Annotated in this window: 45 protein-coding genes (1 of these 45 cut by a window edge); 23 read left to right on the forward strand and 22 right to left on the reverse strand. The window is 60.9% G+C overall.

Annotated features, from left to right (window positions below; translation table 11 throughout):
* Positions 1-290: 290 nt before the first annotated feature.
* A complete protein-coding gene (locus tag NF685_RS07860; RefSeq protein ID WP_023978976.1) occupies positions 291-464 on the forward strand; it encodes a DUF1328 domain-containing protein in 174 nt (57 codons plus the stop codon).
* A gap of 97 nt (positions 465-561) precedes the next feature.
* Here the strand turns inward: NF685_RS07860 and NF685_RS07865 are convergent, their stop codons facing one another.
* The 4 genes from NF685_RS07865 to NF685_RS07880 are packed head-to-tail and all read right to left on the reverse strand — an operon-like array spanning position 562 to position 9880.
* Positions 562-2100, reverse strand: a complete 1539-nt coding sequence (locus tag NF685_RS07865) for an efflux transporter outer membrane subunit (RefSeq protein WP_222546867.1) — start codon at positions 2098-2100, stop codon at positions 562-564.
* Positions 2097-5375, reverse strand: a complete 3279-nt coding sequence (locus NF685_RS07870) for an efflux RND transporter permease subunit (protein WP_252849205.1) — start codon at positions 5373-5375, stop codon at positions 2097-2099. Before NF685_RS07870 ends, NF685_RS07865 begins: the two co-directional genes overlap by 4 nt.
* The gene (locus tag NF685_RS07875; protein WP_252849206.1) at positions 5372-8551 is read right to left on the reverse strand and encodes an efflux RND transporter permease subunit; all 3180 of its coding nucleotides are present in this window, start codon (positions 8549-8551) and stop codon (positions 5372-5374) included. The genes NF685_RS07870 and NF685_RS07875 overlap by 4 nt, the downstream gene beginning before the upstream one ends.
* Positions 8552-8560: 9 nt before the next feature.
* On the reverse strand, positions 8561-9880 hold the full coding sequence (locus NF685_RS07880) for an efflux RND transporter periplasmic adaptor subunit (RefSeq protein WP_252849207.1): 1320 nt from the start codon (positions 9878-9880) through the stop codon (positions 8561-8563).
* Between the two features lie 265 nt (positions 9881-10145).
* On the opposite strand from NF685_RS07880, the gene NF685_RS07885 reads away from it, so the two are divergent.
* The 4 genes from NF685_RS07885 (at position 10146) to NF685_RS07900 (ending at position 14859) form a co-directional block, all read left to right on the forward strand.
* Positions 10146-10439: a CsbD family protein gene (locus tag NF685_RS07885; RefSeq protein ID WP_222546872.1), complete on the forward strand. Its 294-nt coding sequence runs from the start codon at positions 10146-10148 to the stop codon at positions 10437-10439.
* Between the two features lie 195 nt (positions 10440-10634).
* Positions 10635-11276: a ribonuclease HII gene (locus NF685_RS07890; RefSeq protein ID WP_252849208.1), complete on the forward strand. Its 642-nt coding sequence runs from the start codon at positions 10635-10637 to the stop codon at positions 11274-11276.
* Complete coding sequence (locus NF685_RS07895; protein ID WP_373317793.1) at positions 11276-12364, forward strand: site-specific DNA-methyltransferase; 1089 nt, start codon at positions 11276-11278, stop codon at positions 12362-12364. Before NF685_RS07890 ends, NF685_RS07895 begins: the two co-directional genes overlap by 1 nt.
* Before the next feature lie 314 nt (positions 12365-12678).
* Entirely contained in the window at positions 12679-14859 is a 2181-nt protein-coding gene (locus NF685_RS07900; RefSeq protein WP_252849209.1) for a beta-glucosidase family protein, read from the forward strand.
* Positions 14860-15057: 198 nt separating this feature from the next.
* Here the strand turns inward: NF685_RS07900 and NF685_RS07905 are convergent, their stop codons facing one another.
* From NF685_RS07905 to NF685_RS07925, 5 genes are all read right to left on the reverse strand, one after another.
* Positions 15058-15648, reverse strand: a complete 591-nt coding sequence (locus NF685_RS07905) for an ankyrin repeat domain-containing protein (protein WP_252849251.1) — start codon at positions 15646-15648, stop codon at positions 15058-15060.
* 87 nt (positions 15649-15735) lie between these two features.
* Positions 15736-17796: a VWA domain-containing protein gene (locus tag NF685_RS07910; protein ID WP_252849210.1), complete on the reverse strand. Its 2061-nt coding sequence runs from the start codon at positions 17794-17796 to the stop codon at positions 15736-15738.
* Complete coding sequence (locus tag NF685_RS07915; protein WP_252849211.1) at positions 17793-20540, reverse strand: DUF4159 domain-containing protein; 2748 nt, start codon at positions 20538-20540, stop codon at positions 17793-17795. Before NF685_RS07915 ends, NF685_RS07910 begins: the two co-directional genes overlap by 4 nt.
* On the reverse strand, positions 20537-21484 hold the full coding sequence (locus NF685_RS07920) for a DUF58 domain-containing protein (protein ID WP_252849212.1): 948 nt from the start codon (positions 21482-21484) through the stop codon (positions 20537-20539). Before NF685_RS07920 ends, NF685_RS07915 begins: the two co-directional genes overlap by 4 nt.
* A gap of 2 nt (positions 21485-21486) precedes the next feature.
* Complete coding sequence (locus tag NF685_RS07925; RefSeq protein WP_252849213.1) at positions 21487-22500, reverse strand: AAA family ATPase; 1014 nt, start codon at positions 22498-22500, stop codon at positions 21487-21489.
* 174 nt (positions 22501-22674) lie between these two features.
* Here NF685_RS07925 and NF685_RS07930 point away from each other — a divergent pair, with 174 nt between their 5' ends.
* The 3 genes from NF685_RS07930 (at position 22675) to NF685_RS07940 (ending at position 26524) form a co-directional block, all read left to right on the forward strand.
* Entirely contained in the window at positions 22675-23277 is a 603-nt protein-coding gene (locus tag NF685_RS07930) for a DUF1285 domain-containing protein (RefSeq protein ID WP_252849214.1), read from the forward strand.
* A 37-nt stretch (positions 23278-23314) separates the two neighbouring features.
* On the forward strand, positions 23315-24652 hold the full coding sequence (locus tag NF685_RS07935) for a CCA tRNA nucleotidyltransferase (protein WP_252849215.1): 1338 nt from the start codon (positions 23315-23317) through the stop codon (positions 24650-24652).
* Between the two features lie 81 nt (positions 24653-24733).
* Entirely contained in the window at positions 24734-26524 is a 1791-nt protein-coding gene (locus NF685_RS07940; protein WP_252849252.1) for an ABC transporter ATP-binding protein, read from the forward strand.
* Positions 26525-26649: 125 nt separating this feature from the next.
* Here NF685_RS07940 and NF685_RS07945 read toward each other — a convergent pair whose 3' ends face one another.
* The 6 genes from NF685_RS07945 to NF685_RS07970 all read right to left on the reverse strand — a co-directional run bounded on the left by NF685_RS07945 (position 26650) and on the right by NF685_RS07970 (position 33819).
* The gene (locus NF685_RS07945; RefSeq protein WP_222546883.1) at positions 26650-27135 is read right to left on the reverse strand and encodes an RNA pyrophosphohydrolase; all 486 of its coding nucleotides are present in this window, start codon (positions 27133-27135) and stop codon (positions 26650-26652) included.
* Between the two features lie 61 nt (positions 27136-27196).
* On the reverse strand, positions 27197-28684 hold the full coding sequence (locus NF685_RS07950) for a S41 family peptidase (RefSeq protein ID WP_222546884.1): 1488 nt from the start codon (positions 28682-28684) through the stop codon (positions 27197-27199).
* A 192-nt stretch (positions 28685-28876) separates the two neighbouring features.
* Positions 28877-30121, reverse strand: coding sequence for a murein hydrolase activator EnvC family protein (locus NF685_RS07955; RefSeq protein WP_252849216.1), 1245 nt, complete (start codon positions 30119-30121; stop codon positions 28877-28879).
* Between the two features lie 169 nt (positions 30122-30290).
* Entirely contained in the window at positions 30291-31793 is a 1503-nt protein-coding gene (gpmI, locus tag NF685_RS07960; RefSeq protein WP_252849253.1) for a 2,3-bisphosphoglycerate-independent phosphoglycerate mutase, read from the reverse strand.
* Positions 31794-32065: 272 nt separating this feature from the next.
* Positions 32066-32938 carry an NHL repeat-containing protein gene (locus tag NF685_RS07965; RefSeq protein ID WP_252849217.1) on the reverse strand — a complete coding sequence of 291 codons (873 nt, stop codon included), beginning with the start codon at positions 32936-32938 and terminating at the stop codon, positions 32066-32068.
* On the reverse strand, positions 32935-33819 hold the full coding sequence (locus tag NF685_RS07970; protein WP_252849218.1) for a 3-hydroxyacyl-CoA dehydrogenase family protein: 885 nt from the start codon (positions 33817-33819) through the stop codon (positions 32935-32937). The genes NF685_RS07965 and NF685_RS07970 overlap by 4 nt, the downstream gene beginning before the upstream one ends.
* 132 nt (positions 33820-33951) lie before the next feature.
* On the opposite strand from NF685_RS07970, the gene NF685_RS07975 reads away from it, so the two are divergent.
* The 4 genes from NF685_RS07975 to NF685_RS07990 all read left to right on the forward strand — a co-directional run bounded on the left by NF685_RS07975 (position 33952) and on the right by NF685_RS07990 (position 36336).
* Complete coding sequence (locus tag NF685_RS07975) at positions 33952-34887, forward strand: LysR family transcriptional regulator (protein ID WP_252849219.1); 936 nt, start codon at positions 33952-33954, stop codon at positions 34885-34887.
* A 157-nt stretch (positions 34888-35044) separates the two neighbouring features.
* Positions 35045-35431, forward strand: a complete 387-nt coding sequence (gene msrB / locus NF685_RS07980) for a peptide-methionine (R)-S-oxide reductase MsrB (RefSeq protein ID WP_252849220.1) — start codon at positions 35045-35047, stop codon at positions 35429-35431.
* A 33-nt stretch (positions 35432-35464) separates the two neighbouring features.
* On the forward strand, positions 35465-36106 hold the full coding sequence (gene upp / locus NF685_RS07985) for a uracil phosphoribosyltransferase (protein ID WP_252849221.1): 642 nt from the start codon (positions 35465-35467) through the stop codon (positions 36104-36106).
* A gap of 2 nt (positions 36107-36108) precedes the next feature.
* Positions 36109-36336: a hypothetical protein gene (locus tag NF685_RS07990; RefSeq protein WP_252849222.1), complete on the forward strand. Its 228-nt coding sequence runs from the start codon at positions 36109-36111 to the stop codon at positions 36334-36336.
* A 202-nt stretch (positions 36337-36538) separates the two neighbouring features.
* On the opposite strand, the gene NF685_RS07995 is transcribed toward NF685_RS07990, so the two are convergent.
* Positions 36539-39256: a M16 family metallopeptidase gene (locus NF685_RS07995; RefSeq protein ID WP_252849223.1), complete on the reverse strand. Its 2718-nt coding sequence runs from the start codon at positions 39254-39256 to the stop codon at positions 36539-36541.
* Between the two features lie 193 nt (positions 39257-39449).
* Between NF685_RS07995 and NF685_RS08000 the strand changes: the two genes are divergently transcribed.
* Positions 39450-39974, forward strand: coding sequence for a hypothetical protein (locus NF685_RS08000; protein ID WP_252849224.1), 525 nt, complete (start codon positions 39450-39452; stop codon positions 39972-39974).
* A 148-nt stretch (positions 39975-40122) separates the two neighbouring features.
* Here NF685_RS08000 and NF685_RS08005 read toward each other — a convergent pair whose 3' ends face one another.
* From NF685_RS08005 to NF685_RS08020, 4 genes are all read right to left on the reverse strand, one after another.
* Positions 40123-40653 carry a hypothetical protein gene (locus tag NF685_RS08005; protein ID WP_222546894.1) on the reverse strand — a complete coding sequence of 177 codons (531 nt, stop codon included), beginning with the start codon at positions 40651-40653 and terminating at the stop codon, positions 40123-40125.
* On the reverse strand, positions 40653-41663 hold the full coding sequence (locus NF685_RS08010; protein WP_252849225.1) for an L-threonylcarbamoyladenylate synthase: 1011 nt from the start codon (positions 41661-41663) through the stop codon (positions 40653-40655). The genes NF685_RS08005 and NF685_RS08010 overlap by 1 nt, the downstream gene beginning before the upstream one ends.
* Positions 41660-42466: a 3'(2'),5'-bisphosphate nucleotidase CysQ family protein gene (locus tag NF685_RS08015; RefSeq protein WP_252849226.1), complete on the reverse strand. Its 807-nt coding sequence runs from the start codon at positions 42464-42466 to the stop codon at positions 41660-41662. Before NF685_RS08015 ends, NF685_RS08010 begins: the two co-directional genes overlap by 4 nt.
* A 223-nt stretch (positions 42467-42689) precedes the next feature.
* Complete coding sequence (locus NF685_RS08020; protein ID WP_252849227.1) at positions 42690-43394, reverse strand: NUDIX hydrolase; 705 nt, start codon at positions 43392-43394, stop codon at positions 42690-42692.
* Between the two features lie 114 nt (positions 43395-43508).
* Here NF685_RS08020 and NF685_RS08025 point away from each other — a divergent pair, with 114 nt between their 5' ends.
* The 6 genes from NF685_RS08025 (at position 43509) to NF685_RS08050 (ending at position 51093) form a co-directional block, all read left to right on the forward strand.
* Positions 43509-43991, forward strand: coding sequence for an NADH-quinone oxidoreductase subunit B family protein (locus NF685_RS08025; protein WP_222546898.1), 483 nt, complete (start codon positions 43509-43511; stop codon positions 43989-43991).
* On the forward strand, positions 43988-44887 hold the full coding sequence (locus NF685_RS08030; RefSeq protein ID WP_222546899.1) for an NUDIX hydrolase: 900 nt from the start codon (positions 43988-43990) through the stop codon (positions 44885-44887). The genes NF685_RS08025 and NF685_RS08030 overlap by 4 nt, the downstream gene beginning before the upstream one ends.
* A 176-nt stretch (positions 44888-45063) precedes the next feature.
* The gene (gene nadA, locus NF685_RS08035) at positions 45064-46056 is read left to right on the forward strand and encodes a quinolinate synthase NadA (RefSeq protein WP_252849254.1); all 993 of its coding nucleotides are present in this window, start codon (positions 45064-45066) and stop codon (positions 46054-46056) included.
* A gap of 11 nt (positions 46057-46067) precedes the next feature.
* Positions 46068-47597 carry an L-aspartate oxidase gene (locus NF685_RS08040; protein ID WP_252849228.1) on the forward strand — a complete coding sequence of 510 codons (1530 nt, stop codon included), beginning with the start codon at positions 46068-46070 and terminating at the stop codon, positions 47595-47597.
* Positions 47594-48454: a carboxylating nicotinate-nucleotide diphosphorylase gene (gene nadC, locus NF685_RS08045; RefSeq protein ID WP_252849229.1), complete on the forward strand. Its 861-nt coding sequence runs from the start codon at positions 47594-47596 to the stop codon at positions 48452-48454. The genes NF685_RS08040 and nadC overlap by 4 nt, the downstream gene beginning before the upstream one ends.
* Positions 48455-48753: 299 nt before the next feature.
* Positions 48754-51093: a TonB-dependent receptor gene (locus tag NF685_RS08050; protein ID WP_252849230.1), complete on the forward strand. Its 2340-nt coding sequence runs from the start codon at positions 48754-48756 to the stop codon at positions 51091-51093.
* Between the two features lie 103 nt (positions 51094-51196).
* On the opposite strand, the gene NF685_RS08055 is transcribed toward NF685_RS08050, so the two are convergent.
* Positions 51197-52258, reverse strand: coding sequence for a redoxin family protein (locus tag NF685_RS08055; protein WP_252849231.1), 1062 nt, complete (start codon positions 52256-52258; stop codon positions 51197-51199).
* A 49-nt stretch (positions 52259-52307) separates the two neighbouring features.
* Positions 52308-53792: a mannitol dehydrogenase family protein gene (locus NF685_RS08060; protein ID WP_252849232.1), complete on the reverse strand. Its 1485-nt coding sequence runs from the start codon at positions 53790-53792 to the stop codon at positions 52308-52310.
* Positions 53793-54039: 247 nt separating this feature from the next.
* On the opposite strand from NF685_RS08060, the gene NF685_RS08065 reads away from it, so the two are divergent.
* The 4 genes from NF685_RS08065 to NF685_RS08080 form a co-directional block, all read left to right on the forward strand.
* The gene (locus NF685_RS08065; protein WP_252849255.1) at positions 54040-55344 is read left to right on the forward strand and encodes a TIGR03862 family flavoprotein; all 1305 of its coding nucleotides are present in this window, start codon (positions 54040-54042) and stop codon (positions 55342-55344) included.
* Between the two features lie 47 nt (positions 55345-55391).
* Positions 55392-56822 (forward strand): ATP-binding protein, encoded by a 1431-nt coding sequence (locus NF685_RS08070; RefSeq protein ID WP_222546904.1) that lies wholly within the window; start codon positions 55392-55394, stop codon positions 56820-56822.
* A 248-nt stretch (positions 56823-57070) separates the two neighbouring features.
* Positions 57071-57286 carry a hypothetical protein gene (locus tag NF685_RS08075; protein ID WP_222546905.1) on the forward strand — a complete coding sequence of 72 codons (216 nt, stop codon included), beginning with the start codon at positions 57071-57073 and terminating at the stop codon, positions 57284-57286.
* A 26-nt stretch (positions 57287-57312) separates the two neighbouring features.
* A protein-coding gene (locus NF685_RS08080) for a potassium transporter Kup (RefSeq protein WP_252849233.1) crosses the window boundary here: on the forward strand, positions 57313-57671 show its start. The gene runs 1513 nt beyond the window's last position; only the first 359 of its 1872 coding nucleotides appear in the window; its start codon is at positions 57313-57315; the stop codon falls past the right edge of the window.

The raw sequence follows: 57671 nt of genomic DNA on the forward strand, positions 1-57671 counted from the left end.
TCATCACCCGCACGTTGTCTCTCGATAAACGATGCTATTGCGCGGGGGCGAGGGTTTTGAGGCCAAGTGAGGGGAGGGTGACCGTAGTCTCGCCTGTTGGCAATGCGAGCACGGACGCTATTCCCGCCGGCTGAACCGATTTAGACGGCAGAACTGTGATGCGAGGAATTTGCTATCGTGCTCTTGTTTCCTCATGCATCGTGAGCGGCTGTCTGTCACCAGAGTGACAGCAGGATGAACTTTCATTGCGACATCGCGTTGAGCCCGGACAGAACTAAAAGGGTCTCGCCATGCTAAAGCTCGCCATATTCTTCCTGATCATATCCCTGATTGCAGGACTCTTCGGATTTACCGGTATCTCGGCGGCTTCGGCGGGTATCGCCAAGATCCTGTTCTTCCTGTTCATTGCTCTGTTCGTCCTGTTTCTCGTCATCGCAGTCTTCGTCGGCAAGGCCGTGACCTGACGCTCAGGCAGATACGGAATCAAAAAGGGGAGGGCCCTGCGGCTCTCCCCTTTTTTGTTGCCTTCCGGGTTAACATGTCCCGGCATGCACCACGGTCCTATTGCCTGGTCTTCGACATGAACTCGGGCAGGAGTGGGTTGTTGGTTTGCAGCGAGGCCTTGCTTGGCAGCTGCGAGACGTCCCAGCCGCCGCCAAGAGCCACCACCAGATCGACATGGGCAATGGCCTGGCTCTGGTGAATGCCTAGAGCCTGAACCTCGTAGTTCAGGGCGTTCTGCTGGCTGGTCAGAACCGTCGTATAGGTCTGGGTGCCCGCCATATATTCGTTCAGAGAAACGCGTACCGCCTCCTGAGCCGATTTCACGGCAACATCCTGCTGGGCGAGCTGCTGCTCCAGAATGCGCAGATTGGACATGTTGTCCTCTACGCCTTGCAGCGCCGTAAGTACGGTCTGTCGGTAGGTTGCGACAGAGGCGTCGTAATCGGCCCGCGCTTCGCGTACTGCGGCGGTACGGGCACCGCCATTGAACAGGGTCTCGGTCGATGACGCGCCAAGCGACCAGAAGCGTGTGGCAGCCTGAATCAGTGTCTGGAGCGGATTGCCGCTATAGCCGTAGCTCGCACTGACCGAAATCTCGGGATAGAACGCGGCGATGTAATAGCCGATCTCGGCGTTATAGCCTTCCATGTTGCGTTCGGCTGCGGCGACGTCAGGACGGCGCTGCAGCAGGACCGACGGGATGGCCGTCGGTATGGCTGGCAAGGTCAGGGCCAGGGACCCCACAGGGATGGTGAGATCGGCCGGTGCACGTCCGATCAGCACGGCAATGGCATGTTCGTACTGGGCGCGTGTAATGCTGGCCTGTGTGGCCTGTGCCTCGGTCTGCTGAAGCTGATAACGGGCCTGCCAGAGCGAACTGGGATCCGTCACGCCGGCATCGACCTGGTTCTGCACGATGCTCAGTGCCTGACGGAAATAGCCGACATTATCCTCATAGAGCTTCTTCAGGCTGTCCTGATAGCGCAGGTTGAAATAGGCATTGGCGAGCTGGGACTGATATGAAAGCTGCGCATTGGCCAGATCGGCGGCGCTTGCCTGGGTGGCCGTCACCTGCTGCTGGATCTGGCGACGTATGCGCCCCCACACATCGAGCGTCCATGAAGCCGAAGGACCGGTATTCCAGGTGTTGACTGTGGTGGTACTCGAGTAGTTGACCACAGATCCCGAGCTGGCGCTGCGTGATCCACTGCCCTGAGCGTTACGACTGAAGCTGAACGTGCCCGAAAGCGTCGGGAAAAGCTGGGCGCGTATGGAATCGATCGTGGCTTCGGCCTTGCGGAACTGTGCCTCGTATTGCTTGACGTTCTGGTTCGAGATCGCAACCTGCGATTCAAGCCAGTTCAGCTGCGGATCGTTATAGACTTCCCACCAGGCCCCCTTGGGCGCTTCGGCAAGCTGCGGCTGGGCCACAGCCCAGCCCGGCGGTGGCTTGGGGGCCTCCTTGAAGCGGGCCGAGATTACCGCGTGAGGACGATGGTAGTTCGGCCCCACCATGAAGCATCCCGAGAGCATGGGCATGCTGCAGGCGGCGAGAAAGCAGAGACGTCTGGCGGAGCGGGACGGAGAGGAAATCATCCTTGGATCTGATCCTGATGGGGCCGGCGGAAGAACATGAAAACGGAGTGGAAAAAGCGTGACATCCTGCGTCCCATTGCATCGAGCGTCAGGAACACGGCGGGCGTGCTGTAAAGGGTGAGGGCCTGACTGACCACCAGACCGCCAAGAATGGAAATGCCCAGAGGGCGGCGCAGCTCAGCACCATAACCATTGGAAATGATAAGCGGAACAGCCCCGAGAGCCGCAGCCAGCGATGTCATGATGATCGGGCGAAAACGCAATGCGCTGGCCTGGCGTATGGCCTCTTCGGGCGTTGCACCGTCACGCTGGGCCTGCATGGCAAAATCGATCAGCATGATGGCGTTTTTCTTGACGATGCCGATCAGCAGTATGACGCCGATCATGGCGATGAGCGAAAATTCCTCACCGAAAATCTGCAGGGCGAGAATGGCGCCGACACCGGCAGAAGGCAGGGTAGAGAGGATGGTCAGCGGGTGAACGAGGCTCTCATAAAGGATGCCCAGCACGATATAGACCGCGGCAAGGGCTGCCAGGATCAGAAGCGGCTCGTCATTGACCGATTTCTGGAACAGGGCCGCATTGCCTGCAAATCCGCCCTGTATGTCGCTGGGGACATGCAGCTTGACCAGAGCAGCGTTGATTGCGGTAACCGCATCGCCAAGCGAGACGCCGGGTTTCAGATTGAAGGAAATGGTCGTGGCAACAGACTGGCCCTGATGGTTGACGCTGAGCGCCGTCGTGCCGGGAACGATATGTGACGTGAGCGAAAGCGGCACCATGGTCTCGGCGCTGGTGGTGACTGCCGCGCCGGACGAGGCATTGCTGCCACCTGCAAGGCTGTTCGCCATCTGGTTCTGGTAATTGGCGTCCGCCGTCGAGACGCTCGTGGAGGTCGTGCCAGTCGTCACGACACGGATACGGTTGGTGGCGACACTGCCTGCGGCCGTACCGCCGGCGGTACTGACCCAGACCTGCTGAAGCGTGGTCGGGTCTTTCCAGAAGCGCGGCGCGGCTTCCATGATCACGCGATACTGGTTGATGGGTTTGTAGATCACCGAAGCGGCACGCTGACCGTAGGCATCGAACAGGATGTTCGATACGAGCTGCGGTGTGATCTGAAAACGTGAGGACAGGTCGCGGTTGATTTTCACGTCAAGCGCTGCACCGCCCTCGCTGAGATCGGAAGAAACATCCATCAGGCCGGGAATTTTCTGAAAGGCTTCCACCACTTTGGGCGTGAGGGTGAAAAGCTCGTCGGCATCGGGGCCCTGAAGCGCATATTGGTATGAGGCATTGCCGCCACGCGCACCGGCACGCACGGCGCCGGGCGCCATGAAGAAAATCTCCGCCCCGACCATATGGCTGAATTTCCGCCCAAGGCGCTCGATTGTCTGGGTTACGGTGTCGTCGCGTGCCGATTTGTCCTTGAGCGACGCGAAGAGATTGGCCTGGTTCGCCTGACGTCCGCCCAGAAAGCCGACAATCGCCGCAACGTCGCGATCTTTCGAGACTGTCCTGGCTACGTCATAGGTCTTCTGGCTCATCTGGGTGAAGGATGAAGACTGATCGCCGATGATGTGGCCCATCATCATGCCCGTATCTTCATCGGGAAAGAATCCCTTGGGCATTTTGACGAAAAGCGCCCCGGCAATGACCAGCGTGAGCGGCAGGCTGAGCAGCATGAGCCAGCGATGGCGCAAAGACCAGTCCAGCGAGGCCACATAGCCATTCGTTATGCGCGTGATCTCGCGATCGACGATTATGGCAATGCGTGCGCGTTTGTGCACCGCCTTCGCAGGGCGGAGGAGCATCGCGCAGATCATGGGGGTGAGCGAAAGAGACAGGATCATCGAGATCACCAGCGTGATCGAGATGGTCATGGCAAATTCGTGAAACAGCCGTCCCGCAATGCCGCCCAGAAGTATGATCGGCACGAAAACAGCAATCAGGGACAGGGTGATAGAGACCACGGTAAACGCGACCTCGCCCGATCCGATCAGTGCAGCCTTGAGCGGGGACAGACCCTCTTCCAGATAGCGTGTGATGTTTTCCAGCACGACAATGGCGTCATCGACAACGAAGCCGGTCGAGATGGTCAGCGCCATGAGCGACATGTTGTCGAGCTGATAGCCAAGAAGCTTCATCACCGCGAACGTGGCGATAATGGAAGTGGGCACCACAATGGCGGGCACGAGTATGGCTGGCGCCGATTGCAGGAACACCAGCACGACAAGCACGACCAGAACCACGGCGAGAATGAGGGTAAGCTTGGTGTCGTCCAGTGCGGCGCGTATGGTCGTGGAGCGGTCGACGGCGATATGCAGATCGATATCGGGGGGCAGGGCCGCGCGTATGAGCGGCAGGCGCGCCTTGATTTCATCCGTGGTCTTGACCACGTTTGCGCCCGCCTGGGCAAAAACCAGCCCGACTACGGCGCGCTGGCCGTTATAGACCCCGAGCGTACGCAGGTTTTCCACACTGTCATTGATTTCGGCCACGCTCGACAGGCGCACCGGGCGACCGTTGCGATAGGCGACAATCAGATCGCGATAGGCCTGGGCCTTTTCGGCCTGGTCGTTCGTGTCCAGCGTGAAGCGGTAGCCGCCCTGATCGATAAACCCCTTGGGTGTATGGGCATTGGCCGAGGCAAGTGCTGCACGTACGTCTTCGAAGCCGATACCGAATTTGTAAAGCAGGAGCGGATTGACCTCGACACGGACGGCAGGCAGCGCACCGCCGCCGACTTCCACCTCGCCCACGCCCTGAACCTGACTGAGCTGCTGCTGCAGGACGTTCGTCGCCTCGTCGTACAGCATGGCCGGTGTCTTGGTCGGCGACGTCAGCGCCATGACCAGAATGGGCGCACCGTTCGGATTGGCCTTCTGATAACTGGGATTGGTGCGCAGCGTGGTAGGCAGATCGGCGCGGGCCGCCTGAAGCGCGGCTTCGACATCGCGTGCAGCGCCGTTGATATCGCGCGACAGATCGAACTGCAGGATGATGCGCGCCTGGTTGACCATGGATTGCGAGGTCATTTCGGTCAGGCCGGCAATGGCGCCCAGATGCCGCTCCAGAGGGGCTGCAATGGTGCTGGCAATCTCGGTGGGTGATCCGCCCGATTGCTGGGCCTGCACCATGATGACCGGCATATCCACATTGGGCAGATCGGCCACGGGCAGCATGGTATAGGCCAGAAGTCCGGCGATCAGCATTGCTGCGGTCAGAAGCGATGTGGCGACCGGCCGCAGAATGAAGGGGCGTGTGATGTTCACTCGCCACCCTGTTCGGCAAGGCGTTCAGACATCGAACGCAGCCCGAAGCGGCGACGTGTGGCAGCCGCAATACGATCCATGAGCAGATAGATGACAGGGGTGGTGAACAGGGTAAGCAACTGGGAAAGCAGCAGGCCGCCCACAATGGACACGCCCAGAGGACGACGCAGCTCCGAGCCAACGCCGTGGCCGAGCATCAGCGGCAGAGCCCCGAAGAAGGCTGCAAGGGTGGTCATCAGGATCGGGCGAAAACGCAGCAGCGCTGCACGGCGTATGGCATCGAAAGGAGAAAGCCCATCCAGACGTTCTGCCTCAAGCGCGAAGTCGATCATCATGATGGCGTTTTTCTTTACGATGCCGATCAGCAGCACGATGCCGATAATGCCCATGACATCCAGATCCATGCCGCAAAGCGAAAGCGCAAGCAGCGCACCGATGGCGGCAGAGGGCAGGGTGGAGAGAATGGTGATCGGGTGGATGAAGCTCTCATAGAGCACACCCAGCACGATATAGACGGCCACGAGCGCCGCGATCACCAGATAGAGTTCATTGCTGAGCGAGGACCGGAACGCAGCAGCCGTACCCTGGAACGCCGTCTGGAACGCGGGCGGCAGACCGATGCTCGATGCGGCATGGTCGATGGCGTTCGTTGCGGCACCGAGGGAATAGCCATCGGCCACGTTGAACGACACGGTGGTCGCCGGGAACTGGCCGAAATGCGTGATCAGCAGCGGGGCGAGCCCCTTGGTAATTGTCGTCACCTGATGCAGGGGCACAAGGCCGGAGGTGGGCAGGCGCGTCGGGCCGGTCGAGCTCTGTCCGGCTTCGCTGGAAATACCGGGCAGATAGAGCTGGTTCAGGCTTGCCAGATCGTGCTGGAAGCGTGGCTCGGTTTCCAGGATCACGCGATACTGGTTGGACTGTGTGTAGATGGTCGAGATCTGGCGCTGGCCGTAGCTGTCATAAAGCAGGTTATCGATGGTCTGCGGCGTGATGGAGTAGCGCGCGCCATTGGTGCGATCGAGATCGACATGGGCAACCAGCCCTTCGGCCTGAAGATCGGACGTGACATCAGAGAGGGCGGGTTCCTGCTGCAGGGCAGTAAGCAGCTTGGGCACCCAGGTCTTGAACGTGTCGTAATCGGGGTTTTCGAGCAGGAACTGGTACTGTGTGGCCGAGACCGTTGAATCGAGCGACAGATCCTGCACGGGCTGAAGGAACAGTCGCGCACCGGGTGTCGAGCTTCCCCGCTCTGCAAGCCGCCTGAGAATGGCGGAGAGGCTGCTCGTGCGTTGTTCCAGAGGTTTGAGATTGATCAGCATACGCCCGACATTGAGCGTCATGTTCTGCCCGTCGATACCGACGAAGCTGGACACGCTGGCCACATCGGGGTCTTCGAGCACGGCGGCGATAACCGCCTCCTGATGCTTTTTCATGCTGTCGAACGAGATGGCCTGCGCCATTTCGGTAATGCCCTGCACCAAACCCGTATCCTGTCGGGGGAAGAACCCTTTGGGGATGATCACGGCCAGGAACACGGTCAGCACGAAGGTGCCCAGTGCGACGAGCAGGGTTGCGGTCTGATGACGCAGCACGAAATCGAGCCAGCGTGCATAGGTCGCGATCATGCGGTCGATGGCCTTGCCGACGCGGGCCGCCACACGCTGGAAACGCGTGGTGGCGTGTTCGTCATGCACGCGTTCGCTCAGCAGGCGGGCACACATCATGGGCACCAGCGTGATGGAGACAATGGCCGAAATCACGATGGTAATGGCCAGCGTCATGGCAAATTCGTGGAAGAGACGACCGACCACATCGCTCATGAACAGCAGCGGGATCAGCACGGCAATCAGCGAGACCGTCAGCGAGATGATAGTAAAGCCGATCTCCTGCGAGCCCTTGACGGCTGCCGTGTAGCGGTCTTCGCCCATTTCGATATAGCGCGCGATATTCTCGATCACCACGATGGCGTCATCGACCACGAAGCCCGTCGCAATGGTGAGGGCCATGAGCGAGAGGTTGTCGAGCGAGAAATCGAGCAGATACATCACCGCCAGCGTGCCAATGAGCGAGAGCGGCACGCTCAGGCTCGGTATGATGGTGGCAGGCACATTGAACAGGAACACGAAGATCACGGCCACCACGAGCAGCATGGCCATGGCAAGCTCGAACTCCACATCGGCCACCGAGGCGCGAATGGTGGTGGTGCGATCGGTGAGTGGGGTGATCTCGATGCCGGGCGGAAGGGTCTTGCGTAGCTGAGGCAGCACGGCCAGCACGTTATCGACCACCGAAATCACATTGGCGCCGGGCTGGCGCTGGACGTTCAGGATCAGTGCGGGCGTCTTGTCCGACCAGGCGGCAAGCTGGTCGTTTTCAGGCCCCTGTACCACGGTGCCGACATCGCGCAGGCGGATCGGGCCGTTGTTCTGATAGGCAATGATCTGGTTCATCAGCTGGTCGACGGAGGAAATCTGTCCGTCGATACGCAGGGTGGTCGAACGATGCGGCCCGTCGAATGTGCCGGTGGGGGAGTTGATATTGACCGTGCCGATGGTGGTACGCACCGTATCGATGGCGATACCGTAGGAGGTCAGTTTGGGGATGTTGATCCGAACGCGTATGGCCTTGCGGTTGCCGCCCGACAGGGTGACTAGCCCCACGCCCGAAATCTGGCTGACACGCTGCTGCAGGCGCGTATTCACGAAATCCTGCACCTCGGTCAGAGGCAGGGTGCGTGAGGTGATACCCAGGGTGAGCACAGGCGTATCGGCCGGATTGACCTTGGCATAGATCGGCGGCGCCGGAAGATCGGTGGGCAGAAGCGAGTTTGACTGGTTGATGGCTGCCTGAACTTCCTGCTCGGCAATATCCATCGACATATCGAGCCCGAAGCGCAGCGTGATGACCGAAGCGCCGCCCGATGACTGCGATGTCATCTGGTCGAGGCCGGGCATCTGGCCGAGCTGCGTTTCGAGCGGTGCTGTGACCGAGGTCGCCATCACGTCCGGGCCTGCGCCCGGATAGAAGGTCGAAACCGTGATCGTCGGATACTCCACCTGGGGCAGGGCCGAGATCGGCAGGAAGTGATAGCCGAGCAGACCGGTCAGCATGATCGCCAGCATCAGAAGCGATGTGGCGACCGGACGATCGATGAAGAGACGAGAAGGATTCATGGGCGGGGCTTACTGCGCTGGCTTGGCGGCAGGGGCGGGCGGTGCAGCGGGCGTGTTGGAGGCATCGCCCTTGTTCCCGTTATCCGATGCGTTATCGGCTGGGATGCTCACCTTGGCGCCGGGACGCAGATGATTGGTGCCGTCCGTCACCACGCGCTCGCCCAGCTTGAGCCCGGTCTTGATGACCGTCACGTCATGGCTGGCAATGCCGGTCGTGACGTTGCGCACCTCGACCGTATTGTCATCCTTCACGACATAGACGAACTGGCCATCGGGGCCTGTCTGGAGCGCGTTGGACGAGAGCAGGATCACATCATGCAGCGTATCGACAAGCAGGCGCGCATTGACGAACTGGTTCGGGAACAGATGTTCGTCTTCGTTGCTGAAAATCGCACGCATGCGCACTGTGCCGGTTGCGGTATCGATCTGGCTGTCCAGCGCCTTGACTGTGCCTGAAGCGATCTTGTTCAGGTTTGCGCTGTCCCAGGCCTCGACAGGAAGCTGGCCGACCGCGCGCAGCCGATCCACTACCTGCGGCAGCTGATCCTGCGGCAGGGTAAAGATGACCGAGATCGGCTGCATCTGCGTCAGGATTGTCAGGCCGCCCGACTGCCCCGCTGTGAAGTAATTGCCCATGTCAACGGCGCGAATACCCACGCGACCGTCTACCGGAGCGATGATATGGCAGTAATAAAGGTTCAGGCGTGCGTTATCGACATTGGCCTGGTCGAGTTTCACCGTGCCTTCAAGCTGCTGGACCTTGTATTGCGCATCGATGGCCGTCATGGCGGCGATCGAGTTCTGCTTGATCAGCTTGTCGTAGCGGCCTGCGTTGATCCTGGCATCGGCCAGCTGGGCCTGATCCTGTTTAAGCGTGCCCAGCTGCTGTTCGAGCGCGACCTGATAGGGGCGCGGGTCGATCAGGACGAGCTCGTCACCTGCCTTGACGTGCTGCCCTTCCTTGAAGGCAACGTTCATGATGTAGCCGCTCACACGCGCCTGAACGGTCACGTTGGTGATCGGCACGACCGTGCCGAGCTCTGTCAGGATCTCAGGCATATCGCCGGTTTTGACAACGGCCACCGCGACAGGCGTCGCATCGCTGTTGCGCTGCGCGCCTGTGCCATTGTGGTGACTGCCATGGCCGCCATGGCGCGTGGCGGAGTGCGGACGCAGGAAGGCGACAGCAAGAAGCAGAACGATCACACCGCCGATAATGAAGGCCAGACGCCTCTTGCGGCGCGGCTTGCCCGGCGGGGGCGAGGCAGAAGCGTGGGGCGCAGCATGGCGCGCAGGCTGGGTCCGGTCGGGGCCCGTCTGGTCAGTCATTTCTTCTCGTCTTCCATCACCCAAAACCAGAGGGGGTCACATGCGCCGTCTGGTGTCTGAGACATACGTTATTTGAGGCCGTCCTGTCATGACGTCAGCTAAATTCTAGTTCAATGACGAAACAATTCACAATAACCCACGTTACATCCCGCTGGTTTCGCGCTCATGAATTATGCGGAAATGTCGAGGAAACCGTTTTGCTTATGCGCCGTTCGTCCTATCGTCACGGATGTTTTCAAGTCCGTTTGGTGAAAGGATTATGACAATGACCGATGCAGTAGAAAAAAAGGGCGAGGGCCTGCTCGATGAAGCCAAGGGCCGTCTCAAGGACGCTGCTGGCGGTCTGACGGGTGATTCCAAGCTTCAGGCAGAGGGCAAGATCGATCAGCTCTCCGGCATGGCCCAGCAGGAATTCGCCGATCTGTATGACGATGCAGAGACGACGCTCGAAAAGGCTACAGCCTTCGTTCAGGATCGTCCGCTGATCTCGCTCAGTGTTGCGATCCTCGTCGGTACTATTCTCGGTGCGCTGTTCTTCGGTCGCTCCAAAAAGAAGTAAGACCAGTACAGAACGAGAACTGGAGGGGGATCACAGCGATGTGGTCCCCTTTCTTCGTATTGACATCATAAAAAAGTTTATTGGACGTGTCGCAGGGCTTTACAGCGCGATTCGGGTGATTCAAAAGCGATTCGTACGACTGTGCGACTCGGGCAGTCTGTTCTGTTTTCACTGCCAGGGAATTTGCAACCGCGTATGCCTGACTATTCTCTCGAATCTGCCAATGGGGCACCGGAAAAGAGGGTGGTCGGTCTCGATGAGGTGGGCCGCGGCCCACTTGCCGGGCCCGTTATCGCGGCAGCGCTGGTGTTTCTCACCCCGCCCGATGAGGCCCTGTCTTCCCTGATCGACGATTCAAAGCGTCTGACCGTGAAAAAACGCGAGGCGGCCTATGCAGCGCTGATGGCTGCGCCCTCAGTGCGTATCGGGCTCGGTGCGGCATCGGTCGCTGAAATCGAAAAGCTCAATATCGGCAAGGCGTGTCATCTCGCGATGCAGCGCGCTTTGCATCATCTTGACGTCGAGCCCGATCTGGCTCTTGTCGATGGCAATCGCCTGTTTGCCATGCCGTGTCCGGCAATTGCCATCGTGGGCGGCGATAGAAAGAGCCTGTCGATCGCGGGTGCCTCGATCATTGCCAAGGTCAAACGCGACCGGCTGATGACACGGCTTTCCGAGCGTCACGTTTCCTATGGCTGGGAAAAGAATGCCGGGTACGGCACGGCCCTGCATATGGCCGGTCTGACAAAGGCCGGGGTTACCCCCCATCATCGACGCGATTTTGCCCCCATACGCGCCCGTCTGTCAGGCGCACACCATTCGGCCGGAGCCATATGATGCAGGATTTTCCCCTCGATCAGATCCTGTGTGGTGAATGCATCGATACGATGCGTGGACTGCCCGATGCGAGCATCGACTGCATTTTTGCCGACCCGCCATACAATCTTCAGCTTCGTGGCGAGCTGCGTCGGCCGGATGAAAGCGTGGTCGATGGTGTCGACGATGCATGGGACAAATTTGCCGATTACGCGACCTATGACAGTTTTACCCGCGAATGGCTGGCGGAGGCGCGTCGCCTTCTGACGAAGGACGGCACGATCTGGGTGATCGGGTCCTATCACAATGTATTCCGCCTTGGCGCCATCATGCAGGATCTGGGGTTCTGGATCCTCAACGATATTGTCTGGCGCAAGGCAAACCCGATGCCCAATTTCCGTGGTCGTCGCTTTACCAACGCGCATGAAACGCTGATCTGGGCTGCACGCGGTCCTGAGAGCAAATATCGCTTCAACTATCAGGCGATGAAGGCACTCAACGACGACATGCAGATGCGCAGCGACTGGTATCTGCCGCTCTGCACCGGCAATGAGCGTCTGCGCAATGCCCATGGTCTCAAGCTTCACCCGACGCAGAAACCCGAGAGCCTGCTGCATCGCGTACTTATCGCCTCGACCGTGGTCGATGATATCGTGCTCGACCCGTTCTCCGGGAGCGGTACGACAGCGGCTATGGCCAAGCGTCTGGGCCGTCGTTTCATCGGGATCGAGCGCCATCCCGATTATATCGAGGCGGCGCGTGCGCGCGTTGCTGCGGAGACACGTCTCTCCGACGATCAGCTCGCCATCACCCCGGCAAAGCGCGAAATGCCACGCGTGCCCTTCGGCAGCTTCGTCGAGCAGGGCGCCCTGCCAGCGGGCACCGTCTTGTTCGATCGTCAGCGCCGTGTCAGCGCGACAGTCATGCCCGATGGCAGCCTTGTTTCGGGCTCTCATCGCGGCTCCATTCACAAGATGGGCGCGATCCTGACGAACGCGCCATCCTGCAACGGCTGGACGTTCTGGTATTTCGAGCGCGAGGGCGAAGTCCTGCAGATCGACATCCTGCGTACCGAACAGGCTCAGGCCCCGTTGCGCAACGTGGGCTGAAGGCAGTTCGCCCGCCCCCCTGTATTCTGCCGGACAGGTCCGGTTTCTGTCGCTGCCCTGATCGGTAGTCGAACGATCCGGGAGCCAGTACAAAGTCATATCGGCAGGGCCACGCTCTGGGCTTCTGGGTCATGACAGTCAATTGACAAAGTATTTCGCGCTTCTGTGATGAAGCACTTGCGCAGGTTCTGCGCGTTCCGTCTGCAAGCTCGCAGGCGAATGCTTCATTGCGGCCGGTTTATCCCCGGCAGGACCGCATATCGTATCGTTCTACCGGCGAGTGTCCGCTGATTTTCGCAAGGCAGATACCGATCATGGACAAGACTGACGCCTACAAGAATATCCCCTGGCTCGACCCTGCGCGTGATCCGGACGATCGCGCAAGGGAGGCCACGCAGGCGATGACACGCGAGCAGAAACTGTCATGGGTGTCGGGCCCGATGGCAATACCGGCGCAGGGGAAGGAGAAGCCCGAAGGTGCGATCGGTTCGGCCGGATATTTCCCGGCTATGCCGGAGCTTGGAATTCCTGCCCAGCAGCAAAGCGATGCGAGTCTTGGAATAGGTAATCTCGCCAATGTCCGACCCGGCGACACGGCGACGGCACTGCCATCATCCCTGATGCTGGGCGCGTCTTTCGATCCGGAACTGGCGCGCGAAACAGGACGTGTCGTCGGACGGGAGGCGCATGCAAAAGGGTTCAACGTGGTTCTGGGGGGCGGGGCCAATCTTCTGCGCGAGCCACGCGGTGGGCGCATTTTCGAATATATCTCTGAAGATCCGCTTCTGACCGGACATATTGCAGGCGGTTCGGTTGCCGGCATCCAGTCGCAGAATGTCGTCTCGACGATCAAGCATTATGCCATCAATCCGGAGGAAACCGGGCGTGTCATGATCAGCTCGGATATCGACGAGAACGCCTTGCGTGAGAGCGATCTTCTGGCTTTCGAGATTGCCATCGAGCTTGGCAAGCCGGGCGCCGTCATGCCGGGCTATAATCTCGTGAATGGCACCTGGGCCTCTGAAAATGCTTTTCTGCTGAACGATGTCCTGCGTCGCGACTGGGGGTATCGTGGTTGGGCCATGTCCGACTGGGGGGCGACACATAGCACGGTCAAGGCGATCCTCTCAGGGCTCGATGTGCAGTCCGGTGCCAATATCGACCCGGCGCCGTTCTTCGCCGCGCCGCTGGAGGCGGCAATTGAAGGGGGTGAGGTTCCCGAGAAATGTCTCGATCGCGCGATAGAGCGCCAGCTACGCAGTCTGTTTGCAACGGGGGCCATCGATAATCCTGCCCGACCCGGGGGAGATATCGACTATGCGGCCCATAAGTGTATCGCCCAGCGTGCAGCAGAAGGCGGGATCGTTCTGCTGCGCAACGAGGAAGGGCTTCTGCCGCTCGCATCAGGCAGGCAGACCATACTGGTTGTGGGTGCCCATGCCGATCGGGGCGTCCTTTCAGGCGGAGGATCGTCTTCGGTGACGCCTGAAGGAAGTCTGAAGCTAGAAGGAGCCAGTTTCGCCGGACTCTCTCTGGAGAAAGTCTATCATCCTTCATCGCCACTTCATGCGATCCGCATGGCAGTGCCCGACGCCGAGGTATCGTACGACGATGGCACCGATCCGGATCGCGCCGTCAGGCTGGCGGCCACGGTCGATACGGTGATCTTTTTTGCCGAACTCTGGCGAAGCGAGGGGCAGGATATACAGGGTCTTTCCCTGCCGGATGAGCAGGATGCGCTGATCGCACGTATCGCGTCGTCGAACAGGCGCACGGTCGTGGTGCTCGAAACCGGCGGTCCCGTCCTGATGCCATGGCGGGACGATGTCCCCGCCATACTCAATGCATTCTACGCCGGATCCGGCGGTGGAGAGGCTATTGCGAGCATTCTTTTCGGAATAGTGAACCCTTCGGGCCGTCTGCCATTTACGATTCCGCTGAGCGAAAGCGATCTTCCAAGACCCGGGCAGATCGATCCGGAGACGGTCATTTCGAATCCGGGTCAGCCTGTCGACAAGCCAGTCGTCCATCGTGACTACACGATAGAAGGGGCCGATACGGGGTATCGCTGGTTTTCAAGGCAGGGGCGACCGGTTGCTTATCCTTTCGGCTACGGTCTGAGCTATACGCGTTTCGATTACGGAATGCTGGAAGTCGATGCCGAGGCGCTGATCGCGTGTGTCGCGGTAACCAATACCGGCCCGGTACGTGGGGCCGAAGTGGTGCAGATCTATGCACGGCACGAGGGCGATACATCGTTTCAGCCGCGGCTTGTCGGGTTTGCCAAGCTCGACCTCATGCCCGGACAGACCATGAGGGCGACGATCAAGCTGGAGCCGCGTTTGTTTGCCCATGTGCAGGAGGCGAGCTGGGTTCGTCAGGCCGGTGCGTATCGTATCGATGCCAGACGCGATGCCTTAACACCGCTCGTGGCAGCCACAGTGACCCTGCCCGAGTGGACGCGCAGCTTACGCCACGATCAGCCAATCTACTGAGGAAAGGCCTGAAACGGCCCGGACCGGCGGTGTATGGCATAGTCCTTCCGGCCCGACAGTGCAGTCAGGCCGGTTTTGCCATCAGGCATTAGTAAGAATCTGGGCGCGGTGCTCGCTCAGGAAGGATAACCCGGTCCAGCAGATTTGCCGGACCGGCATATGGCAGAACCGTTCAAGACCCTGTCGTCAGGACCGGTTCTAGCCGCCGAAACCCAGAAATCCGATATCCGGCTGCGGGTGGCCGCCAGAGACATCGTAACGGGGTTTGGAGGCGACAGCCATGGCCGCAGCATTGCGACGGCCCTTGCCCTTGATCGTCAGATGGCCGTTGCCCTTGGTATCGGTTTCGATGCTGGAATGGGTCGTCTCGGTAGCGATGCGGTTATCCGTATCGTAGGTGCGCATCGACAACAGCAGGAACATGATATCCTTGCGGTTCAGATCGATGGCCATATCCAGAGGCGTCTGGAACAGGACGTTTTTCGCACTCATATCGGCACCGCGGTTGAGCGCTTCTTTCGCGGCGTTCAGCGAGCCGCGATTGATGGCATCGAAAAGCGCCTCGGTGGGGTTGAGGTCCACACTGGCGTGTCCGGCATCCTGCTCCTGTGAATCGGCGCCCGGCAGTGCCGACGGCGGCGCAGCGGCTTTTGCTGCACGACGGGCCTCTGCCTTCTTCTGGGCTTCCTCGGCTTCCTGTTCGGCTTCCGCATCATCGGCAGACTGCGCATGAGCAGCATGCCAGGGCACGAAGAAAACCGGCGACGCAGCAAGAGCTGCTGTCAGCATCAGCGGGAAGAATCTTGGGACATTCATGTGACGTCTCGGATGGCGCATGGTTTGACTATAAAGGATCGTTAACACGCTGGCGACTCCCTATCGGCGGCGAAGCCGGCCTTCACGCCACCAGCCCAGAAAAAGAAGGACGAGCACGCCAACCAGTGCGAGCCAGGATGGACAGAGTGCGGTCAGTCGGCTCGATGAGGCAACAGGAACGAGCTGACGCGGAAAGCCGATCCAGCCCGATCCGGTGCTGGGGCCCGAGACGATCTGCCTGATCTGCGGGATGGCGCTCGCCTGATCTATCCAGCGCAGCGAACCGTGCGACTGGCTTGCGAGAGGAACAAGGATGCTCGATGTCGCACGCAGATCCGAATACTCCATCGGGTTGCGCGATGCCTCGGCAGCCGTGGCCATCAGATTGTCTTGCCGGACAGTCCACAGGCCTTCCATCCCATTCGTCGAAACGCTGGCTGCAAAAACGCCATGGCCCTCAGGGTGAAGCGCGACTTTCGCGATATGGCCATCGGGCGATGTCACGAGCGCCGGGGCATCGAGACGCTCCGTATTGCTGTGGCGCTCGATATGCAGGCTGTTATCTGCGATTGCCGCGCGCAGCCGGTTTTCCTCCAGATCGGGCTCTTTCATCAGCCAGTGCGACAGCCGTTTCAGCAGCTCTGCCTGCGGACCGCCTCCGCCCTCGCCACGCGACCAGAGCCAGAGCTGGTCGGACAGAAGAAGGGCGACGCGACCTTTCTGGACCTTGTCCAGAACCAGAAGAGGCTGCTGTCCGGGACCGTTGAGCAGGGCCGTACCATGAACATGATCCGACCCCAGGGCGCGGTACCAGGGGCCCCAGGGCTGCGGCAGGCCGGCAGTGACAGGATGGCGTCTGCCCGCTTCTGTAAGCTGGGGTACGAAACGCTCGTCGATGACCCCGCTACTCGGCACATGGGCAGGCAGGATATCGGCCAGGGGCGTGTCCTGCAGCGTACCGTCCTCGGTGAATTCCGGACCGGCCGTCAGCAGCAGGCCACCGCCCTCGCGCACGTAATCGGCAATATTGGCGAGATAATCCTGAGGCAGAATTCCCGCATTGTGGAATCCGTCGAGGATGATGAGATCGAACTGCTTGATCCGGTCCTGGAACAGCTCCTTGATCGGGAACGGAATCAGGGCGAGATCGGAAAGCGGTGTGCCATCGTCCTTGTCGGGCGGCCGCAGAATGGTGAAATGCACGAGATCGACCGAGGGGTCGGCCTTGAGCAGGCGCCTCCAGACGCGCTCTCCCTGATTGGGTGTGCCCGATACGAGCAGCACTTTCAGCCTGTCGCGCACGCCGTTGATACGTACGAGCGCATTGTTGTTGCGCGTGCTGACTTCACCTGCGAGCGGCCCGGCCGTCAGGGTCACGAGCATTTCACCGGGGCGACGGACCGGCACGCTGATATCGACCGGTTCGCCTGACAGCGCGTCGATGGTGCGTGGCGGCTCTTCACCCTGATTGAGCGTCAACGTGACAGGCTGTTTCGCACGCGCGCCCAGATCGTCCACGACGACCCGTATGGTGGCCTCCTTGCCGACAAGCGCATAGGGCGGGGCCTGCAATACGCGCAGACGACGGTCCGTTTCCTCACCCTTGCCGGTCAGCAGGACATGGAGCGGCAGGGTCTTGCCGTCACGCGTGAAGATACGGGGCAGGGCAGAAGGCGTGTCATGCACCATGCCATCGGTCACCATGATGGCACCGCTGAAACGTCCCGGTGGAAAATCGGCCTGATCGATGGCATCGAACAAACGTGTGCCGTGACCTCCACCGCCCTGTACCGTGAGCGTATGCAGGGTCAGCCCCGGCAGGTCATGGGCCGATTGCTGCAGGCGCGAGGCGATTTTCTCGGCTGTGTCCAGACGGTTGCGCAGTGCCATCGAGGGGGAATGATCGACGACGAGCAGAACATCCTGAGGAGAGGGTTCGAAGAACGGGCGGCTCAGACGCGGCCCGCTCAGCCATAGCAGAACGAGCAGGAGGGCCAGAACGCGCGCCACGCTGCCCGGTGCGCGACGCAGTATGGCATAGGCACCCAGAACCGCGACGAGCGCTGCAGACGCTTCGAGCATCCAGAGAGGAACGAGCGGCATGAAGGTAAGATGGCTCATTGTTCCATCCTCTTCAGGAGTTCGGGAACGCGCATCTGGTCGGCCTTGTAATTGCCGGTCAGGGCATAGAGCAGAAGATTGACGCCAAAGCGATAGGCCTGCGTACGCTGGTCTTCGCCACCGGGGATGACGGCATAGGGCGTATTGCCCTGCGCATCCATGGCCCAGGCATGGGCCCAGTCCCCTGCGCCGATAATGATCGGGCTGACATCGTCATTGCTGTCGTCGCCACTGCGCGCCACCCAGACGGGCAGGCCCTGAACGCGACCGGGGAAGTCGTGCAGGAGATAGAAGCTGTGGGCGAGCACATGGTGATCGTCGAGCTTCGAGAGCGGCGGTACGACCAGACCCGCCGTTGCACGCCGGAGTGCGGACCGCATCTGCCCTTCATCCTGCGTGGACAGGTCGGAGCCGACCCCCTGGGTGTCGAGCATCAAGATGCCGCCATGCGCCATGAAGCTGTTCAGCGCGGCAGAGCGCTTCGCATCTTCCTGCACATCGTCGGTGATCGGCCAGTAGATCAGCGGGTAAAAGGCCAGATCGTCCTTGCCTGGCACCAGGCCATCCGGATGACCCATAACGGCCGATGAACGATCGGTGGCGTAATTGGACAGGCCTTGCAGGCCCTCTTTCGAGGCCTGGTCGATATCGTCATGTCCGGTCAGGATATAGCCCAGCCGCGTTTCGAGTGCAGCACCGGGCACGATGCCATGCGTGACCGCTTTGGGGGCCGATCCTTCATCTTCATCCTGCGCTCTGGCCTGTGCGAGCGGGTAGAGAGTGACGAGAGCGACAAGCGCGATCATGGTGATGCGCCCGAGCAGTCCGCGCAGCCAGAGAGCGATCAGGAAATCCGCAATCAGGATCAGGAAGCCCGCTCCGACAAGCAAGGGCGCCAGAGCGCGGTCCGGCGAGACACGATCAGGCGTCAGGCTTTTGCCCAGAAGCGGCTCGGGCATGAGGGCTGGCAGATGACCGCCAAGATTGAAAGCCTTGCGCGCCAGATGAGGCCCGTAATAGCCGGGCGGGTGCTGCACATCGGGCATGGTCGTCGCCAGTGCACGCGCCAGAATCGGCCGGGCGGCTTCAGGCGGCGCAACGAGCTGGCCATGAGCGTCGAGCATGGAGAAGGGAGCGAGCTGACGGGCCGCATTATCGGTCTGCTGACCCATCGAACGATCGACAAGGCGCTCGAGCATGGCCGGAAAGAGACCTGATAATGGCAGGCTCGACCAGTCTGCCGTGCCTGTCACATGAAACAGGACGAGCTCTCCCTGACCGAAGGCGCTGGCTGTCACCAGAGGCGTGCCATCGCTCAGACGGGCCCAGACATGCGTACCCAGATCGGATGTCGGTTCTGCAAGCACCTGACGTGTGACCGTGACCTCTTTCGGCAGGGCAAGGCCGTTGAAGGGAGAGTGCTCGGCAAAATCCGACAGAACCTGTGGTTTGCCCCAGGACATGGGGCCGCCAAGCTGCCTCATGCCGTTCATCAGGGGCACAGGCAGAAGCGTTTTGCCCATGTCGTGCTGCGCGGCCTGCGGATCAGAGGCAAGAACGGGACCAGCGAAGCGGATGAGCACGCCGCCATGGCGCACCCAGTCGGCCACAAGATGACGTGTCGCTTCATCGCCCAGTGTTCCGTCGGTTGCCACGAGAACAGAGAGCTTCTGTTTGAGAAGCGCCGGGAGAGGACCGCGATGGAGCTCACCGACGCCCTTGATAGCCTGAGCAAGGAAAAAACCCTGGCCTGTAAGGGGCGTGTCCTGTGTGCCCGGTGTGACCAGACCGACAGGATGACGGTGCTCGCCTTCATCCAGCAGGGCAATGGCGGAGGGACCGGGCAGGGGCGCCGCATCGTCCTCGAGAACGATTCTGGCGGCACGGTTGCGCAGCAGGGGCGGTAAGGGAATATCGGTCAGGTGATTTGCGCTGTCCGAGAGCGGTACGACGGTGAGCGTTCCACCATTCTCTGCTCTCACACGCAGTTTCAGTGGGCGAGCCGGGCAGGGCAGACCGCTTGCCGTGACAGAAAGGGCGGAATTGTCCCCTTCATGGGCGGCGAGCAGCACCGTATCGCAACCGGGCCAGCGCATATCGCGTATGCCAGCCCCGAATCCGGTAATCGCTTGCCTGAGCGCAGTGTCCGCCCCGGTCGCCACGCCATCGGAAAGAAACACGAGAACGGGCAGGACGTCGTTCGATGCCGTATGCGACAGCGTGTCGAGAATATGGGCTGTACTGAGGCGATCGGACGGCCATGAATGGGGTGAAAGCCCCAGCAGGCGTTCTTCGAAACGGGCGCGATCCTTCGTCGTGAAGGGGGCTGCCATGCTGCCATCCGGATCGGGAGCGGACAGAACGAGCGTGACGGCATGACCGGCGCGAAAGCGCTGTTCCGCAAGGCTGCGTGCGGCGCGCAGTCTCTCCTGCCAGTGCGGGACGGCGGCCCAGCCATTATCGAGTGTCAGAACCAGATCGCGATCGATCCCGGTTGTGACGCTGCGCCCGAGCCAGATTGGCTGGGCAAGACCGAGCACCAGCAGGGTAACGGCCAGCAGGCGCAGAACCAGCAGCCACAGGGGCGAGCGCGCGGTATCGGATCGCCCGGGAACGAGACGGCGGAGAATTTCGAGGGAGGGGTAGCTCTGGGTTTTCGGTGGTGGCGGTGTCGCCTTGACCAGCCAGTACAGGAGCGGCAGCGCGGCGAGGCCGAAGAGCGCAAGGGGAGAGAGGAAAATCATGAATGCAGCTTTCCCCCGCTGAGGCGCGCATAAAGGGACAGCAGGGCAGGCATCAGGGGCTGATCGGTATGATGAACTGTAAAGCCCGCACGATGAGCCCGGGCGAGTGCCGTCATCTGTGCAAGATGAGCATGCATTTCGCGTTCGTAGGAATCTCTCAGTGTCTCGACCGCAGGAAGGACGAGCGACGCCTCGTTTTCCAGGCTGTCGAAGGCGATGCGGCCTGCATAGGGCAGGTTACGCTCCGCCGGGTCCAGAATGCAGAACAGTTCGGTACGCGTCGGACGGGCAGCGATATCGCGCAGCAGACGCTCAAGGATTTCCGGTGGAAAAAGGAAATCGCTGACAAGCACGAGTTGCCCGAAAGGGCGTAGCGCATCCAGTTGCGGCAGTGGGTCGGCCCGACCGGATAGCAGGTTCTGGGCAAGACGCGGCAGGGAATGGGGCCCACTGAGCGAACGCCCCTGCTCCAGGCCGTTGAGCAGCGCAACACGCTCGCCCCCATGAAGGGCGGCCGCTGCCACGGCAAGCGTTGCCAATCGCGCCTGACTGCGCTTTTCCGGAAGGTCCGCGCGCGAACGCCAGACCATGGAGGGGGACGGATCGCACCAGAGGGAGAGAAGCTGCGCGCCCTCAGCCTCGCGTTCGCGCACCCAGAGCTGGTCGCTGCGTGCCGACTGACGCCAGTCGATGCGATGGGCGGGCTCATGATCGTGAGCGGGGCGGTACTGCCAGAAATCCTCACCCGCACCGGCACGATGCTGGTGGTGAAGGCCGGTGCGCAACTGTCTGCCGATACGGTCGGCTTCATCGACCAGCGAAGGCAGGAGAGCTTCCGCCTGAGGAACGAGCGTACCGATCGCATCGTCCGGCCCCGCACCCGGGCGGGACGACGCCGTGGTGGCATGACCCCGACGTCGCCACTTCGAGAAAAAACCACTCACGGTCAGAGAAGTGCCTCGACAGCCGAGGCGATGAGGGTTTCGACACGCATCCCCGAAGCACGCGCCGAGAAGCTCAGCGCCATGCGATGCGCCAGAACCGGTTCTGCCAGCTCGGCAAGATCGTCCAGGCTTGGCGTCAGGCGGCCGTCGAGCAGCGCCTGTGCGCGACAGCTGAGCATGAGTGCCTGAGCCGCGCGCGGTCCGGGGCCGTATAACAGCGCATCGGCAATCTCAGGCTTATAGGCTGTCTCGGGGCGCAGGCCGCGCACGAGGGTCAGAATGGCCTCGACCACCTTCTCCCCAACCGGAAGGCGCCGCACAAGCGCCTGTGCGTCGATCAGTGCCTGCGGTGAGAGGAGAACCGGTACTGGCGCAACAGCCGCCCCCGTGGTCTGGAGCAGCATGTCCCGTTCGGCATCGCGTTCGGGAAAGCCCAGGGAAATGCGCAGCATAAACCGGTCGAGTTGCGCCTCGGGCAGAGGATAGGTGCCTTCCTGCTCGATCGGGTTCTGTGTGGCCAGAACATGGAAAGGCCGGGGCAGCGGATGATTGGTGCCTGCCTGCGCCACTTCGTATTCCTGCATGGCCTGGAGCAGCGCCGATTGCGTGCGCGGGCTGGCGCGATTGATTTCATCTGCGAGCAGGAGCTGCGTGAAGATCGGGCCTTTCACGAAGCGGAAAAAACGCCTGCCGTTCTCGTCTTCATCCAGAATATCGCTGCCGGTAATATCGGAGGGCATGAGATCGGGCGTGAACTGGACGCGTCGCGTATCCAGCCCCAGCACGCGTGCTGCCGTACTGACAAGCAGGGTCTTTCCCAGGCCGGGAGCACCGATCAAAAGCGCGTGACCGCCCGAGAGGATCGTGACCAGCAGTCGGTCGATCACATCGCGCTGCCCAAGCACGACCTGACCGATTGCGCCCCGGACAGCACCGAGTTGCGCCGTCAGACGCTCCGCGAGGGCGAGGTCTGCCTGAGGATCGGCGGAGAAGGAAGAAAGATCATTCTGGCTCATATTTGCCAATCTGCCAGTTCCGGGGGTTTCATCAAGCCATAAGACGACCCAACTTGCAGCATGAGACCACTTTTTGGACCGCGAGCGGAGAGAGCGTTGAGGGACGGTGTGACAAATCAGGCGTCAGGCTGCGCAGAGCGGCTCACGACACAGGAAGTCGATTGCCGGACCGGGATGACCGACAGGTCCCCGCATCATGACCTGCTGCATCATGAGGGCGTCGATGGAAGTGGCTTGCCGGACGCTGGGGAAGCAGGACAGCCGCCAAGAGCCCTGCCTTTCGTCATCAAGCGGGATGGAACCTGGCTTTATCGCGGGTCGCCCGTACGGCGAAAGGAAATGCTGTGCCTGTTCGGATCGATGCTGACCCGCGATGCGCAAGGGGCATTCTGGTTGCGTACCCCGACTGAATCCGGTGTCATTCAGGTCGAGGATGCGCCATTTATCGTGCGTGAACTCGATTTTCGGGGCGTGTGCGGGCGTCAGCAGAATCTGTGCCTGCGCACCAATATGGACGAGCTTCTTTGCGTGGGCCCTTCTCATCCGCTGATCGTCGACTGGGACCGACCGCCCTGCGAGGATTGCGCCGCCATTCCCTATGTGCAGGTGCGTCGTGGGGAAGGCGACCAGCCTATCCTCGCGCGGCTTTCACGCCCGGTCTATTACGAGCTGGTGGCTCTCGCCGTACCGGGCCATGTTGGCTGTAGGCCCTGTATGGGCGTATGGAGCCACAACCAGTTTTTTCCGCTCGCGCCGATGCCCGCCCTTCAGGACTGAGGTCAGGCGCGCTGCCCTCGTTCTTGCCGGGACCGCCGTGACCATTCTCGACCGACTGACCGACCGCAAGGGTCTGGAGCGCCTGTGGACGATCTTGCCTCATTCACGGCTCGTCGGCGGCTCCGTTCGCGATCTTCTTCTTGCGAACGGGCATGCGGCAGGGGAGCAGATTCATGATCTCGATCTTGCCACGCCCGAACCCCCGGAAGACGTACAGGCGAAACTGAGCGGCGCCGGAATCAAAACCATCCCGACCGGATTGTCGCACGGCACGGTGACCGCGGTGATCGATCGTATTCCTTTCGAGATTACCACGCTGCGACGCGACGTCTCGACAGATGGGCGCCATGCGCAGGTCGTCTGGACGAACGACTGGGCAGAAGATGCGGCGCGGCGCGACTTTACGATCAATGCCATGTCCTGCGATCGCCACGGGGCGATCCATGACTATTTCAACGGACAAGACGATCTGGCGTCGCATCGCGTGCGCTTTGTCGGCGAGGCAGGCAGGCGTATCGAGGAAGATGCCCTGCGTATTCTGAGGTTTTTTCGCTTCGATGCCCGTTTTGGTACGGATCGTCCGGATGAAGAAGCGATGGCCGCAATCATGTCGCATGCCGACCTGATCGACGGGCTTTCGGCGGAGCGTCTGGCAAGCGAGATGCTTCGTATCCTTGAAGGACCAAACCTCATTCGCACCCTGCTTCTGATGAAGCAGGCGGATATTCTTGAGCGTATCGTCCCCCATTCCCGGATTGCGCGTCTCGAACGGGCACTTGCTTATGGCGTGCCTTCCGATGGGACGCTGCGTCTCGGCCTTTTAAGCGATGCGCCAGATCTGGCAGAAAAGCTGCGTCTGTCCGGCAAGCAGGCCCAGCGACTGGCCGGCATGAAACCGCCACGCAAGGGTAAGGCAGAGGTGAAGGCAGGTGCGGGTGAAAGTGCCTGCGTCGGATATCCCGTGCTTTTCCCCGGACTTGACGAGACGGCACTACGTGTCCTGCTTTCCGGCCATACGCGTCAGGCACTTGTCGATCGCAGCTGGTACGAACAGGCAATGGCGACCGATGGAGCGCAACCCGACGCAGAACAGGTCGATGCGTCATGCTCTGGCGGAATGCGACAAGACAGCGATGCGCGACCTTCTGACTGGAACGATCTGCGTGAGCGGCTTGAGGCGATGGAAATGCCGGTTTTTCCGCTCGCCGGGCGTGACGTGATCGGGGCAGGCGTTCCTGCGGGCCCGAAAGTGGGGGCGGTGCTCTCCGGGCTGGTCGCCTGGTGGCGTGCGCAGGGCTGTCGTCCCGACCGGGTGGCCTGCCTTGCAGCCCTGAAAGAACAGCTGCCTCTTTTCGAGCGTGACGGGGGGCGGTAAACGGCAGGAATGAAAACAGCCCAGTCCGCCACATCCTTGCCCTTGCGTCGTATCGACCCTCAGGGCGCGCAGGGGCGTCAGATGCTTTTTCGTATCTGGCGCGAGGAAGTGCGCCAGCATGTCGGGCGTCTGACCGCCGTCGTGGTTCTGACGGTTCTGACTGCGGGGCTGACGGCGCTCTATCCACTGGTGATCAAACGCGCGGTCGATATGTTCGCCGAGCACGATCCGCGCATCCTGTATCAGGTTCCGGCGCTTGTCATACTGGTGACAGGGCTCAAGGCTGCCACGCAATACGGGCAGACACTCTCTGTGCAGGGGCTCGTGCTGGCTGTGATACGCGGGCTGCAGTCGCGCATGTTCTCGCATGCGCTGAACACCGATATTGCGCGTATCGAGAAAGAGGCCCCAGCCCAGTGGGCGGCGCGCTTTACCACGGATGCCGTGTCGATACGCGAAGCCATGATCCGTGCGGTCAATGCGCTGGGCGATGTGGTGACGGTGGTCGGCCTCGTGGCATCCATGGTCTATACAGACTGGGAACTGAGCCTGATTGCGCTCGTGCTTTATCCGATCGCGGCATTGCCGATCCAGAAGCTCGGCAAGCGTGTCCGTCGTGCTTCGGGTGGTATGCAGGAGCAGATCGGTGAGACCGCAACCCTGCTCAACGAGAGCTTTGCTCTGGCGAGACAGGTGCGCGTGTATCGTATGGAAGAAAGCGAGGCGAAGCGTGTCGACGGGTCTCTCGACCTGTTGCACAATGCCTTCTGGCGTATTTCGCGTGGGCGTGCCCGTGTCGACCCCGTTCTTGAAGTGCTGGGTGGGACAGCCATTGCGGCCGTGCTGGGTTTTGCCGGCTGGCGTGCTGCCATGGGTGGAGCGACACTGGGCGATTTCACAGCCTTTATCGCGGCACTATTCGCCGCTTCGCGCCCTTTGCGTGCCCTCGGGTCGCTTAATGCTGCTTTGCAGGAAGGGCTGGGCGGTCTGGAGCGCGTGTTTTCCGTGATCGACGAGCCACCCGCCGTGGCAGAGCGCAAGGACGCCCGCGGTCTGCCTCCCGGTCATGGCCGTCTGGTTTTCGATCAGGTCGGGTTCGTTTATCCGGATGGGCGCGCCGGATTGCGTGCCCTGAGTTTCGATGTGCGTCCGGGCTGGACGGTCGCGCTTGTCGGGCCCTCGGGGGCTGGCAAATCCACGGCGCTGTCACTGATACCGCGCCTGCACGATGTGACGACAGGCGGCATTCTGCTCGATGGCGTCGATCTGCGCGATCTCAGACTGGCCGATCTGCGTGATTCGATTGCCTATGTCAGTCAGGATACGACGCTGTTCGACATGTCCGTGCTTGAGAATATCCGTATCGGTCGCCCCACTGCCAGCCGTGCCGAGGTTGAGGATGCCGCTCTCGCTGCGGCCGTCGACTTTGCCGATACGCTGCCGCAGGGGCTGGATACGCGTGTAGGGCCGGGTGGGCAGCGTCTCTCGGGTGGGCAGAGGCAGCGTGTGGCGCTGGCGCGTGCCCTGTTGCGCGATCCCCGCCTTCTTCTGCTGGACGAGGCCACCAGTGCGCTGGATTCCGAAAGCGAGGCCAAGGTGCAGGCCACGCTGGCCGATCTTCGACGCGATCGTACGACGATCATCGTGGCACATCGTCTCTCGACCGTGAAAAGCGCCGATCTGATTATCGTCATGAGCGAAGGCGCAGCCGTCGAACTTGGCACCCATGCAGAGCTTCAGGCCCAGGGCGGCCTCTATGCCCGTCTGGTGCGTAACCAGTCGCTCGATCTCGATCCCGTTCCTGTCGCGCCGATGCCCCGAGAGACATCAGACGAGACGGCGACCGGGGAACTGCGCGTCACGACGCCGTAATCCAGTCACGTGGGCGGGGGCGTTTGAAAGCCCACAGGAGCGTTTGTGAGAACGTCCGCGCAGGAACGCTCTGTCAGGCTTCGGCGTGATCCGGAACCGGGACAGGCCGTGCCTTGCTCGCGGCCTCAGAGCGGCGGTGCAAGAGCCGAGAGCGTCGGCAGGATCTGCTCGTAAAGCGGGCGTTTGAAGCCAAGATTATAGCGCGTGATCTCGCCGGGGCGTACCCATTCCCAACGGTCGAACTCGGCAGGTTCGCTACCGTCGCCGGCAAGATCGATGGCGTCATCGCTTTCGACCATGCGCATGGCAAACCAGCGCTGCGTCTGACCGCGATACCGGCCATGAAGTGCCTTGCCGATCAGGTGAGCGGGCAGATCGTAGGAGAGCCATCCGGGATAGCTGCCGAGCATATCGGCATGGCGCAGTCCTGTTTCCTCGCGTAATTCGCGCAAGGCGGCTTCTTCAGGCGTTTCATTGTCATCAATGCCACCCTGAGGGCATTGCCAGACATCGCGAAGATCGGTGCGTCTGGCGAGAAAAAGCGCGCCTTCACGGTTGAACAGCATGATGCCGACATTGGGGCGATAGGGGAGTGAGTCCGGATCGATCATGGTATGGGGCTCGGCGTGAGGCTCATAGAGAACCGGCCCCGCAGAGGGGGCCGGTCGTCGGTCAGTGTTGCTGGGGGGATGCAGGCGGCGTTGCCTGAGGGGCTGCCGGTTTCTGATCCTTTTTCTCGACCGGCTTGTCTGCTGCGGGCTGTCCCAGCGGCAGAGCCTCATCCGGGAGGGAGGCCATGGCACGGACCACACGCAGGCCCTGTTGCAACTGGAAGTCCGTTGCAGGCTTTGCCGGGTCGAAACGGGGCCAGTTATCGGCAGGCATGTGGGGGATGCTGGCCGCGATGGAAGGCAGATCCGTGCGCGGAGGAGCCTTGTTCTTGTTGCCGCCCGTATTGGTGATGATATGGGCCAGATCGGCTTCACGATAGCCGTAGCCATCGTCGTCCTTGCTCTCCTTGACCATGATATCGGGCACGATGCCCAGCGCCTGGATCGAGCGTCCCGATGGCGTGTAGTAACGCGCTGTGGTCAGGCGCACGGCGCCGTGTCCGGGCACGGGGATGAGCGACTGCACCGAGCCCTTGCCGAAGGATTTCTCGCCCACCAGAACGGCACGACGATGATCCTGCAAGGCACCGGCCACGATTTCGGATGCCGAAGCCGAGCCGCCATCGATCAGTACCACGATAGGCAGCTTGCCGGTAATGTCGGTGCCCTTCGCATCCCAGCGTCGGTTATTCTCGGCATGACGCCCGCGGATCGAGACGATCTCGCCTTCAGGGATGAAATCGTCACTGACGGCAATCGCCTGATCGAGCTTGCCGCCCGGGTTCAGACGCAGATCGAGCACAAGGCCCTTCAGCTTGTTGCCGGATTTGGCCTTGAGCTTCTCATAGGCTTCATGCAGCGCCGTTTCGGTGTCGTCATCGAACTCGGAGATGCGGATATAGCCGACGTCGCCATAAAGCGCCGAGCGAACCACCTGAACATGCACGATTTCGCGCGTCATGGTGATCTTGAGCGGCTTGGGCTCTTTCGCGCGGATGATGGTCAGGGTGATCTTGGTGCCCGGATCGCCACGCATCTTGGTGACGGCCTGATCGAGCGTGAGGCCTTCGAGCGACTTGCCGTCGACCTCGGTAATGTAATCGCCCGGTTTCAGTCCGGCGCGAGAGGCAGGCGTGCCGTCGATAGGCGATACAACGCGGATATGACCGTTCTGCTGCTGGACCTGTACGCCCAGACCGCCGAACTTGCCGCTGATCTGGATCTGCATCTCCTTGAACTGCTTTTCGTTCATGTAGGAGCTGTGGGGGTCGAGGCCGCCCACCATGCCATCCAGCGCGTTATTGATGAGATCCTTGTCGCTCACCGGCTCGACATATTCGGCGCGAACCAGATCGAGCACCGTGCCGAAAAGCGTCAGCAGGCGCAGGGTCTCACTGTGGTTATCGGGGTCGGCGGCGACCTCTTTCGCGAAGGCCTTGCTGCTCATCATTTGCCCGAGGCTCGGTGCCATCATGGTTTCGAGCGTCGGCCCGGCGGTGATCCCGGCCAGGAATGCCGTACCGAGCAGCAAACCAGTGCGGAGCTTCATGCAATTCATCCCTTGAATACGGCCCCGGCATTCTTGCGCCCTGGCCGATCCTGTTAGCATCTGTCTGTCAGCGCGGGGCACAGGATGGCACCGTCACCGAACCGAGAACTGAAATCTATAGCGTTGTTGACGCACTCTGTCGAAACAACACAGAATCGCCAAGGGGGATCCTTTTGCGGTCGTGCCTGCGACCTAGAGATAGGGGCCCGGATCGACGACGCGGCTACCCGAGCGAAGCTGCACGAAAAGCGGCCCCCCCTGTGCTCCCATGGCGCCGAGCGAGGCATGGCGGGCAATCGACTGACCGGTCGATACCGAAAGCTGATCGAGCCCCGAAAGCACGAAACGGTAGTGACGTCCGCAATCGAGAATGACCATGTTGCCAAAGGAACGGAACGGGCCGGCAAAATCGATCTGTCCGGCGCAGGGTGCATTGACGGCGCTGTTTGCCGCCGCCTGATAGGTGATGCCGCTCGCCGGTCCGCTTTCCGTGGTCTGATGCCATGCGGTCAGTACACGCCCGGCAACCGGTGCATGACCGCTGCTTCGCGTAATGCCCGTGCCGCCAGAGCCTGACATGGTGTTCGCCTGTGACTTGAGTGCCCGGGCCTTTGCCTGCTGGTTCTGGCGTGCCAGCGCCTTGGCTTCGGCTTCCATCCTCGCCCTGATTGCGGCCTGCGTCTTGTCTATGGCCGACAGGGCATCGTCGAGCGTGGCAGCTTTTGCCGTGGCCGCGGCGATTTCCTCACGGGCCTGTCTGGCGCGTTCCAGCGCTTCTGCCTGAAGATGGGTGGCATCGTCCATTCTGGCGGCATTGATATCGCGCAGCCGGGCTAGTCTCGCCTTTGCGTTGTCGAGGGCGGCATTGCGCTCGGCGAGGGTGCGCGCGGTCTGGTCGAGCAGGATTTTCTGGCCACGCAGATCGTCGGCCTGTCGCGTCGTGAGTTTTGTCAGACCGGCAATGAGCGCCAGACCCTGCACGGAATCATTGGCCTGTCCTGACAGGGCCACGATGGAGGCGCCGGGGTAGCGCGCTACGCGGAGTGCGACAGGCAGCATGGTCTGGAGCGCAGCGCGACGCTGGGCCAGCGCCAGACGCTGGGTTTTCTGTCGTTCGTTCAGCGTGGCGATATCCTGCGTCAGGCCGTCTATCTGCTTCTGTGTTTCGGCCAGTTCCGCCTCTGCCTGTGACGTGAGGGCAGCGAAATGACGGGCTTTTTGCGCCTGGGCCGAGGCCTCCTGCGCAGCGCGGGCCTGCTCCTTGCGCTGCGCGTCGATCAGGGCAGCCTGACTGGCCTGACGGGCAAGAAGCGCCTTCCTGTCGGCCTGAGCCTTGTCCAGCGCCTGCTGGTTGGCATTGCTTGCACCGTGATGGACATGGGGTGCAGCATTGAGGGAGCCAGCCGACAGAGCTGCGGCAACAAGGATGCCAAGCATCGGCGACCGCCATCGGCCCAACAGGCTGCTGCATGGGGCGCTGATCCCCTGCACCCGGCCTGACATCGGGTGCACAGGGAACATGACGCCCGAAGGCCGTTTGCCCTGATTGCGGTATCTGGGGGGGGAGTGGCCGGTCAAGAGCAGTAACCTGACCGGCCGGGAGCGATCAGCCGTCGATCAGGCACGTGCCGGTCATCTCGGCAGGCTGGTCGAGCTTCATCAGCGACAGGAGTGTTGGGGCCAGATCGGCCAGACGCCCGTCATGGATGGTCGTGCCCGAGGGGGCACCGTGCAGGAGTACGGGAACGCGGTTGAGCGTGTGCGCCGTATGAACGCCCCCTGTTTCGGGGTCGCGCATGGTTTCGCAATTGCCGTGATCCGCCGTGACGATCACGGCCCCTCCCATTTTGTCGAGAGCATCCACGATGCGCCCCAGACCCGTATCCACAGTTTCACAGGCCTTGATGGCGGCTGACAGCACGCCTGTATGGCCGACCATGTCCGGGTTGGCGAAGTTCAGCACGATCAGATCGAACTGACCGCTCTCGATAGCGGCAACAGCCTTGTCGGTCAGTTCGGGGGCCGACATTTCGGGTTGCAGATCATAGGTGGCGACTTTGGGCGAGGGTACCAGAATGCGCTCTTCACCCGGCAGAACGGCCTCGCGCCCACCATTGAGGAAGTAGGTGACGTGCGGGTATTTTTCGGTCTCGGCCATGCGCAGCTGCGCGCGTCCGGCGCGGGCCACCACGTCACCCAGAAGGTGGTCCATCGACTCCTTGGGGAACATGACGCTCATGAAGGGCGCCAGGGCCGAGCTATAGGCCGTCATGCCGCTGACAGCTGCGAACTTCACGACCTTCGAGCGCTCGAAGCCGTCGAAATCGGGGAAGAGCATGGCATCGAGCAGTTCGCGAATGCGATCGGCGCGGAAATTGACCGAAAGAATGCCATCGCCATCCTTCATGCCAGCATAGTGACCGATGACTGTCGGCTCGACGAACTCGTCGGTCACGCCCTTGGCCTGGCTTGCAGGCAGAACGGTCAGTGCATCGTCGGCATGGTCGCCCTTGGCAGATACGATGGCGTCATAGGCGCGGCTGACACGCTCCCAGCGGTTATCGCGATCCATAGCGTAGTAGCGCCCGCTGATGGTGGCGATAAAGGCGCCTTGCGGAAGGGCTGCAGCCAGGGTGCGGATGAACCCGTCACCCGAATCAGGGGCCGTGTCACGACCGTCCGAAAAGACATGGACAGCGACGGGGATATTGGCTGCGGCCACGATTTTCGCCAGGGCGATCATATGGTCCATATGGGCATGGACGCCACCATTGGAGACCAGGCCCATCAGGTGACAGGTGCCACCGCTGGCCTTGAGGGCATCGATGTAGGCGCAAAGAGCGGGGTTCTGCGCCAGCGAGCCATCCCGTGCGGCACGGCTGATACGCGGCAGGTCCTGCATGACGACACGCCCGGCGCCGATGTTCAGATGGCCGACTTCGGAATTGCCCATCTGTCCTTCGGGCAGGCCGACATCCTCGCCGCAGGCACGCAGATAGGCATGAGGAGAGCTGGCCCAGAGACGATCGAAATTCGGCGTACGGGCAAGGGCGACAGCATTATCTTCTTGAACGCTACTGTCACCGAAACCGTCGAGAATGACGAGCATGACGGGGCGGGGAGCGCCAGAGCTGTGAGTGCCAGAGCTGTGATTATCGGCGCCGGAATGGGATGCGGACATGGTGAGCCTCCTGCAATTTTGCGCGCACAATGCCGCATTTCCTTTCCGATGCGAACTCCGGGCAGGGTGGTCTCGTCAATTTTTGTTCGAAGCCGCGTCGGGTTCTGTCCGAAAAGGCGCGTAGCTGGAAAAGGCGGCATTGCCGCTGACGGGCAATGGCCTGCCGGTGGACAGGCAGGCCGCCTTTGCGCCGGTGGGGGTTATTCCACCAGGCAGAGTCCGGTCGTGGCCGATTGTTCGCGCAGGACGCGACACGCGCCCGTTGTCAGATCGACCGCTCTGATCGTCCCGCCCAGATCGCTGACATAGGCGGTACGCTCGGCTCTATCGAGAGCGAGGCCGATGCCCTCATCGAGCCCGCGCAGCAATACCTTGTGGTCGTGCAGCTCCTGTGCATCGATGCGCGCAATATTCAGGCTGTTGCCGTCCGGCGGTGCGCCGCGATCGGTCCAGAAAAGCCGCCCGGACTGCGGACAGACATGCAGATCGATGGGTTCGGGGAGATGATCGGCCAGCAGTTCTATATCGTCCCGATGCGAGGGATCGCCGCTCTGGGGCAGCGTCATAGGCATGCGGAAGATACGACCGATCCCGCCTTTTGGCGTTCCCTTTTGCGTCCAGTAGATATGTCCCGTCTTGAGATCGAGCGTTATGCCGACGCATTGACGCGACAGATCACCGAGATCGGCTGGGTAGGCGCCACGGCACAGCAGGGTTTCCACAGCGCTGCCATCGAAATTGCAGCGCATTACACGCATGCCTTCGCGATCGCACCAGTAGAGATGACCGTTGCTCCTGTCCGCCGCGATTTGCTTTGGGGTGACAATCTGTCCGTTTCCGACAAGCACTTCATGACCCGTGCCATCGAGACTGGCACGCTCTATCGTGCCGTCGGCTGCATTGTAGTCAGCCCCCATATTGCTCCAGTAGATCTTGCCTGCCGCCATATCGACCCAGATGCCATCGGGCGTTCCCCATCGGGCGTCGATCTGTGCGACGACCTTGCCATCCTTCGCTGAGAGCGCCGTGATACGCGGCGGAGCCGTTTCGAGTGTGTAGAGGACCGGGCTCATGATGTCTGTTCTCCCGAGGTATAATCATAAAATCCGCGCCCCGTTTTCAGGCCGAGGCGGTTTTCCGCAATCATCTTTTTCAGAAGCTGGCGTGGCTCTTCGGGAAGATTGCCGTAGGCGCTTGCATAATGCTCCTCGATCTGGAGCACGATATCGAGCCCGACGCGATCCATGGCGCGAAACGGGCCCATCGGGGTCTTCTGGGTTTCGCAATAGATGCGATCGATCACGTCGGGCGTGGCCACGCCTTCGGCGGCAACGCAGAGCGCCTCGCGCTTGATGGCCGCCCAGATGCGGTTCTCGATAAAGCCGATGCTTTCCTTGCGCGCGATATAGGGCGAAAGGCCGAGGCCTTTGAGGAATGCGGCAAGATCGTCAAGCAGTCCGGGCCGTGTGGAACCGCAGGACATGAGCTCCACCGCGCGCTGTTCGGGCGGCATCATGAAATGCATGTTCAGTACGCGTGACCTGTCCTCGACTTCGGACACCATTGTGCTTGAAGGGTAGGAGGAGGAATTGGTGGCGAGAATGGCATCGTCTGGTGCCTCTCTCGACAATCTGCCGAACAGGGCTGTCTTGAGGTCGCATTTCTCTGGCAGGGCTTCGACAACGAGCCAGGCTTTGTCGATTGCAGCCTCGAAGCTCGGCGCAATGACGATATGACCCTGTTTGCCGCCTTCAAGCGATGCGACGACACCCGGCAGGGCATCGCGTGCATAGGCCAGTCCGGCCTCCGCTGCGGTGCGGTTCGTGTCGAAAAGACGGACTTCGCCGCCTTTAGCCGCCAGCATGAGGGCAATGCGTCTGCCGAGTGTGCCAGCCCCGATTACGGCTGCAGGGCGGGTGAGAGCGCTTTTCATGACATCGGATGTGCGTGACATGTTCATCGGATACCCCTTTCGGTCGGATCGACCGGCGGTTGTCCGGCAGTCGCTCCCGATGTTCGAAGTATACGCCGCGTGAAAACCGGTTCGACTTGCAATAATGCAGACCGGTCTTGCATAAAGGCAGCGATGAGCCGAAACGAATACAGTGTTTTTGTCGCAGTGGCCGATCATCTCAGCTACACGCGGGCTGCAAAGACACTCGGCCTTCATGCGTCGAGCGTATCGCGCAGTATCGAGCGCCTCGAAGCGCGATTGGGCCTCAGCCTGATCGAGCCGGGACCGGAGGGAATGCGCCTGACCGAAGCGGGGCTGCGTATGAGCCGCTTTCTGACTCCGCTGCTCGACCGGATCGATCAGGGTGTTGCTGCGCTCTGCCATAACGAAACCTGGGGTGGCGAACTGCGTATTGCGGCACCACCTGAAATCCTGGTGTCATGGGTCAATCCTGTGATCCGCGACATGCTGGACACATATCCGGCGCTCAGCGTCTCGCTCGAGGCCAGCGTCGGTTTGCCCGATTTCAGGCGTGAGGCTTTCGATGTGTTTCTCAGCCATCGACGTGAGGCGATGCAGGAAGGCAGCTATCGCATCCGCCTGATCGGCACCTATGCGGTAGGACTTTTCGCCGCCCCACGGCTTCTCGAGGAAAGAGGTTTTCAGGCAGGTCCGGATGTCTCGGACGGAAGGGGTGTGCCATGCTGTCCAGAAGACATTGCCGGCTGGCCCTGCCTGACGCGACCGGAAGAAACGCTCTGGACGCTTATTCCCGACGATGGAGCGTCGATGACAGTCGATATGACGCCCCAGTCGCGTCTTGCAGCGACGCCCGCCCCGATCAGGATCGATTTTGCCGTGGCGGGACGCGGGATCGTTGCGGCCAGTGTCGATACCTGCCAGCCCCTTGTGCAGGAAGGGCGACTGGTCAGGATTCTGCCCGGCTACCGGCTTCCCGAGGGGACAATTTTTGCGGCACTCCCCGAAAGGCATCAACCCCGTCCGGTCGTCGGGGTTTTTCTGGAGCAGCTCATCCGGCGTGTCAGGCACAAGGCCCGGCAGACATGATGCAGCTGGCAGAACAGGCCGGGTGAAAAGGCGCGCGTCACGAAGCGTTCACACCCATGACGCGTTAAAAAAGGGGATGGTCTTGTCATGACCGTTTTGACCCCCAGCTAAGATGCATGTTCCGGCCTCGCCATTTTGCCCTGCAGGAGAGTTTATCATGAGCGACGACATCCAGATGCCCAGCTGCGGCTTGCCCCTGACCCCGGAGCAGCATCGTGTGCTGCGTGGACATGGCACGGAGCGACCCGGATCGAGCCCGCTCAACGATGAAAAACGCGAGGGTGTCTATCACTGTGCTGGCTGTGGCGAGGCACTTTTCGACTCGGATACCAAATATGAAAGCGGCAGCGGCTGGCCGTCTTTCTTCCGGCCGCGTGAGGGCATGACGGAAACGACGGTGGATAAAACACATGGCATGACGCGCATCGAAGTGCATTGTGCCAAATGCAAGGGCCATCTGGGTCACGTCTTTCCCGATGGGCCGAAGCCGACTGGCCTGCGCTTTTGCATGAATGGGGTGGCGCTGCGCTTCGAACCAAGCTGACAGCGCAACGATCTTTCGGTAAGGATGGCTTCCATGACAGCCCTCCCTTCTTCTCTGGTCGTGCTCGACCACCCGCTCGTTCAGCACAAGCTCACGCGTCTGCGTCAGGAATCCACCTCAACGGCGGGGTTCCGTCGTCTGACGCGCGAGCTCAGCCTGCTGATGTGCTACGAGGCAACGCGCGATCTCAGCACCGAGCCGGTCGAGATCCAGACGCCGCTCGAAACCATGGAAGGGCGCCAGCTCTCCGGCAAGAAGCTGTGTTTCGTCTCGATCCTGCGTGCCGGTAACGGTATTCTCGATGGCATGCTCGATCTGATCCCCGCTGCACGGGTGGGGCATGTCGGGCTCTATCGCGATCACGATACGCTCGAAGCGGTCGAATACTACATGAAGCTGCCCGATGATGTGGCCGACCGCGAATGCATTGTGGTCGATCCCATGCTGGCGACAGGCCATAGCGCCGCAGCGGCAATCGACCGCATCAAGGCCAGCGGTGTGCGCAAGATCATTTTCGTCTGTCTTCTCGCCGCGCCTGAGGGCGTCGTGTGCCTGAGCGAGCGTCACCCGGACGTGCGTATCGTGACCTGTGCTGTCGATCGCGGACTGGACGAGAAGGGTTATATCCGCCCTGGTCTGGGCGATGCGGGCGACCGTCTGTTCGGAACGCGCTGAGCATGACCAGCGAAGATATCGATGAATGGCTCGATAGCTGGATCGAGATGCATCATGCCCATTGGGGCAGCCCGGAGAAGGCGGCCGGTCTCTGTATCGCAGCTGCTGCCGAGGCAGGAATTTCCGAGCGCGATCTGAATGCGGCCTCGGGCGGCGATCTGGCGCTCTATCTGCAGGAAGAGGGGGAGGCAATTGCCGAAGCCTCCGGCGCTGCGCCAGACGGTTTCTGAAGCAGAGAGCTGTATAGGCCAAGGTGAGTGGACTGGCCTGCTCTCGATCGCTGCGTTCCGAATGGCTGAACGGCGGCGGTATGGTGTGCAGGAAGCTGACAGGAAAAAGCCCGGAGCCGTGCTCCCGGGCTTTTTTATGCCGGGCATTTTCATGAATGCCACGGCAGAGGGCGTTTCGTCGCGCCCGATAGGAAGGGTGCCGTTATTTCGGGGCCGGTCTGCGTATGATCTGCACCATATCCGCAGGTCTTGCCCAGCGGTGGAAAGCATCCTGAACCTGCTTGGCTGTCATGGCATAGACGGCATTCGCGCGCTGGTCCGGCTCGTCAAGCGGTAGCCCAAGGGTGGCGAGTTCGAGATACTGCCCTGCGATCCCTCCGAAGCTTGCGCGATCCATCGGTATGGCACGCAGGATCGATGTTTTCGCGTTTAGCAGTTCCTCGTTCGAGACTGGCGTGTTCTGCATGGTCGTAACGTTATGCAGGGCTGCGTCGCGCGCTTTTGTCGTCTTGTCCGGGTCGGAGCCATAGGTAATGACGAAAGCGCCCCGGTTGGCAGACCAGCCGAAATCGCTGCCTGCCGTATAGACCATGCCGGTGCGGACGCGCAGATCCTGCATCAGACGCGAGGCAAAGCCGGAACCGAGAATCTCGTTACCGACTTCGAGAGCGAAACGGTCGGGGTTCCTGATTCCATCTGCCACTGTCTGGGCAAGATAGACGGAGTCCTGCACGCGGCCCGGATCATCGATAACGGCTCTTGAGGGTTTGTTCTGCGGGCGCGGCGGCAGGTCGGTAACGGGTTTGGGCCCGACTGCCTTCCATGCAGCGAAAGCCTTTTCGACTGAGTCTTTCGCATGATCGGGTGTGATGTCGCCGATGACCACGATCGTCGTGAGATCGGGACGATAGGCGGCATGGTAGAAGTCCTGCACATCCTTGAGCGTCAGGGAGGACAGGCTCTGCGGTGTGGTCTCGCGCAATGACGGGTCATTGGCTGGGGCGAGAGCTTTGGAGAGGGCGCGCTGGAAACGATACCCGGGTGACTGCAGAACGCCGGCCTGTGTGGCGACTGCCTGTTGCTTGAGTATCGAAAAAGCCTGCGCCGGGAAGGCCGGGTGCAGTTCCATCTCGGCCAGGAGAGCCAGCGTCCTGTCGAAATTCGGCGTCAGGGCATTCATGGAAAAGGACATGCCACCCGATGCATCCGACGCCAGATCGTCGAGTGCGGCGGCCATGGCAAGACGGTCATGGGTAGTGCTGCCATAGAGGAACAGATCGCTCGTCAGGCCTGCAACGCCCTCCTTGCCCTTGGGCTGTTGCAGGTCGTTGTTATGACGGATGCTGCCATAAAGAACGACGGTATGGCTCACGTGCTCCGGCTGAACCAGAAGGGTCATGCCGTTGCTGAGCGTGTAGCGGGTCGGCTGCGTGAGTGGTGTCGGGGGGGGCAGATCGGCGAGGGCCGCACTGGCCCATTCGGGCAATACGATATTCTTGCCGGGCGGTGGCAGGAGGGATTCAGGCCCCTTGTTGCTGCTGATATCGGGTGATTTGCGCCCTGAAGGTGTCAGAATGCCGGTAATGGCATGATCCGGGTCGAGCACACTGGCAGCCAGTGCATTGACCTTTTCGGGGTTCACTGCGCGATAGGCCTTTACCAGATCGGCAGGCGAGTTCAGTCCGTTATAAGCCAGAGCACTGGCCCAGCTCTGGGTCAGCTCGGTCACGCTGTTCGCCATATATTCGAGCGAGGCGATTTCCTTGCGTTTTGCGGCCTCGACCAGTTCTGCGGGAACGCCCTTGCTGCGTATCGAAGCCAGTATTCCCCGGATCTCACTCAGAAGGACTGCCGGATCCTGCCCTTTGGGGAATGCTGCCAGCGCATTGCCCACACCGGCCTGCACACGCGCATTATACGAGAAATCGGTTGCGAGCGCCTTGCCCTGGGGGACGAGCGCAAAAAGCGCCCCACGCTGGCTGGACATGACATCGGCGAGAATTTGCGCCGTGGCGACATCGGGGCTGCCTGCGCCCGGCATACGAAAACCGATGCTCAGGATGCCGGTTGCGTAATCGCTGTCGAGCGTGATGGTGCGCGCCTTGACCGGCGTGGGCGTGATGACAGGGCGGGCGGGCAGCTTGCCTGAAGGGATCGAGGCGAACTGGGCCCGTACTTTCTGCAGGGTCTCCGCCGGGTCGACATCGCCGACGATCAGAAGAATGGCGTTATTGGGCTGATACCAGCTGTCATAGAAGCTGCGCAGCAGTTTCGAGTCGGTTTTGTCGAAGGACTCCCGTGTGCCCAGGGCATCGTGCTCATACGGCGTGCCGGCAAAGAGCGCGAGATTCTGCTGGATCATGAAGCGTTCGAAAGGCATGGACAGGTCGCGCGCCACTTCCTGTTCGATCGCGCCACGTTCATGGGACCAGTCGGTATCGGTGAGCAGGACATTGCGCATCCGGTCCGCTTCGATTTTCAGCAGAACATCGAGGTAATGCGATGGAGCCTGGAAGTAATATTGCGTGGTGTCTTCTGTTGTGAAGGCATTGCTCACATTACCGATACGCGCGCTGACCGTGGAGAGCTGATCGCGGCTCAGGCCTTTCGAGCCGTTGAACATCATATGTTCAAGCGCATGGGCCGTGCCCGGAAAGCCCTCGGGCGCAGAGGCCGAACCTGCCAGATAGATCACCTGCGTCTGCACGACTGGAGAGAGACGGTCGGGCACGATCACGACGCGTAATCCGTTCGCCAGTGTCTCGCGTACCGCACTATCCATGGCCGTTGCGTTGTGAGGCGCGGAATGGGCGGCCGGTTGCGGTGCAGCCGGTGCGGCCGTTGCGGCGGAAAACAATGCAGGGGCGACAAGCAGGCTGGATGCCAGCAATGCGTTACGCAGAGGGGGCAGCACGGACATTGATCACTCCCATTCACGGTCGATTATGATGGCTGTCGATAACGGACGCCGATTATGTAACGGCGATCAGCGTAACAGCTTGGCGTGATCTGTCCATGTTCACCGGAAGGGCCGCACGGCACGGGAGACGCCTGAATGACCGGTTGCGTAAAAAACGGATGCGTTTGCGAGAGTGGCGCGGTAGATCAGCCCTATGTCTTTTGTCGAACGCGTCAATCAGGCCGATATGTGGCTGCTCGATACTGTTTTCCAGCCTGTTGCTGACAGGCTGCCCGAACGTCTGCCCGCAGCAGATCTCGGGCTGAGCCTGCAGCTCGGGGCGATCCTGTTCTATCTTGCAGCGATCGTGATTCTGAGCTTCTGCGGCTTCTCGACGCTGGGCGGTTCGGTTTTCAATATCCTGAACTGGCTCATTTTCGTGGCGTTCTTCCTCTCGATCATGCGTATGCGCCAGCTTGTGCGCCCCGGTCAGGCCAATCCACTACGCGCACTTTTGCTGGGTATGCGCCCTCTGACGATCGTGTTCCTGATCGTGTCTCTCTGGGGAGGCATTTCGCGTTCCGGCCCGCTGATGCTGGTCGATTTTTTCATGACGGCATCGAACCTGATCTTCACCATCGGGCTCTATCTGATTTCGTGCCAGCCACGTCCACCCGCACGCCGCACGAGCAAGAGCCGGGCCAATCTGACACCGATCATGGGCGGTCTTCAGGACTGAGCTGTGGACGGTGCGAGCTTTTTGCTCGTCCCCTCGCACAGGGCATGATGCGGCAGAGCGGCAGCGTGCGGGTCTGACCACAAGGAATTCTGACAGCATGGGATCATGACTGCGCGTACCCGCGATAGGGCGCGCGCAGGACGTGTCGTCAGTGCAGGTAGATCGAGCGGTCTATGCGGGGTGTATCGACAATCGAGTGGATGAACTGCGTGCCTGCAATGCCGAGCAGGATACCGGCCGCGAAACCGCACCAGATCAGCATGCTGAAATAGGGTTTTTTCGCATCGCGGCTCATAAGCCGCGACTGGATCTCGGCGCGCGACTGCTGTGTCTGGAACAGTTCTGAACGCACAGCCTCGAGCCGGGCGCGTGAATTGCGCAATTCGAGGTCCATCTGGCGCAGATTATTGGTCAGGGTCACGATCTGCTGTCGCGCTGCAAGCAGATCCGGTCCGGACTCGGCTTTGGTGGTGCGCGCTCTGGGCTTGGCGCGCGGCGGCGGGTTAGGGGCGATGGCGACGAAGAGATTCTTCAGCGCCCCGCCCGTCATGCCGCTCTTTTTCGCACGCGAACGCAGAGCGGTGAGTGCCGCAACGGATTGTCCCTCCTGCTCCTCGAGAACCAGGGCAAGGATATCCGACAGAACCTTGAGTTCCTTGGGGTCGAACGAGCCGGACATCAGCCGATCATGCTCTCCAGATCGTCGTCATCTCCCCCGGTCGTGGGGCGTGGGCTTGCGGCACGACGCAGGCGATCCATAATGGCCAGACCGAGGCCCTGACGGGGAATGGGCATGGCGGCAATGGTTTTCAGTCCGCGTCTCTGGCCTTCACCATCGAGAAAGCGCAGTCCTGCAAAAAGACGCGAGGCGGCTTCTTCAAGATCGCTGCGTTCGCTCAGGTTATAGACCAGCCCGGCCCCGCTCAGCGCCGGACCGAAGGCCAGCAGCGCTTCATGGGCATCGACGGTTTCTGCGCTCAGCCTGACAGGAAGGCCGGGCGCATAATGCGAGGCCAGCATGCCGGGGGATGAAGGCAGTTTGGTCGCGTAATCGTCGGGGTTGCGTATGGTGCCGCAGACGGCTTCGAGCTGTTCGAGCGTAATCCCGCCCGGACGGAGCATGAACGGCACTTCGCGGGAAAGGTCGATGACGGTGCTTTCCAGCCCGACCGAGCAGGGGCCGGAATCGAGAATGGCATCGATGCGTCCATGCATGTTGCGCAGCACATGAAATGCATCGGAGGGGCTGACGCGCCCTGACGGATTGGCCGACGGTGCTGCGACAGGTTCGCCCACTGCTTCGAGCAGCGCCAGGGCAGTTTTGCCGCGCGGCACGCGAACGGCGACCGTGGGCAGTCCGGCTGTCGCGAGATCGCAGATTGTCGATCCGCTCTTGCGGGGCAGGATCATGGTCAGCGGGCCGGGCCAGAATGCCTCGGCCAGCCGATGCGCCAGCTCATTGGCCTCGACATGTTCGAATGCGGCTTCGGCGCTGGCGAAATGGCTGATCAGCGGGTTGAAGCGCGGGCGGTTTTTTGCAGCAAAAATATGCGCAACGGCCGTATTGGAGGTTGCAAGGGCACCGAGGCCGTAAACCGTCTCGGTTCCAAAAGCCACGAGCTTGCCCTCATGCAACAGGGTTGCGGCGCGCTGGATGGACTCAGGGTCTGCCTTGAGGATCTCGGTCATGCATTTAGCCCTTCTGTCGGATGGCGACCGGTGCAGAGAAAGGGAGGGTTGAACCAGCCAGGCTTGCCATAGAGCAGGGGCTGGCCACGCTCGTCGAGCACATGGCCGCCCGCTGCCTCGACAATGGCTTGGGGGGCAGCGGTGTCCCATTCCATGGTCGGGCCGAGGCGGGGGTAGAAATCGGCCACTCCTTCAGCCACACGGGCGAATTTCGCTGCGGAGCCGATATTGCCGAGCGAGCCGACCTTGCGGCCTGCCAGCCATTCCTTCAGACGGGGGTCATCGGCATAATGGCGTGACGCCAGGATGCGCAGACCGTCCTCGGGGGGTGTGACGGTGGCGATCTGCGTTGTCCCGTTCCGGTCGCGACGCCATGCACCCTTGCCCACGAGGCCCGTATAGAGCTGTCCGTAGGCGGGGAGCGACATGGCACCGAGCACGGCCCTGTTCCGAAAGATCAGTCCGATATTGACCGTGAAATCATCTCGTCCGGCTGCAAACTCGCGCGTGCCGTCGAGCGGATCGACCAGCCAGTACATTTCGCCAGGCTCGGCGAAATGCCCGGCCGCGATCTCTTCCTCACCGATCGCAGGAATGTCCGGCCGTGCCGTGCGCAGTCCTGCAAGAATGTGCCGTTCCGCAGCCTGATCGGCTTCCGTCACCGGCGATTTATCCGCCTTGATAATGGTCTCGAACCCGCGGTCGCGTATCTCGACAATCAGGTCGGCAGCCTCGTCCGCCAGTCTGGCGGCCAGGGCGAGCAGGGCTTCGGCATCAGGGGGAAGAGCATCGGTCTCGGTCATGCATTCGGCTTACCCCAAGTTCAGGATATCGTCATGAGCAAAAAGAGAGACGCGCGGGATTTCGAAAAACCGTCATACCGTCAAGATGCAAAGAACCCTTTCGGAAGTGGTCCGGTCAGATTGCGAGGTCTCTGGCCCTCGTATCCCTTGTTTCCGTAACTCGGACTTCGATCTCTCCAGCCCTGGTCCTGCCGATCGTGGCGTCGGATCGTTCGGGGGCATTTCATACGGTAAGGCGCTGTTCAGCGTGTCGAGGTGCGAAACGCGCCTTGTAGAGATGATAGGCAAGAAGCAGTTTCGCATCCTGCTGAGGCAGGTTCGGTATGGCGTCGAGCGCCATGACATGAAGATGGATATGTTCGTGTTCACAAGCCAGACCGGTCGCGCGCTGCTCAAGAGCAGCGATGGCGGCGCCGTCCAGTTCGAGTTCGATGGCATAAAGCGTCAGTCTTTCGTCGCATCCTCCAGGTGACAGGGTGAAGGTGCCGAGTGACATGAGGTCGCGCTCTTTCAGTGCCAGCGTCAGACCGGTCTCCTCGGCAAATTCACGCAGCGCCGTGCTCTGCACCGAGCCGTCATCGATCATGCCTGCAGGCAGGGAAAGATGGTCTGCGACGGCGACAGGCAGACGGGGTTCGCGTGTCAGAAGCACGCGTGGCAGCGCGTCACCGTCGCGCAGTATCACGAGCAGTCCGACCGAATCGCCACGCAGAAAAGCATAGCGCGGTACGGGTGCACCCTCATGGCTGGCCGATGCCTCGGCAAACACAAAGCCTATCCGGCTGCCGAAGCGGACGGCATCGCGTATCCTCATGCCGGAAACCTCGAAATTGCTGATCAGCCCGTCGATCCAACGTCGTACGTGAGGGGCTTCGAGAATGGCGCCATGCCAGTCTTGCGGGATATGGGAAGCAAATTCCACATGCATGCGGCGTTTTTCCATACGAGGTTTTGCATCGTGACGGTCTATGGTCGTCTGCCGGATATCCCGGCGGAACGACCCTGTTGCTGAATTCTAACTGCCCATGACCCGCTCCCGTTCATGACTTTTCTGCGCGCTCTTCTCGATGCTCATAAATGGCGCCCGCGCGACACCCTTCCGCCCGCGCCGCGCCCGTTGACGCTCCATCTCGTGGCAGGCGGGGGATGCGATGGCTGTCTGATCGAGGCACAGGCCCTTCAGGGAGCCGCCTATGATCTGGCGCGTCACGATATCCGCTTTGTCGAGACGCCTCATGATGCGGAGCTGCTTTTCGTGACCGGAATTGTCACACGCGCCATGTTGCCCGGTCTTCAGGCGCGCTGGAACGCCATGCCTGCGCCGAAAGGCGTTGTCGCGATCGGCGATTGTGCGCTGGGTGTCGGACCTTTCGGGGTAAATTACGCCGTGCTGGGAGGCATCATGGAGGCCGGACTTGCCGGGGTAAGGCAATGCGACATTGCCCTGCATGGCTGTCCGCCTTCGCCGGCTGAAATTTTGCGTGCGCTGCTGCTTCTCACCACAGGGCGGGTGGTGGCGGCATGAGCGCCCTGCATAATGCCGTTCATTCAGAGCTTGTGGCCGTGCTGATTGCCGTGCAGGACGAGGCGCCGCTCGTGCTGACGCTCGATCATGGTCGCAATCTGCCTTCGGGGCCGCTGGAGACGGGACACCGCTCCCTGCAGCGTGGCATGCGTTTATGGATCGAACAGCAGACACAGTGTCATCTGGGCCATATCGAACAGCTCTATACCTTTGCCGAGGCAAGTGGCGAGGGCGCAGGCGAGCACGATCATCCGCGTCTCATACGTATTTCCTATATGGGGCTGACGCGTCTGGAGGATGCGCAGGCGGGCTGGCGTGGACTTTATGAGTATTTCCCGTGGGAAAACCGACGGGAGAGCGGAGCCGAGCAGCTCGATCATGAGATCGGACGGGCACTGGCGCAATGGGCCGGTCGCGATGCCGCGCGTCAGTGGCGTTGCGCCGAGACATTCGGGCTGGAAGGCCAGCCATGGAATGACGAGCTGGTACTGCATCGTTACGAGCTGCTGTGGGAAGCCGGTCTGCTGCCTGAGTCACGCCAGCCCGGTGCCTGGCTGGCGCCGGGGCGTGCCATGCCGTCCGACAGGCGACGCATCCTGGCCACGGCTCTGGCACGCCTGCGTGCGAAGATACGTTACCGTCCGGTTGTGTTCGAACTGATGCCCGAAACCTTTACCCTCTGGCAGTTGCAGCGCACCGTCGAGGCAATTGCAGGCCGCCCGCTGCACAAGCAGAATTTCCGACGTCTGATTCTTGCGCAGGATCTGGTGGAGGAAACGGGCGAGTCCGAAATACAGGCGCAGGGTCGCCCCGCACGCCTTTATCGGTTCAGACGCGAGGTGATCGGAACGCGTCAACTTATGGGGTCCAAGCTCCCTATCGCGCGCTCCGTCTGAGGCCTGACTGTCTGAGGCTCGACTGTCTGACGGTGGACGAGGCATATTGTTTTTGCTCATCACGGCTTTGTGGCTTTGAAAAAGGGAAGGGGGCACCCAATGTATGGGCCTCGACAGTTTTGTCCCTATTATGCTCACTAAGAGTATAAATAAGCGGAGAGGATCCGATGGATCAGATGACCCTTGTCAGGGAATGCGACGTCAGGGACGATAGCGATGCCCTGTACGCGCCCGTTTCCCGGTTGATGACCCGTGAAGACTGGGAGCGCAATTTCGCAGACGATATACGCGCGATCCTCAGGCTGAAGCGCGAGCGTAATGCGGTCATTCTGGCCCATAACTACCAGACACCCGAGATCTTCCACTGCATTTCCGACATACGGGGCGATAGTCTCGCCCTGGCGCGCGAAGCGCAGCGTTGCGAAGAGCAGGTGATCGTGATGGCGGGCGTTCACTTCATGGCTGAGACAGCCAAGCTGATGAATCCTGAAAAGACCGTGCTCATTCCCGATTCCATGGCGGGTTGCTCGCTGGCTGAATCCATCACCGCAGAGAATGTCCGGGCGCTGAAGGCGGCTTATCCGGGGGTGCCGGTGGTGACCTATGTCAACAGCTCTGTGGCGGTGAAGGCCGAAACCGACATCTGCTGTACGTCGGGCAATGCAAAGAAGGTGGTCGAGAGTCTCGGTGTGCCACGTGTCATCATGATTCCGGACGAGTTTCTGGCTCGGAATATCCAGAACGAGACCGGTATCGAAATGCTGACATGGCCTGGTCATTGCGAGGTGCATGAGCGCTTCACGCCGCTGGAAATCAGGCAGTACCGGCGCATGCATCCCGGTGTGGTGGTGCTCGCCCATCCCGAATGCCCGCCTGAGGTGGTGGCAGAAGCCGATTATGCGGGCTCGACGGCAGGCATGATGGAATTCGTGGCGGTCAAGCAGCCTGCAAAGGTGCTCCTGGTGACGGAATGTTCCATGAGCGACAATCTGGCTGCGCTCAATCCGGCTGTCGAGTTTGTACGTCCGTGCAATCTCTGCCCGCATATGAAGCGCATAACCCTGCCCGCCATCCGTCGCGCTCTGGAAAACATGGAGGAGGAAGTCACCATACCTGATGCCCTTTTCCCGCAGGCAAGACGCGCTGTCGAACGGATGCTGGCCATCTGAGGGGACGGGCCATGATGACACTTACCCGTTTTGCAGGCTGGCCCGTGATTGCCGGGGCCGGACTGGCCGGGCTGTCGGCAGCGCTGCATCTCGACCGGCCCTGTGTGGTGCTGAGCCCCTCTGCGCTGGGGGAAGATGCTGCCAGCATGCTGGCACAGGGCGGGCTGGCCGCGGCCATCGGCAATGACGACGATGTGGCGCTTCATATGCGCGACACGATCGAGGCGGGTGACGGTCTGTGCGATCGCTCTGCTGTCGAAGCCATCATCGGGGCCGGTCCTTCGGCAATCTCGACCCTGCTGGACTGGGGCGTGGCTTTCACGCGCAAGGGAGAGAGCGATCTCGACCTGCATCTCGAAGCGGCCCATTCGCGCGCACGCATTGCCCATGTGAGCGGTGACAGCAGCGGTGCAGGGATCATGCAGGCGCTTATCGCCCGCGTGAAAGCCTCTACGCGCATCGTGGTGCTCGATGGCGTGACACTCGATCATATCCATGCACCCGAAGGGCGCGTGCGTGGCGTGTGGCTCAATACGGGTCAGTTCATTCCGACCAATCACTGTATTCTCGCCTGTGGCGGAGCCGGGGCGCTGTATGCCGGTGCAACGAGCCCTGCCAGCAATACCGGTCGCGGTCTTGCAGCGGCAGCGCGTGCCGGTGCCCGTCTGGCCGATATGGAGTTCGTCCAGTTTCATCCCACCGCACTCGATGTGGAAACGGGGGGAGGGCGCTCGCCGCTGATCAGCGAGGCCGTTCGCGGTGCCGGTGCGGTTCTGGTCGATGAAACGGGTGCGCGCTTTACCGATGAACTGCAACCGCGCGACCGTGTCTCGCGTGCCATTGCCCGCCATCGTCTTGAGGGGCATAGCGTATTCCTCGATGCCCGCAGTGGCAGAGGTATGGGGGGGCGTGGGTTGAAGCAGGCGTTTTCGCGCCAGTTTCCCGGTATCGCACGCTCTTGCGCGGCCTATGGCATAGACCCCGACCGTATGACGATTCCAGTGCGTCCCGCCGTGCATTATCATATGGGAGGTGTGGCGACAGATCTGCACGGGCGCGCCAGCCTCTCAGGTCTCTGGGCCTGCGGTGAAGTGGCGTGCACCGGACTTCACGGTGCCAACAGGCTTGCCAGCAATTCGCTGCTCGAAGCCTTCGTCATGGGGCGTGCCGTGGCCTGGGATATCAACAATGCGGCACGCGACCGGCATTCCTGTCAGGACCCGACGCGTCCCGAGCGTTTCAGCGCGGCCAGCTTCGGCCTGCGAATGGATCGGGGAGCGGGCATCTTGCGCGAGCGCGAAGGGCTGAGCGCCCTGACCGAGTATCTGACACCGCTTGCCACGAGAGACGACCACGCCCTTGTCGGGGCCATGATCGCCCGTGCGGCCCTGAAACGCACAGAGAGCCGCGGTAGCCACTGGCGTCTCGATGCGCCAGATGAGACAGGCGACAGACCGCCATCCGAACGTTTCAGATTTACCCTTGCCGAGATCGGCCTCGAACAGGCCGCCCCGCAGGAACGGAGCCTTGTCGACGCATGACCTATCTTGTCCCCCCTTTGCCCGATCTGATGTGGGAACCCATCATACGTGCCGGTCTTGCCGAGGATTTCGGCACTGGCGGCGATGCAACCTCGCAGGCCATTGTTCGTCCGGGGCAGCGCCTGCATGCGGTGTTTCGCGCACGTCATGAGGGCGTCGTGGCCGGTATGTCAGGCGTGCGTCTCGCCTTTACCCTGCTCGACCCGGATGTTCGTTTCGTTGCGCTCAAGCAGGATGGCAGCCGCATTGCACCGCGCGATATTCTGGCAGAAGTGGAGGGGCCGGCCGAAACCGTTCTGGGCGGCGAGCGGACGGCACTCAATCTCCTGTCGCATCTGAGTGGTATTGCTACAGCCACACGTCAGGTCGTGGATGCCGTTCATGGCACCAAGGCGCGTGTCTGCTGCACGCGCAAGACGCTGCCCGGGCTACGCGCCATACAGAAATACGCGGTGAAAGCCGGTGGCGGGAGCAATCACCGATATCGTCTCGACGATGCCATACTGATCAAGGACAACCATATCGCCCTGTGTGGCGGTGTGGCCTCTGCGCTCAGATCGGCACGCCAGCGTGCAGGCCATCTCATGGCTATCGCCCTTGAGGTGGATACGCTCGACCAGCTTGAAACCGCCCTCTCGAGCGGCGGCGCGAATGTCTATCTGCTCGACAATATGGGTCCTGACATGTTGCGTCAGGCCGTTGCAATGGTGAACGGTCGCGCCCTGACGGAAGCGTCGGGAGGCATTACACCCGAAACCGCCCCTGCCATAGCCGCCTCCGGGGTCGATGTTCTATCCCTCGGCTGGCTCACGCATAGCGTCAAGGCTCTGGATATCGGCCTCGATATCGATCTCTGAACCAGCAATGCCCTCCCTGCCGTCCTGTATGACCGGGAGGCAGGGAGCGGATTCTGAAACCGGTCCCGATCGCTTGTCTCGAGCGCTTCTCTATTGCCTGTGCCGGACGGTCGCTCGGGCTGAAAAGCCACATCCAGCGTTAATTCGTTCCATATTCGTGACATTTCGGTAGAGTTCTGACTTGTATACCTTCTTGTGTTCGTGCAGAAAGGACACTGCATCGTGTTGCTTGATAATGTAACTTTATGTCTTTCAAGTAATGAAACAGAAAACTTTCTGAAATAGCGAAGAGGGTCTCTATGGCATATGTGAGTGGCCGGTATGGAATGAAAGCCGGATTTGCCATGCTTCTTGCATCGGCAACCTGCCTGTCGCAGACCCCTGTCAGGGCTGCCACCGAGGGCAAGTCGGCTACGACCCAGGGACATATGCCCCGCCACGCACGCCATGTTTCGTCTGCTGTTCCGGCCGGTACGGCTGCCTCCCGTCCGGGGCGTGCTGGCGCGCCCCGCAGGCACGCGGTCGAGGCGAAAGGTGCTGAGGAAATTTCGGTGACGACCTCGCGTCAGGCGCTGAATGGCGGTGGCGGTATGATGCGTATCGAGCATGCACCGCGCAATGTGCAGACGGTCGATCATGAATATATCTCCATGCGCAATCCGTCGAGCACCGCGCTCGATCTGGTGCAGAACCTGCCCAGCGTCAGCATCAGTACGCCCGATCCCTACGGTCTTCAGGGCGGGCAGATACAGTCGCGCGGTCTGACCGATCTCGATATGGCGCTGCTGGTCGATGGCGCACCGGCGGCGGCAGCCAAATATCTGACAGAGAACGTCGATACCGAAAATCTGGAATCCGTCTCCCTCACGCCCGGAAGCTCCGAGACGGCGTTGCCCGTCATGTCGGCTGCCAGCGGGACGATGAATGAAACCACCCATACGCCTGGCAAGAAATTCGGCGGTCTCGTCGATTTCTCATACGGCACCAACAATCTCTCGCGGGAATTCATCCGGGTCGATACGGGTGAAATCGGTCATAGCGGTGTACGCGGCTATTTCTCGTTCTCGAACACTCATGCGCGCAGCTGGATGGGGGCCGGTATCAACGACCGGCGTCATATCGATTTCGGGTTGAACAAGCGCTGGCAGAACGGCTCCTATGCCAAGACCTTCGTCTCGTGGAACTGGGAAGATTTCACGATCGACAATTACCCGACACAGCAGGAATTCTATAAATACAAACATACCGGTGAGGGATATGGGCGCTCTTCCGAGTCGAATAATATCAATTACTGGAAAAACAATACGGATTACTGGAATCAGGTCTTTATTTCGGCGCCTGTCCATATCGTTCTGACGCGTCGTCTGGCCTTCGATCTGCAGCCTTATTACAGCCTCGGGCGCGGCTGGGATGCCTCGCCGGGCGGCACGGTCACTCAGAACGATGGCACGACGCGCAATGTGACCAGCTACTTCCTGCAGGGTGCTACCGAGCGCCGCGGTGCGGTGGCAAAGCTGGGCCTCGATGTCGATGCGCATAACCATGTGGCATTCGGCTACTGGTATGAAAACAATTACACGCAGCAATCCTACCCGACCAGCTACACCATGGATAACGGTGCCGCACCGAGCCCTAATGCGGCCGAGTATCGTATCGATGCGGGCGATCAGCAGAATGCAGGGACAGAGATCCACAGTCTGTTCATCGAGGATCATGCCAAGTACCTCGACGACAAGCTCGATATCCAGGCCGGTTTCAAGTTCGTCATGGCAAATACCTGGAACAAGGATCTTTACGGCCGAATGGCCAATAACCGGACCGAGCCGCTGCCTCAGCTCTCTGTCGGCTATACGATTGACGAGCACAGCCAGATCTACATGAATGCCGAGGGTGATTACCGTCAGCCGAGTGCGGTCGATCTGGGCTGGCTCTATACCAGCGTGCCGATCCCTAAAAACCAGTATTCGATCAAGGAAGAGCTGGGCTATCGCTATCACGATCAGCACATCATCCTCGATGCCTCATTTTTCAACTACAACGTTACCAATCGCATCGTGAACCAGTATCTGGGCATGAACCAGTTCAAGCCGTTCTCGATCGGCAACCAGCATATGCGCGGCTTCGACTTCATGATTTCGGGCCGCCCGATCCATGGGTTCAGCCCCTATGCCTCGGTCGAATATCTCCATGCCGTTCAGGACAGCAACGTGTTCGACCCCTATACGAATGTCATGCTCAATTCCAAGGGCACGCAGGCCATCATGGCACCGCGTGTGCTCGCGAATTTCGGTCTGACCTATAAATATGCAGGGTTCTTCGGCAATGCGAGCCTGCATTACACCGGCCCGCAATCGGTGAGTGTGGCGGGTGACCAGCGTATGCCGGGCTTCGTGACGAACACGATTTCACTGGGGTACCGTTTCCACCCGGTTGGAATTGCCCAATCGCCCACCATCAAGCTCAATTTTGCCAACGTCACCGGATCGATCGTGCGTACAGGCGCGATGGGCGCAATCTACAGCGCGAAAGACCCGAGTACGGTCTATAGCGGCAGTTCCGCCCCCTATACCGGTTATGGCAATTCCTTCATGACCGCGGCACGTTTCACCATGACAGGCACGGTTTCAACCAGCTTCTGAGCTCGACCGGCCTGCCTTGCGGGCAGGCCGGCACTGACCCCCAATTGCCTGTTTTCGCCGGTCCGTTTCTTCACATCGTTTTTCTCAGGTCGCGTTCTCTGGCCTAGCCGAAGGTGAAGGAAAACGCCTCGACGCCCGGAGAGAGAAACTCGATGCGAAAGACGTGATCGGACACGGCGTTATCCTGCTGGCGCACAAGCTGATACAGCCGCTGACCGGTCACTGTGCCCATCCCTTCGCTATCGCAATCGGTACCATGAATGACACCGGGTGCATGGCCGTCTATCGTGACGCGAAACCTAACCGGCTGGCCCGATGCTGCAGGACCGAGAACGAGATGCAGGTCACGTGCGTGAAAGCGAAAGGTGATCGAGCCGCCTGCCTTGTTCAGACGGGCGGATTCAGCGCCGACCGTCCAGTTTCCTGTCAGACCCCAGTCATTGAGCGAGGGCGTGTTCTCGATGACGTAGTCGTTCGGGGCGTCCTGAACGGCACCACCGGTCGAAATGAAATGGTTTGCCCGCTCATAGCCGATATAGGTCTCGGGTGAGCCTATGGATGAAAGATCGGCTTCCGACTGCTCGCCCGTACCCTTGGGATGAACCAGATCGTCAGGCACGTTCACGGCGCCATTTTCGCGCAGCATGGCCTGTATCTGGTGTTCGGAACGGTCGTAATCGCCCTCGCCGAAATGATGGGCCTGTATCTGTCCGTCGCCCTCGATCAGATAGGCGGCAGGCCAGTACTCATTGTTGAAGCCGTTCCAGATTGCCCTGTCATTATCCACCGCCACGGGGAAGGTGATGTGAAAGCGGGCGACGGCTTTTTCGATGTTCTCCAGGTTTTTCTCGAAGGCGAATTCGGGGGCGTGGACCCCGATGACAACAAGCCCATACGGCTTGTACTTGTTTGCCCATGCCTCGACATAAGGCATTTCGCGCAGGCAGTTGATGCAGGAATAGGTCCAGAAATCGACCAGTACGACCTTACCCTTGAGACCCTGCGCCGTAAGGGGCGGTGAATTCAGCCAGGCCGTAGCGCCGGCCAGCGAGTCCAGAGGTGCCGCCTGCGCCCCCGGGGGGAGCGCTGCCAGCCCGAGAACGGCGCAGAGGGAAACGGACAGACGCAGGCCAGACACGTGCAGGCCAGATAAGCGCAGAACCATGATGGAGCCTTTTCAGCTGCAAGGGCAAAGCGCTTCCGGAACGGTCCGGTCAGCCGTCGGACGCGATCGCCTCGAGAAGTTCGTTCAGAACGGCTTGGGTTCCTCTCTGTTCCATATTCTCTGCCATTTCACGTATGAGCGCACGATGATTATCGTCGAGCGTAAAGCTTTCGAAAACCGTCATGCTGAAAACGCTGTCCCAGTTTTTTGCGAGGTCATGCTGCGCTGACGGGAGTGCCGGTTCGAACGGCGTGAATGCCTCACCCCGGTCGGTGCGTCCCCGAAGATAGCGTATGAAACAGGCCAGGACGAAGGCCATGCGACGCAGATCGCCCCCGGATGCCGCAAGCCGGTTCCAGCTTGGCGCCAGAAAGACCGGGAGCTTGCTGCTGCCATCGCCTGTGATGCGTGCCAGCCTGTCGCCGACCGCCGGATTGCTGAAACGGGCAATCACGAGATCCCGATAGGCGGGCAGGGGCATATCTTCTGGTGCAGTAAGATATGGAATGACATCGCGGCTCATGAACTGCTCGACCAGAGTCCCGATGGCGGGATCGGTGATGGCGTCGCGTACCGTTTCGAGCCCGCTCAGCTGTCCCGGATAGGCCAGCATGGAATGCGAGGCATTGAGCATACGCACCTTGGCCAGCTCATAGGGATGCACATCGGGCACGAGCTGTGCGCCGACCTTTTCAAGGGCCGGGCGACCGTTGACGAAATTATCCTCTATGACCCACTGAGCGAATTCCTCCGAAATGACAGGCAGGCGGTCGAGCACGCCGCATTCAGCATTCACGCGATCGGCATCTTCCTTGAGTACGGCAGGGGTAATGCGGTCGACCATGGAGCTCGGAAAGGTCACGTTGCTTTCGATCCATTGTGCCAGATCGGGATCGAGCGCTCTGGCATGGCTGATCACACAGCGTTTTGCCACCACCCCATTATCGCGCAGATTGTCGCAGGACATGACGGTAAAGGGGGCGATACCCGCCTCGCGTCGCAAACGCAGAGCCTCGACGATGTAACCGAAAGCGGATTCGGGTTTGTCCGGCTGGGCCAGCTCACGCTGCGTCAGCGGTGTTTCCAGACGATAGGCTCCTGTTGCGTGGTCCTGGTTATAGCCGCCCTCCGTTATCGTCATCGACACGATACGTGTGGCGGGATCGGCCATGCGTGACAGAACGGCCTGCGGGTCCCTTGGGGCGAAAACGTAATCCACCATGGCGCCGATCACCTGATGGCGCGATGTGCCATCAGGTGCGTAGCGCGTGAGTGTGTAGAGATTGTCCTGGGCGGGAAAGGCATCGAGCTTGAGGCGCTCCGTCGCATCGTCGATCAGACCCACACCGCAGAAAGCCCAGTTTTCATGTCCCGGCTCGTGCAGAAGGCGATCCATGTACCAGCATTGATGGGCACGATGGAAATTTCCGACACTGAGATGAACGATCCCGACCCCGAGCGCTGCGCGATCATAGGAGAAGACCTCGACACTGGCTGGGAGGGTCGGGAGCGTCTTTGAGGAAAGTGCGATCATGGGCTGTCCTGAAGGATCACGATAGGTCATGGGGCCGGACCGAAAGCAGACGGGCAGGCCGGGCGAAAAAAGACGGGTAGAGAGTTGAGTGCCTTTGAGGCGACTACGGGAGACGAATGCGTGTGATGGGGCATGGGCTTTCTGCATCATGCAGCGCGGCGGATGATGTGGCGGTTCCCTTGCAGGCCTCAAGCGCTAAATTGTCATCCGTCTGGCACTATTTGGTGAGGAGGCCTAAAGCGTGCCGATGCAGAATTTCAAGAGCGTTGCGATTATCGGGGCCGGTCCGGCAGGGCTGGCTGCTGCCGAGACCCTCTCGCGCAGTGGTCTGGATGTGGTCGTCTATGACCGTATGCCAAGCCCTGCACGCAAGTTTCTGATGGCCGGACGCAGCGGACTCAATCTGACTCATGCAGAACCGCTCGAGCGTTTCGTGACGCGTTATGGTGCGGCGCAGTCATGGATGGAACCGCTAATCAGGCGTTTTCCCCCTGAGGCTTTGCGCGGCTGGGCTGAAGAGCTGGGCCAGCCGTGCTTTGCAGGCAGTAGCGGGCGCGTTTTTCCGCAGGCAATGAAAGCCTCTCCCTTGCTTCGCGCCTGGCTTGCACGCCTCGATACACAGGGCGTGCGTTTTGCGCTGCGTCATCGCTGGTGCGGCTGGAACGAAGGGGGAGCGCTGACTTTCACCACACCGGAAGGCAGAGCGTGTTACCACCATGACGCCGTGCTTCTTGCGCTTGGGGGGAGCTCATGGGCACGTCTCGGGAGCGATGGTGCATGGTCTGCTCTCCTGCCGCCCGATGCGACCGTCGCTTTTGCGCCGTCCAACTGCGGGTTCCTCACGGCTTTGCCGGCTGAATTTCATGCGCAGTTCCATGGGGAGGTGCTGAATTCGGTCGTGCTTCATGGCGCGGGAGTGAAGGCGCGGGGCGATGTCACGATCACGCGCCAGGGCATAGAGGGTGCGCCGGTCTATCGTTTGTCTTCCACATGGCGCGAGACGATCGCACGAAGCGGGTCGCTTTGCGTGGCGGTCGATCTTCGTCCCGGTCTGGATGAGGAAAGTCTTGTGCAACGTCTCGACAAGACGAGAGCGCGTGAAACGCTGTCCAACAGATTGCGCCGTCTCGGGCTTTCCGCGCCTGCACGCTGGCTGCTGCGTGAAGCCATGAACGGGCAGGGCGCGGGCGTGCCGCGCGTGCAAGGTGCCGAACAGAGCGAGCCGTTCTCCGATGCCAGACGCCTTGCTGTGCTGATCAAATCCTGCCCGCTGGTTCTGACCGGAACGGATGCGCTTGACCGTGCGATCTCCACTGCGGGTGGCGTCAGGCGCGAGGCGCTGGATGACGGGCTTATGCTTCGTGCTCTTCCCGGGGTGTTTGTGGCGGGCGAAATGCTGGACTGGGAGGCGCCGACCGGCGGCTATCTGCTTCAGGCCTGTTTCGCAACCGGTCGTGCAGCGGCTGAAGGTGCGATGCGCTGGCTTGCAGAGGAGCGCGGCCATAAGGGGGCCACGAAAGAGAGCAACGAAAGAGGACAACAGGCGGTCTGAGTCGGGATATGGCTGACTCAGAGGGCGAGTTGCGCTAGGGACACCCCATGAGCGTATCCATCACCATGGGCCGTGGTCGCGACGGCGCGGATGTCCAGCTGGACCTGACAGAACTCCTCGCAACCCGCCTGCTGGTGCAGGGGAATTCGGGATCGGGAAAGTCGCATCTCCTGCGTCGCCTGCTGGAGCAGACGGCCACTCTCGTTCAGCAGGTCATCGTCGACCCTGAGGGCGATTTTGTGACTCTGGCTGATAAATACGGCCATCTGGTGATCGATGCTTCGGAACAGACCGAGGCGACGTTGCGGGCTGCCGGAGAGCGTGCCCGTGCCCATCGAGCCTCGGTGGTGCTGAATCTGGAATCGGTCGAGGCTGAAATGCAGCTTCGTGCGGCAGGTTCTTTCCTCAACGGCATGTTCGAGGCCCCTCGTGCCCACTGGTATCCTGTGCTTGTCGTGGTCGATGAGGCGCAGCTTTTTGCGCCGGTCGCGAGTGGCGACACTTCTGACGAGGCGAGGCGGCTTTCGCTCGGGGCCATGACCAATCTCATGTGTCGTGGCCGAAAGCGCGGTCTTGCCGGCGTGATCGCCACGCAGCGCCTGGCGAAGCTTGCCAAGAACGTTGCTGCCGAGGCGTCGAATTTTCTGATGGGGCGTACGTTCCTCGATATCGACATGCTGCGTGCTGCCGATCTGCTGGGCATGGAGCGTCGCACGGCAGAAGGTTTTCGCGATCTTGCCAGAGGGCAGTTCATGGCGCTCGGTCCGGCATTGAGCCGTAGACCGCTGATGGTGACGATCGGGACTGTCGAGACGGCGAGCCATGCGACAGGCCCTGTGCTGACACCCTTCGAGGCCCGACCGGCGGAGGATAATTACAGCCTCATTCTCGAACCCGTGGTGGAGACTGCGCCGCGTGTTCGCGAACGTCGCGCCCCTGCGCCCGATCTTCTGGCGCAGCTCGATGCCTATACTGCGGCAGCCCCCGTCGAGGAGGCTGTTCCCGAAATCGAAGCAGCGCCGGAAATGCTGTGGCGTCTGGTCGAGGCCGTGATTGCCGAGACGGATTCAGCCTATCGCCCTCTCGCGACGCTGTATCAGGATTTCCAGCTCAGGGCGCGTATCGAGCGTCTGAACCGCAATGTGCTCGATCTGGGGGCATTTCGTCTGCTTCTCGCCAGTGTCCGTTCCGGATCGAGTTTCGAGCAGGCGCAGGAAGAGCGCTGGCAGCAGGCGCTGGATATTGCCCGCTCCGTGCCCGAAGACGTGCAGGGTGTGGTGCTGCTACTGGCGCGTGCAGCGCTGGATTCAACACCCTGCCCGGGTGACGAGGCGATAGCCGAAGCCTATGGCACCCATTCGCTCGGACGGGCGAGACGTCAGCTTGCCTATCTGGAAGAGCGCCAGATCATCGTCGTGCAGGATATGCCGGCCGGACGTCGCGTGGCGTTTATCGGTCATGGCTGGCAGACGGGCTGAAGGCAGAGCCATGCTCTCATGGTCTTTTCCTGCCTGACTGTTTCCGGGCGCGCATCCTGTTCCCTCTTCCCTGGACGGGGCGGCAGACTGGGCAAGGTTCCCGATAGGGGCAGGTGGCTTTACCTGTTTACAGGATGACAAAATCTTATCCTGACTGAGGGCGCGTGCGCTGCAACCGCACGGCGCGCGATCTCGTTCCCTCCGGACATGTGGTTTGTAACCGTTCCACCACAGTTCTGGAGAAATTTATGACAAACGATGAACTGATCGCGCTCGTGTCCCTTAATGGTGCGGATGCAACCTACGACGCCCGTCTTTCCGGCTACGACATCACTGTGCCTGTGCATATCGAAGGGGGCGACGGGCATTACGTCATCAAGCATCTCTTCAAGCCCATGTTTTTCTCGGGTTCGATGATCATCGACGTCAAACTTCTGGATCCTGACGCGCACCGGGAAGAGTGATCGCAGGTTTTTTCACGGGGAGCCGTATGGCTGAAGAACACAGAAAGGTGCTGCCAGGCGCGCTGGCAGCCCTTGGTATCGTTTTTGGCGATATTGGCACCAGTCCACTTTACACCCTCCAGACCGTTCTGAACGATACCGGGGCAAGCGACCGCGAGACCTTTCTCGGCGGGTTTTCGCTGCTCGTCTGGACCATGATCATGGTTGTTGCGGTCAAATATGCGACCGTAGTCATGCGTGCCGACAACAAGGGTGAGGGCGGTATTCTGGCCCTCTTCTCTCTTGTCGGCGGGGCGTTCGGCAAACACTGGTATTCACGCAGCACGCTGCTCGCGGCAGCCGGGCTTTTCGGTGCGGCGCTCCTTTATGGCGATGGCGCCATTAC

Source organism: Asaia lannensis NBRC 102526 (assembly GCF_024054035.1).
Classification (GTDB): domain Bacteria; phylum Pseudomonadota; class Alphaproteobacteria; order Acetobacterales; family Acetobacteraceae; genus Asaia; species Asaia lannensis.

Excerpts from the sequence above, each read along its gene's own strand:
- NF685_RS07950 (WP_222546884.1), bottom strand. The coding sequence starts at position 28,684 with ATGAAGCTCCGCACTGGTTTGCTGCTCGGTACGGCATTCCTGGCCGGG.
- nadA (WP_252849254.1), top strand. The coding sequence starts at position 45,064 with ATGACCCTTGTCAGGGAATGCGACGTCAGGGACGATAGCGATGCCCTG.
- NF685_RS07925 (WP_252849213.1), bottom strand. The coding sequence starts at position 22,500 with ATGAGCCAGAATGATCTTTCTTCCTTCTCCGCCGATCCTCAGGCAGAC.
- msrB (WP_252849220.1), top strand. The coding sequence starts at position 35,045 with ATGAGCGACGACATCCAGATGCCCAGCTGCGGCTTGCCCCTGACCCCG.
- NF685_RS08075 (WP_222546905.1), top strand. The coding sequence starts at position 57,071 with ATGACAAACGATGAACTGATCGCGCTCGTGTCCCTTAATGGTGCGGAT.
- NF685_RS08055 (WP_252849231.1), bottom strand. The coding sequence starts at position 52,258 with ATGGTTCTGCGCTTATCTGGCCTGCACGTGTCTGGCCTGCGTCTGTCC.
- NF685_RS07875 (WP_252849206.1), bottom strand. The coding sequence starts at position 8,551 with ATGAATCCTTCTCGTCTCTTCATCGATCGTCCGGTCGCCACATCGCTT.
- NF685_RS07895 (WP_373317793.1), top strand. The coding sequence starts at position 11,276 with ATGCAGGATTTTCCCCTCGATCAGATCCTGTGTGGTGAATGCATCGAT.
- nadC (WP_252849229.1), top strand. The coding sequence starts at position 47,594 with ATGACCTATCTTGTCCCCCCTTTGCCCGATCTGATGTGGGAACCCATC.
- NF685_RS07945 (WP_222546883.1), bottom strand. The coding sequence starts at position 27,135 with ATGATCGATCCGGACTCACTCCCCTATCGCCCCAATGTCGGCATCATG.
- NF685_RS07880 (WP_252849207.1), bottom strand. The coding sequence starts at position 9,880 with ATGACTGACCAGACGGGCCCCGACCGGACCCAGCCTGCGCGCCATGCT.
- NF685_RS07900 (WP_252849209.1), top strand. The coding sequence starts at position 12,679 with ATGGACAAGACTGACGCCTACAAGAATATCCCCTGGCTCGACCCTGCG.
- NF685_RS08065 (WP_252849255.1), top strand. The coding sequence starts at position 54,040 with ATGCAGAATTTCAAGAGCGTTGCGATTATCGGGGCCGGTCCGGCAGGG.
- NF685_RS07975 (WP_252849219.1), top strand. The coding sequence starts at position 33,952 with ATGAGCCGAAACGAATACAGTGTTTTTGTCGCAGTGGCCGATCATCTC.
- NF685_RS07930 (WP_252849214.1), top strand. The coding sequence starts at position 22,675 with ATGACCGACAGGTCCCCGCATCATGACCTGCTGCATCATGAGGGCGTC.
- NF685_RS07955 (WP_252849216.1), bottom strand. The coding sequence starts at position 30,121 with ATGCTTGGCATCCTTGTTGCCGCAGCTCTGTCGGCTGGCTCCCTCAAT.
- upp (WP_252849221.1), top strand. The coding sequence starts at position 35,465 with ATGACAGCCCTCCCTTCTTCTCTGGTCGTGCTCGACCACCCGCTCGTT.
- NF685_RS07910 (WP_252849210.1), bottom strand. The coding sequence starts at position 17,796 with ATGAGCCATCTTACCTTCATGCCGCTCGTTCCTCTCTGGATGCTCGAA.
- gpmI (WP_252849253.1), bottom strand. The coding sequence starts at position 31,793 with ATGCTCGTCATTCTCGACGGTTTCGGTGACAGTAGCGTTCAAGAAGAT.
- NF685_RS07915 (WP_252849211.1), bottom strand. The coding sequence starts at position 20,540 with ATGATTTTCCTCTCTCCCCTTGCGCTCTTCGGCCTCGCCGCGCTGCCG.
- NF685_RS07965 (WP_252849217.1), bottom strand. The coding sequence starts at position 32,938 with ATGAGCCCGGTCCTCTACACACTCGAAACGGCTCCGCCGCGTATCACG.
- NF685_RS08020 (WP_252849227.1), bottom strand. The coding sequence starts at position 43,394 with ATGCATGTGGAATTTGCTTCCCATATCCCGCAAGACTGGCATGGCGCC.
- NF685_RS08025 (WP_222546898.1), top strand. The coding sequence starts at position 43,509 with ATGACTTTTCTGCGCGCTCTTCTCGATGCTCATAAATGGCGCCCGCGC.
- NF685_RS08060 (WP_252849232.1), bottom strand. The coding sequence starts at position 53,792 with ATGATCGCACTTTCCTCAAAGACGCTCCCGACCCTCCCAGCCAGTGTC.
- NF685_RS08040 (WP_252849228.1), top strand. The coding sequence starts at position 46,068 with ATGATGACACTTACCCGTTTTGCAGGCTGGCCCGTGATTGCCGGGGCC.
- NF685_RS07940 (WP_252849252.1), top strand. The coding sequence starts at position 24,734 with ATGCTTTTTCGTATCTGGCGCGAGGAAGTGCGCCAGCATGTCGGGCGT.
- NF685_RS07865 (WP_222546867.1), bottom strand. The coding sequence starts at position 2,100 with ATGATTTCCTCTCCGTCCCGCTCCGCCAGACGTCTCTGCTTTCTCGCC.
- NF685_RS08015 (WP_252849226.1), bottom strand. The coding sequence starts at position 42,466 with ATGACCGAGACCGATGCTCTTCCCCCTGATGCCGAAGCCCTGCTCGCC.
- NF685_RS08070 (WP_222546904.1), top strand. The coding sequence starts at position 55,392 with ATGAGCGTATCCATCACCATGGGCCGTGGTCGCGACGGCGCGGATGTC.
- NF685_RS07990 (WP_252849222.1), top strand. The coding sequence starts at position 36,109 with ATGACCAGCGAAGATATCGATGAATGGCTCGATAGCTGGATCGAGATG.
- NF685_RS07885 (WP_222546872.1), top strand. The coding sequence starts at position 10,146 with ATGACCGATGCAGTAGAAAAAAAGGGCGAGGGCCTGCTCGATGAAGCC.
- NF685_RS07995 (WP_252849223.1), bottom strand. The coding sequence starts at position 39,256 with ATGTCCGTGCTGCCCCCTCTGCGTAACGCATTGCTGGCATCCAGCCTG.
- NF685_RS07905 (WP_252849251.1), bottom strand. The coding sequence starts at position 15,648 with ATGCTGACAGCAGCTCTTGCTGCGTCGCCGGTTTTCTTCGTGCCCTGG.
- NF685_RS07890 (WP_252849208.1), top strand. The coding sequence starts at position 10,635 with ATGCCTGACTATTCTCTCGAATCTGCCAATGGGGCACCGGAAAAGAGG.
- NF685_RS08030 (WP_222546899.1), top strand. The coding sequence starts at position 43,988 with ATGAGCGCCCTGCATAATGCCGTTCATTCAGAGCTTGTGGCCGTGCTG.
- NF685_RS08005 (WP_222546894.1), bottom strand. The coding sequence starts at position 40,653 with ATGTCCGGCTCGTTCGACCCCAAGGAACTCAAGGTTCTGTCGGATATC.
- NF685_RS07860 (WP_023978976.1), top strand. The coding sequence starts at position 291 with ATGCTAAAGCTCGCCATATTCTTCCTGATCATATCCCTGATTGCAGGA.
- NF685_RS07970 (WP_252849218.1), bottom strand. The coding sequence starts at position 33,819 with ATGTCACGCACATCCGATGTCATGAAAAGCGCTCTCACCCGCCCTGCA.
- NF685_RS08000 (WP_252849224.1), top strand. The coding sequence starts at position 39,450 with ATGTCTTTTGTCGAACGCGTCAATCAGGCCGATATGTGGCTGCTCGAT.
- NF685_RS08010 (WP_252849225.1), bottom strand. The coding sequence starts at position 41,663 with ATGACCGAGATCCTCAAGGCAGACCCTGAGTCCATCCAGCGCGCCGCA.
- NF685_RS08050 (WP_252849230.1), top strand. The coding sequence starts at position 48,754 with ATGGCATATGTGAGTGGCCGGTATGGAATGAAAGCCGGATTTGCCATG.